Origin of the sequence: Vicingus serpentipes (assembly GCF_007993035.1) — a bacterium.
GTDB lineage: Bacteria > Bacteroidota > Bacteroidia > Flavobacteriales_E > Vicingaceae > Vicingus > Vicingus serpentipes.
Genome location: NZ_VOOS01000001.1, coordinates 461,370 through 519,040, shown reverse-complemented (window position 1 = coordinate 519,040; position 57,671 = coordinate 461,370). Strand labels below are relative to the sequence as shown.

The following is a 57,671-nucleotide window of genomic DNA, read 5'->3' as shown; positions in this document are numbered from 1 at the left end:
TCTCTTAAGAATGTACTATCTGTTGCTGAAGAAAGATTAAATACAATTAAAGCAGTTCCAAACCCATATTATGCATATTCTGAATATGAATCAGGTAAGCTTGATACTAGAATCAAAATCACTAATTTACCTGAAGAATGTGTTGTTTCTATTTACAATGTTAATGGTACTTTAATGAGAAGATTTGTTAAAGCTGACCCTAAGACTAGTTTAGATTGGGACTTAAAGAACGCAGTAGGAATTCCTGTTGCAGGAGGTATGTATTTAATACATATTGATGCAGAGGGTATTGGAGAAAAAATTATTAAATGGTACGGTGTTACAAGACCTACTGATTTAGGAGGATTTTAATATAATTTAATTGCTGATTACAAAATATAAAGTTTTACATATGAAAAATATGAAATTAATAGTAGCTCTTTTTGTTGCAGGTGTTTTATCTGTTGCGAATTCGTATGCAGGTAATGAAGACAGAGCAGGAGAAGCCGGTGCATCACAATTACTAATTAACCCATGGGTTAGAAGTGCTGGTTTTGGCGGTGCAAATACAGCTTCAGCTATAGGTCTAGAAGCAATGAATTTGAATGTTGCTGGTTTGGCTTACACTAATAAAACTGAATTAATGTTTACTCACAAAAACTGGTTATCTGGTAGTGAAACAAAAATTAATTCTTTTGGTTTAACACAAAAATTAGGTGAGGCTGGTGTTTTAGGTATCTCTATTATGTCAATGAATTTTGGAGACATAGATATTACTACTGTAGATTTACCAGAAGGTGGAGTAGGTACTTTTTCTCCTAGTTATTTGAATTTTGACATTGGATATGCTAAATCTTTTTCTGACAGAATTTCTGGAGGTATAGTCCTTAGAATTGTAAGTGAATCTATTTCAAATGTAACTAGTAGAGGTGTTGCTTTTAATGCAGGTGTTAAATATGTTACAGGTGAAAATGATAGAATTAAATTTGGTATTGCTTTAAACAATGTTGGACCAACAATGAAAGCATCTGGTGAAGGTTTAACTTTTACTAATACTGATATTAATACAAATGTTTCTTCTACTCAAGAAAGAAGAACATCTGCTTATCAATTACCATCTTTACTAAATATTGGTGCTTCATATGATTTTTATTTAGCTGCTACTAAAGACTCTTCATCTAATCAAATTAAAGCTGATCATAGATTAACTTTAGCTGGTAACTTTACTGCTAATTCATTTACAAATGATCAATACAGACTTGGTTTAGAATACGGTTTTAGAAATATGTTTATGTTAAGAGCAGGATATATTATTGAAAGTACTACTTGGTTTGATTCAGCTAAAAGAACAACAGCATACACAGGACCTTCATTTGGTGGTTCATTTGTAGCACCTTTAGGAAAAGGTGGAGCTACATTTGGTATACACTATGCATATGAAATGACTGAGAGATTTAATGGAACTCATAGTATTGGAGTTAGATTAGATTTATAATCTTATTATTAAAATATTAAATTGGTTTAAGAGAACTCTTTTTAGAGTTCTCTTTTTCGCTTTTAAAATACGTGTTTATGTCACTAATTAATTACTATACAGCTGAAGGTTTAGCTAAATTAAATGAAGAATTAGATCATTTAAAAAATGTTGAAAGAGCAAGTGTTTCTGCTCAAATTGCAGAAGCTAGAGATAAAGGAGATTTATCTGAGAATGCTGAATATGATGCTGCTAAAGAAGCACAAGGATTATTAGAATTAAAGATTTCTAAATTAGAAACGATTGTTGCAAATGCAAGAGTAATTGATGAATCTCAATTAGATACTTCGAAGGCATTAATCTTATCTAAGGTAAAGATAAAAAACATAGCTAATAATATGGTTATGGAATATACTTTAGTTTCTGAAAAAGAAGCAAATTTAAAAGAGAAAAGAATTTCTGTTGATTCTCCAATAGGCAAAGGCTTATTGGGTAAATCGTTGGGTGAAATAGCTGAAGTTGAAGTACCTACTGGAATTGTTAAGTTTGAAATTATTGAGATAAGTAGATAATGGAGCCATCTATATTTACCAAAATAATTAATAAAGAAATACCTGGTTACATCATTGATGAAACAGATGAATTTATTGCTATTTTGGATGTATTTCCGTTAGCAAAAGGGCACACACTAGTTATTCCAAAAAAGCAAGTAGATTATATTTTTGATTTAGATACCGATATTTATACTCGACTTTGGGTATTTGCTCAACAAGTTGCAAAAAGAGTTGAGAAATCAATACCTTGCAAGCGAATAGGTGTTGCTGTAATTGGATTAGAAGTTCCTCATGCTCATATTCATTTATTACCATTACAGAGTGTTGAGGACATTAATTTTTCGAAACCGAAAATACAATTGACCAAAGAAGAATTTGAAGAAATTTTAGCTTTGATTAAAAAAAATTAAGATTTACTTCGTTTAGGATTCTGTTTAATAAATGCTTCCCAACCAGAGTAGTTTTTTTCTGAAACGGGTTTTCCCATTTGAAAATAATGACATACTGCAGCTGCTAATCCGTCGGAAGCATCTAAGTATTTTGCATCAATTTTTATTTTCAATAAATTTTCTAGCATTCCAGCAACTTGCTCTTTAGATGCAGTTCCCTTACCAGTAATAGATTGTTTTATTTTTTTTGGTGCATATTCAGTTATGGGTATGTTTTTAGAAAGGGATGCTGCAATAGAAACTCCTTGCGCTCTTCCTAACTTTAACATTGATTGAGGGTTCTTACCTAAAAAAGGAGCTTCAATTGCTACTTCATCAGGTTTATATTCGTCAATTAAATAAGAAGTACGCTCAAATATTTTTTGTAATTTCAAAAAGTGGGTGCTTAATTTGTTTAATTCTATGGCACCCATTGCAATCAAAGTCATTTTATTGTCGATTATATGTATAATACCATAACCCATTACATTTGTACCGGGATCAATTCCTAATATTATTTTATCTTTAACCACAATTTAGCTTACTATTGAATACAAAAACAATATACAAATATTTTAATTTAATCTTAAAGATTATAATTGGTGTGTTTGCTTTTGTTTTCATTGTTTATAAAATTAAATCAGGCCTAGCAGAAAACTTAAACTATATTAAATCAACAAAAGTTGAATACCAATATCTGGTTGTTAGTTTGTTTTTAATGTTATTAAACTGGGGGGTAGAATCATATAAATGGAAATATATAATTCGAAAATATGTTCAAATAAATTTTTTTAAAGCTTTTAAATTCGTTCTAACTGGAGTTACCATAAGTTTAATTACACCAAATAGAGTTGGAGAAATACCAGCTAGAGTTATGTTATTAAATGGTTATGAAAAAAGTAAAGACTTAGTTTGGCTAACTACCTTAGGAGCATTTTCTCAGTTGCTTATTACAGTTATGCTAGGAGTTGTAGGTTTATTTTTTTCTAGTCATTATTTTAAAAATTATTATTTTAATTTTCTATTTTTAGTCTTATTCGGATGCGTTTTGTTGTTGAGTATGCTATTTGTTAGCTTTCAAAAAATGCCTTCATTCTTTCAAAAAATCCCCATTTTAAATAAATTAAGTTCTAAAGATTTTAAGGAACTTTCATTTGTTGAATTAGCTAATGTTTTAATTTTAAGTGCACTTAGATATGCTGTTTTTTGTTTGCAATATTGGTTAGTTTTAAAAGCATTCAGTATTCATTTAGATGAAATACAAGAAATAATGTTAATACCTGTTTGTTTTCTTATAGCTTCTATTATTCCAACAATATTATTATCAGAAATAGGAGTGAGAACCTCTGTTGCAGTTTTTGTTTTTGGCATGGTAAGCGATAATGTAATTGCAATAATTTTAGCTTCTTTATTATTATGGATTATTAACATTGCTTTACCAGCTTTTTTGGGTTTATTCAATTTAAATCAATTAACTATTTTAAAAGAATAAGTTGTTTATTTTACTCGTCATATCAATTTTAATTACAGCTATTTATGGGGTATTTGTAATCATATCTATTTTTGGATTTTATAAAATTATAGATACACAAGATTGCAATGACATAAATGATATAAAAGTTTCGATTGTAATTGCAGCTAGAAATGAAGAGGAATATATAGAAAGATGTATTAACTCTATTTTAAATCAAGATTTTAACTATAATAACTATGAAATTATTGTAGTGAACGATCACAGTGAAGATGATACATTAACAATATTACAAGATTTAAAAATTGGAAATTTAAAAATACTATCACTTCCAAATGGAGTAACTTCAAAAAAAGAAGCTTTAAAATTAGGTATTGAAAATGCTCAATTTAATGTTATATCATCAACAGATGCTGATTGTGTTTTGCCACCAAATTGGTTAAAGTTGCTAGTAAGTAACATTAATAAAGATGTTGATATGCTTTTAGGACCAATTGTTTTTAAAGAAAAGGTTGGCTTATTAAATGCTTTTCAACAACTTGATATGTTAGCGATACAGACGTTTCAATTTGGTTTATTAGCAATTAATAAACCTATTCTTAATAATGGAGCTAACTTATCATTTAAAAAAGAAGAATATCAATTGGTTGGAGGATATGATGAATATGAAACCCCTTCAGGAGATGATGTTTTTCTTTTAGAAAAGTTTATTAAACAAAAACTTACAATTAAAGGATTGTTGAATAAAAACTTTATTGTTGAAACGAATCCAATGATAAGTTATAGCCAATTTTTTCAGCAACGAATTAGATGGGCCTCAAAAAGTAAATTTTACGCAGGTAAGATGTTAAAAATGCTGTCTCTTATTATCTTATTTCAAAATATTTTACAAATATTCATCTATTCACAAGTAGTATTAAGCGAAAATTTTACAAACTACTACATATTCTTATTGATAAGTAAATGGCTTATTGATTTTATATTATTATTTTTGGTTGCGGCATTTTTTAATCGAAAGAAATCGATGTTGTATTTTATACCAGTTCAACTATTTTATCCTTTTTATATTTTAGTTGTTGGTTTTGCTTCAATGTTTTTGAAGTTTGAATGGAAAGGCAGGAAATATTAATGAGTAAAGAAAAAAAAGAAATATATTCGAAATCGTTATCTTACCATGCTTGGCAACGGTTAAAAAAGAATAAATTAGCTTTATTCGGAATTTCGATTATCTGTTTGGCTACCTTAGTGGCTGTAATAGGGCCTATTATCCGTCCTGATTCTACCCCAAAAGCGAATGATCAAATTCTTGAAATTACAACAAAAAAGCCTGGCTTTACTGTAGATATTTTACATGTTAGAAAAAATGGGGAATCTGAGAAAACGAGCTTATGGTCTAAGTTTTCAAATGGAGTAGAAACAGGTTATAAGTCTTTACCAATTTATGATTATAGTTTTGAAGGAAGTAATATTGTTGTAGAAAAATATACTGGAGGAGACGTTAATAATGGGCAAATACTCAAATTTAATTTAGCAGATGTAGTTTATCCGTTAGATCATAATGAGGTAGCTCAATCAAGTCAAAATTTAGAGTTTTATTCTGTGGAAGATGGTAAATTATCTATTTCCATTGATGACCTTAAAAAAGAAATCATATCAAATAATATAGAAGCTAAAAAGTTTTATTTAGGAACCGATAAGTATGGAAGAGACATGCTTAGTCGACTAATGGCAGGAACTTGGATTTCACTTTCTGTAGGCTTTATTTCTGTATTTATTTCGTTGTTTATTGGTATTAGCTTAGGAGCTTTAGCTGGTTATTTTAGAGGCTGGGTTGATGATGTTATTATGTGGGTAATTAATGTTGTTTGGTCTATCCCAACACTTTTATTAGTAATTGCGATAACACTTGCTTTGGGTAAAGATTTTTGGCAAGTATTTGTAGCTGTAGGTTTAACAATGTGGGTTGAAGTTGCAAGGGTTGTCAGAGGTCAAGTTTTAAGTATTAGAGAAAAAGAATTTGTTGAGGCAGGTAGAGCATTAGGTTTTACCAACGGAAGAATTATTTTTAGACATATAATACCCAATGTTTTAGGGCCAGTAATTGTTATTTCGGCAATTAACTTTGCAGCAGCAATTTTAATTGAAGCAGGCTTAAGTTACCTTGGAATTGGAGCACAACCTCCACAGGCTACTTGGGGTAAAATGATTTCAGAGCACAAAGGTTATATAATTACTGGAGACGCTTATTTAGCTGTTTTACCTGGTATTGCTATTATTATTATGGTATTGGCATTTGTGCTCGTAGGAAACGCCCTTAGAGATGCCTTAGATTCAAAATCAGTAGATGATTTACCTGCAGTTTAAAAAATTATTAAACAGCTTAAATAAATAAATCCTCCTATTATCATTAAAAAAAGTGTGTAAGGCAAAATTTCTTTTGCTTTAAGACCTGTTATTCCTAATAAAGGCAATGCCCAAAATGGTTGAAGCATATTTGTAAGTTGGTCTCCATAAGCTAAAGCCATTATACTTTTAGGAAGAGATAATCCCATTTCTGTAGCGGCTTGAATAATAATAGGACCTTGAACAGCCCATTGTCCACCCCCACTAGGGACAAAAATATTTACTAAGCCAGCACTTAAAAAGGTGTAAAGAGGATATGTTGTTGCAGAAGATATTTGTACAAAAAAATCAGATATTTCTCCAACCAACCCTGAATTTTTCATAATTCCCATAATACCAAAATACAACGGAAATTGAATTAATATTCCTGCAGCACCAGAAATAGCATCGTCAGTTGCTTCTAAAAACTTAGTAAAGTTTTTATGTAATAAAATAGCTAGCGCTAATAGTAATAAATTAATGTTATTTGGATTGAAAAATGCTAAAATATTATTATCGTATTCAAATCTTATTTTAAAAATAATATAGATAAATATTATCCCTCCAAAAAGAATAGAAAATAACGAAGAGTGATCTAGTTTCTCAGCTCCAGTAATTATTTTTTGAGGGTTTGAATCTTTATCAGTTATTTTTATATTGAAATTTTTAGAATGTACTTTTTTACCTAACCAATACATTGAAATAGGTAAAACAACAATTAATAATGCCATTACGGTTAAATTCATTGAAGAACCCACGGTTTCCCAATATGAAACTTGATTAGGTAAAAGATTAATTTGTTCAGTAGAAAAAATACCAGACATCATTTCTTTTATATGATTTGGTTCAGCAACTTTTGCTAAAGAAGAACCAGATAAGCCTCCGTGCCAAACCATTAAACCTGAATATCCAGCTGCACCAATTAGTGGGTAATTAATTTTAATGCTTTTATTTTTGGCATGTTCAGCAACTTTTCTTGCGAAAATAGCTCCGAAAATAAGTCCCAGGCCCCAGTTAAAAAGTGCTACAATTACAGTAAGTAAAGTAACTAAAGAGGCTGCTTTAGCTGTTGAATTACAATGGTTAACTGCCAAAGAAATAATTTTATTTACGGGTTTAGTTAATGCTAATACATGTCCTAAAACCAACATTAGCATCATTTGCAAGGCAAATACCATTAAGCCAGAATTCCAAACACCATCATCCCAAAATTGAAGTAATTTATAGCTATAAGCAGAGAAACTAGCTTTATTAGGTAAAGTAAATACCAAAGCAATACAATATGTAACTATTGTAAGAATTACGGCAATTGTAAAAGGAGCAGGAAGTAGGTATTTAAATACTTTAGAATATTTATCGCTAAAACTCATGAATTACTTACTTAGAAGTACTTTCCAGGCGTTTTCAATTTCACCATTTTCAATTAATTTTTTTGCTTCATGATGTTTTTCTCCAGTAATAGTTGGGTAAGCAGAAATTTCAGATTCAGAAGGAATTGATTCAACACTTCCTAATAATCCTAAGTCGTTACCTGTTAATATTTTACTGTTTTTTATTTCAGAAGGAATTGCATCAACTCCAATACCAATAGTTGTAATAGGTTTTTGAATTTCAAACATAGATTCGTCATTAGCTCTACAATACCAATTACCTCCCATGCGGCTAACTAGATCAATTTTATGTTGATCAATCATTCCATTCTCATCTAATACCTCTTCATTAATATGAATTTTTAAAACTTCACATATAACCAAGTTACCAGCTCCTCCATTTTGACCTAACTCAACAATTTCATTTACTTTGCATTCAAATTGAACTGGAGATTCTTTAACTCGAAATGGTTTTATAGTTTCTGAAGCTATTGGAGTTAACCCAGATTTTATAAATTCATCAACATCTTTTCCATAAGGAGAGCTAGATAAAGACATTTGTTGAACAATATCATAGTTCACTATATTAATAACAACTTCTTTTGTTTCTTTTACATTGTCAAAAGTATTTTTGGTTTCACCTGTTCTACCACTTCTCGCAGGAGAAAAAACCAATATAGGTGGATTAGCACTAAATACATTAAAGAAGCTAAAAGGACTTAAATTTCTATTTCCATTATTATCTACTGTACTTGCAAAAGCAATTGGTCTTGGACCTATAGCTCCCAATAAATAATGGTGAAGTTTTGGTACTGGAATTTCTTTTGGATCTATCGTTAACATAAAAAATTAAGGCATTTCAAGTTCATAATTTATTTCGTAAAGTGTTACTGTTATTTTATTGTCGCAACTACTTCCGAAATTCAAAGCCCTTGTATCTTTTGATTCTGGTTTAACTAATGCTTGACCAGAAGATACCCAATTACAATCACCATTAAGTGTTAATTTATTTACAATTTGAGCTGTAAAGGCATTGCCTTTAAAAGCTCTGCCAGAAGTAGATCCAGTAATTTCATATATATCATCATTAAACAATGGAGTAGATTCACCATCGATAATTTTTAATTGATAACTTCCTGAATAAAATATTTTTTGATTTTGATTGTTTCTAATTTTCACTTCGTTGAAAGTAATAGTATAAGTAGGATAATTATTTATTATCCCATTGAACTGAGATGTAATTGTTCCTGCAATAAAAGTGAAATCATTTAAAATATAGTCATTAAATGAGATGGAGGTTACTGTTCCTAAATCATCGTAAAAGCCATTGTAACTAGCAGTAATATAACCGCTTCTTAAATTAGTTGAAGTAGAGCAATTACCAAAATTTACTTGTAAAGTTTTTGGACTAGTTGAACCATCAAAAATAATTGTATCACAACCAAAAACTGACGTAGAATCAAGTGTAGTGGCACTAACAACTCCTTGTGATGTACTTGATGCTTGGTGAATAATTTTAAAAATATCGTAAACCAACCCAGTAGCTAAAGCATAGTCTTCAGAAGAGTTTGTACTTGTATCATCATCTCTATCAGATTTTTTACACCCAATAAACATAAATAAACTAGATAGTACTATTATGAGTAATTTTTTCATGAAATAAAGCGATTAATTGATAAACTAAAATTAGTTCATTTTTTCATAAACAACAAATGAATAGGAGTAAGGATGTTTTTCATCTATTTGATGAGATTCAGAATTTATTTCCTTCCATACTGTTTGATCTATTTCTGGGAAAAAAGTATCTGCTTCAAAAAGATGATGAACATGAGTTATGTACATTTTATCAATTAAATTTTTATCCAAAGCTTCTTTATAAATTTGTCCTCCACCTATAATAAAAAGTTCTGTTTCATTATTTGATTTTGCGAAATCAATGGCACTTTCTAAATCATTAAATATAAAGCTACCCTCATCACTAAAATCTACTTGACGAGTTAAAACCAAGTTAGTTCTATTCGGTAGTGGCCTGAATTTTTGTGGTATGGAGATGTAGTTTTTACGGCCAGTAATGATATGATGACCAGAAGTTATTTCTTTAAAGTACTTCATATCATTTGGTAATCGCCAGAGTAAATCGTTGTTTAATCCAATAGCATTGTTTTTTGCAATGGCAACTATTAGTGAAATTTTCATAATTGACGTAACCATTTTTTACAAACTGAATTCATTTCTTTATTCTCTTTTAAGATATAATAATAGGTATTACCTCTTTCTTTTAGAGGGAATTCAAAAGATTGAATAATTTCATCTCTACTGATTAATACATTAATAGTATCACCTACATTTTTATTTTGTATAAACTCATCTAGCTTGCCATTAACTCGATATCCATCTATAGCAATTATCTCATCATTTACATTTAAACCTCCATCATAAGCAGAGCTATTACGGGTTACTTTTGATATAGTATTGTAATTCAAACTTATACCTAGACTTGGTTTTTTGTTTAATACTGTTTCTATATTATAGCCAGCATAACCAAAAATGGTTGGGTAATCGAAAGATTCTGTACCATCAATATAGTTTTTAAAAAAATCGGTCAGATCTAATCCAGAAATATTTTCAATTGCTTTTTTAATTTCTGAGGAAGTAAATCCTCTTTGTTCTTTTTTATAATATTCGGAGTATAAAAACTTCATTAAATCATCAAGTGATTTTTCCCCATTAGTGGAATTAATTATTTTTAAATCTAGCATATTAGCAATAACAGAACCTTTAGTGTAATATGAAATAGTTGTGTTATAACTATTCTCTGTAGGTCTATAAGCTTTAATCCATGCGTCAAAACTTGCATCTGCAACTGGTTGAACTTTGTTGCCTGGTTGGTTTTCGATATTGTTTATAGACCCTCTGAATTTACTAATGATTTCATCTTCAGTATAGATTCCAGCTCTGTATAACAATAATTCATCATAGTAACTTGTAAAACCTTCCATTACCCATAGCAAGTCAGTATAGTTTTCATTATTATAATCAAAAGGACCAAGTTCTATTGGGCGAATTCTTTTAACATTCCATAAATGGAAATATTCATGAGCAACTAAACTTAAAAATCCTTTATAATTATCTTCGTCATAAGTCCATCTATTAACTTGTAATGTTGTAGAGCTTAAGTGCTCTAATCCACCACTACCTTTAGTTAAGTTATGTATAATAAATGTATATTCTTTATTAGGATTTTCACCAAAAACATCAGTTGCAGCTTGAGTGATTTTAGCCATATCAACTTTTAATTTTTCGATATCATAATTACCTTCACCATACATAGCAACATGATGAGTTACTCCAGCAGAGCTGAAATTAAAAGTGATATGATTACCAATTTCAACAGGCGAATCAACTAAGATGTCATAGTTTGGTGCTTTATATTTAAAGTCACCAACAGAAGTTAATGATGTACTAACTTTTTTCCAACCTTCAAATGGAATTATAGAAAGAGAAATGGGGTTGTTTTTTAATTCTTCAACAAACATAAAAATACTTGAACCATTAAAATAACCATGAGAAGCATCTAAAAAACTTGTTCTTACGCTCATTTCGAAAGCATAAACAGCATAAGTTATTGATATGTTTTTAGCATTATTGCTATGAATTCGCCATGTGTTTTTATTTAGTTTTTCAGTAGACACTAATTTATTATTTGCTTTAGCAGATAAATTTTCTACACTTTTTGCAAATTCTCTAACTAAATAAGAGCCAGGAGCCCAAACAGGCATTTTAATGTCAACATATTCTTTTTCATAATCAATAATTTCCATTTTCACTTCAAAGTAGTGTGTATGAGGTTCGGGCATAGAAACTTCATAATTAATTTCTGAAGCAGAAATGAAACTTAAAGTAAAAAAAGAGAGTATAAATAGCGCTATTTTCATTATGTTAATCTTAATAAATGTTAAATGCGAAGTTAATCAATAATAATTAGTGAATAATTATGTTATTGAATATGATAATCAAAAATTAATTTTTAAGTGGAAGATTTTTTTGTTAATTTAATAACTTTAAATAAAACGAATTATGGCTAAAAATATGTTAGAGTACTCTAAGGAATTATTAAGGAAGGTTAGCTTTGATGTGAAATTGTTTAAAAAAGAATTGGCTAAAGCTTATCAGTACTTACTAGAAGAAGAAGTAGAGGAGTTAAAAAGATGGGTGTCAGCTAATTTTGGTGATCAATATAGCTTAACACCTATTTATATAGCAAAATAATAAATACCTAAGCTAATTCGTAAGCTAGAGCATTAATGTTGTAACTTAAGTGGTTACAATTTTATTAATGTCATTAATAATCGAATAATCATCTGGATCGTAATGCCAAGTAATTTTTAATTGGCTTTTCTTTTCTTGATGCAAGTCAATTAGCATTTCTATTATTGTAAATAAATACTTTGCAGATTCTGCATTGTAAAACTCTAAATCAATTAATACATAAGTAACAGGTTGTGGGTTTTGAATGTACAATTGAAATAAGTCAATAAGTCTTGGGTAAAGTTCATCAGGATTATTTAAAGAAGATTTTCCTGTTATTCTGATTTTACCATTTTTATAATCAATTAATATTCTAGGTATTTTAATTGATTCTTTAAGTTCAAATTTTTCCATTGTTTTTTTTCAAAATTAGAAGGAAAGTATTAATATTTATACTAACTAATTTTATGATATTGTTATGGAATTATTAGATGTAGGTGCTTATTTGTTTAATTTCTTAGCTATATCTCCTTTTTCAAAAGGATAAGCGTTAAGAGTGCCGATGGCTTTAGCAACTATTTCGTTGTGTTGATTATAAATTTCACCAGTAGTAAAAATAATTCTATTGCCTTTTTTATCAACTTTTCCAATTCCTTTAAGTTTATCTCCCAAATAAGCTGGTTGATAATAACTTATTTTAAATTCTATGGTTGAGGCAAGTTTACCCTCTTTATGAATAGCAGATAGTGCTGCAACACCAATTACTGCATCCATAAAAGCAGCAATAACACCACCATGAGCAGCTGTTGGAGTTGCTAAATGTCTTTCTTCAATAGTCATTTCATAATGAATTAAGCCTTCTTCAATAATGTTTAATTCATAATGGTTATCTCTTCCAAAATTGTTTACCTGATTGTATATTCTGATTAAATCTTCCATTTGAGTGTTTGTTAAGTAATATTAGAAAAATAACACAAGCGTATTATAATGTTTACTAACTTAGTATGTAAAATTAAAACTTTAAAAATGAACTTAAACAAACTTAAACCAATTGCATTAATTTTTATTACAACTCTATTTTTTGCTTGTAATACAGACGAACTAGAAAATAAAATTGCTGATTTAGAGCAACAAAATCATGAATTACAAGGAGGCTCAACAGCAAAAGATGGACAGATTGAAGAATACATGAAATCGATGAATGAGATTTATGATAATCTTGCTGTAATTAAAGAGAAAGAAAACTTAATCAATACAAATATTGATATGAGTAATGGGGAGATTAATGAGAGTATGAAGGATAAGATTGTTGAAGACATCACATTAATCAATTCATTGTTAGAGGATAACAAAAAGAAGATGGCAAACTTAAATTCGAAACTTAAAAAATCGAATTTAAAAGTAGCTGAGTTAGAAAAAATGATTGAAAACTTAATGCAACAAATTGAAGATAAAGATGCTGAAATAGGAACTTTACAAACCCAATTGGCAAATGCAAATGCTCAACTTAGAGTTTTATTCGAGGAGTACAATAATAGAATAGAAGAACTTGGAGAGCAAACAGATAAATTAAATACAGCTTATTATTGTTATGGAACATCTAAAGAATTAAAAGAAAAAGGTGTTGTTACTAAGGAAGGTGGATTTATTGGCTTAGGCAAAACAACTAAACTTTCTGATGATTTTAATAAAGAATATTTTACTCAAATAGATATAACTTTAGTTCAACAAGTTGATTTAATGAGTAAAAAAGCAAAATTGATTACTAATCACCCTGCAGATTCATATAAATTAGAAGGGACTGACGATATGATAGAAAAATTAGTGATTATAGATGCAAATAAGTTTTGGTCAGCTTCAAAGTACTTAGTAATTGTTGTTGAATAAAGAAAGTTAACACATTACAAATAAAAAAACTCCAAAGACACCTTTGGAGTTTTTTTATGTTTAAGAATTTAAAACTATATCCGAATGCCTACAATGCAAACATCATCAATTTGCTCTAAGTTACCCTGCCAATCAATAAAGCTTTTATATATAATTTGTTTTTGCTCATTCATAGCTTTTTTATGGATATTTATGAGAAGCTGTTTAAATGCTTTGTATTTATATTTTTTACCCTTTGGGCCTCCAAACTGATCTGAATAACCATCAGTAAAAAGATATAGGCTATCGTTTTTTTCTAATTTAATTTGTTTGTTGGTGAAAGGTTTGCTGTTTACAAATTTTCCAACAGGTTGTTTATCGGCTTTGGTTTCAATTAATTCTCCATTTCTAATTAAATAAATTGAATTATTTGCACCAGCATATTCTAGTTCATTTGTTTCTTTATCGAAAGAGCATAAAGCGATATCCATTCCATCTTTTATGTTTGAATTACTTTTTTCAAAGGTTTCAATTACAATCTCAGTTGCTTTATCCAGGATTTTTGCAGGTGAGTTAAGATTAAACTCTTTTACAGCTCTATTTAAAGCACTATTACATACTACACTAACCATTGCGCCTGGGACACCATGACCAGTACAATCTGCTACGGCAAATAAAATTTGATTTGGTAATTCTAATGCCCAATAAAAATCACCAGCTACTATATCTTTTGGTTTGTAAAAAACAAAATTACTAGCAAACAATTTTTTTATAGTTTCATCAGATGGGAGTATAGCAGATTGTATTTGCTTAGCATATTGAATGCTATCAGTAATGTCTCTGTTTTTGGTTTCAATTAAAATCTTTTGTTGAGCGAGTGTTTCATTTATTTTCTTTTTAGTGAGATTACCACGAATTGAAATGAATACGATACCTAACAATAACACAAGGCTAAGTATTAGTGCGATTTTTTGATTTTTTTGATATTCGGCTAATTCCTCTTGATTTCTTAATTCTTCTTCTTTTTCTTCAATTTCATAAATTGCATTCATTTCAGCAATCTTATCTACAGTTTCTTTATTGTAAACACTATCGTTTAAAGAAGTGTATAAATTAAGATAATAAAACGCTTTATCAAATTGTTTTCTAGTTTCATAAACTTGATAGATTATTTGATAAATTTCTGATTGTTCTGCAACAGCACCAAGTTTTTGATTTATCTCAAGTGCTTTAAACAAATAATTCAAAGCATCTTCTTGTTGACCTTTTTTAAATAATAAATTACCGAGTCCAGACATTAAATTAGCTTGCTGCCATTGATCATTTATTTCTTCTGCTATAGCTAAAGCTTCTTCTAAGAATTTAAGAGCTTTATCGAATTCTTGTAGTTCAATATAAACTTCACCTATATTTCCTTTAATTAATGCTATACCATCTTTATTATTTGTTTCTTCATCTAAAGCTAATGCTTTAAAGTAATATTTAAGTGCTGTTTTGTAGTCTAATCTATCAGAATATACATTAGCTAAGTTATTATAGCAAATTGAAATACCTGTTAAATCATCTTTATTTTGATAATAGCTTAAAGCCCTAAATGTGTAGTCAATAGATTGGTCATAATTTTCTTGGTAATAATTTATAATTCCAATATTTATGTTGGTAGAATGTATTTCTTCCTCGTCATTTATTTTTTTGTAATGATCTAACATTTTGAAATTAATCTCTTGAGCTTCAGAATATCTACCTAAATAATCATTTGCATCAGAAAGCAACCTAAGACTTGTGATGTATCCACTTTGATAATTAATTTTTTGGGATAAGTTATTTGCTTTTTGGGCATATTTTAGTGCCATTACAAAGTTGGTGTCAATGTAATCTTGAGCAATTTCAATATACAGATTTACCTTGGAAGTGTCTTGATTTAAAGAACTTGATTCTAATTTTACAATCTTTTCATTTGAAAAAGATTGCTGAGGAAGGTTTATGAAAAGTAGTAATAGATAAAAATTAATAAAACAATATTTTATTAGTCTAGTTTTCATAGAACACTAAGGTAATAAATTATTTATGATAAATACTTTCTACCTCAAAACCAAGTGATTCTGTAGCTTTTTCAATAAACTCTAAAATCCATCTAGCCCATATCGGATCAGGCATATTTCCTTCAATTACTAAGCCCGAATAGGTAATGTGAGCTTTGATATAAATATTATCATCTTCTTTACCAAACCAATAATTACTTCCATCAGGTTCTATTCCTTTCCAGTTTGGTAAAATTTTAAATGTTTCAATTAAATCTCTCCAGTCTTCTTCATGCATATCATGAGGAATATTAAAAGTGAGTTCTTGTTCGTTAATTTCCATTTATGAATAATTATAATTTAACTCCCAAAATACAGATGTCATCTACTTGTTCGTGAGTTTCTTTCCATTTAAAGAAAGTTGATTTTATAGCTTCCTCTTGTTCTTTAACTGGTAATGAACTGTATCTAATTAACATTTGTTTAAATGCTTTGTACATAAATTTTTTCCCTTTTGGACCTCCAAATTGATCGGCATATCCATCAGAGAATAAATAAATAAAGTCATTTTTTTGAATTTCTATTATATGGTTAGTAAAAGGGTGCTTAATTAATGATTTTCCTATTGGTTGTTTGTCAGCTTTAGTCTCAATTAATTCTCCATTCCTTATTAGGTATAATGAATTATTAGCGCCTGCATATTCTATAGCATTTGTTTTTTTATTCCATGAGCATAGAGCGATGTCCATTCCATCTTTAACATCAGCCTCGCTTTTTGCAAAAGTTTCTATCACAATTTCCGATACAGCATCTAGTATTTTTGCTGGTTGTTTTATATTTAGTTCTCGTGTAGCTCTATTTAATGCATTATCACAAACAACACTTACCATTGCACCAGGAACGCCATGTCCAGTACAATCGGCAACGCCAAAAAGAATTGTGTCATCAACTTGTTGCATCCAATAAAAATCGCCAGCAACAATGTCTTTAGGTAGGTAAAAAATAAAACTCTCGGGTAAAAAATTATTAATTAAACTCAAGGGTGGTAAAATAGCGTTTTGTATTCTTTTTGCATATGAAATACTACTTGTTATTTCTTTATTTTTTACTTCAACAATTATTTTTTGAAGTTCAATTTCTTCTTTTTGAGCATTTATTTTATGATTTAATTTTTTAGCTCGGTAAAATATAAAACTGACAAAAACAATTAAGAGTATACAGATAATAACAACAAATAGCAGAGTCGCAATTTTTGATTTTGCTTCACTATGATGTAATTGTTCTTCTTTTAAAATTAATTGTTGTTGAGTAATTACTTTTTCTTTTTCAGCTAACTTTAGTTGATTTTCAAATTGATTAATTCTATTAATTTTTTCTACATTATAAATTTCATTATTAATAGAGTCATTAACTAGTTTAGTTAAGTAAGCATTTTTAAAGTCATTTTTTGATTCATATATTAATATCAATTCATCAAAAGCTTCATTTAATTCATAAATTAAGTTGTATTCTTTTGCTAAGTCTATACTTTTTGTAATGTATTGAAGAGCTTTGTCATATTCTTTTAATCTTCGATAAGGAGCTGATATTAAAGTTAAAGCAGTTACTTTACTATCTGTAAGGTTTTCTTTTTCAGCAAATAAAATTGCTTTTTCAAAATTGTTTATTGCATTGTTATTGTCGCCAATTTTTGTGTAATAATTTCCAAAGTTCTGAAAGAAGAAATATCGGTCTTTATTCGACATTTTTGTTTCATAAAAAAATAGTTTGTCTAATGTCACATAAGCAGAATCATATAGTTCGAAATTTATAAAAATAAAAGAACGATTAGTGAGTGTAGCAATTTGTCCTGCAAGATTATCGGCTTTTTTATAGAAATCGAATGCTTTTTGATTATATTCTATTGCATTTGTTGCCTCTTTTATTTTATTGGCAATAATACTTTTCATAGAATAGCATTTTGCAATGAGCGTGAGTTCATTTTGAGCTTCAAAAACTGGTATAATATTATTTAGAATTTGACTAGCTTCTTCAAATTTTGCTTTAAGTGTTAAATATCGAGTTTTACAAAGGCTTGTTTTTGCTAAAAGTAATTCGTTATTAGGAGCTTTTTTTAATGCTTCTTCAATTGACTTACAAAGTTGAAATGAAGAATCTGGGTTAGATAAGTAGATATCATTTGCTAGTTTTATTTGTTCTTCGAAATTTTGAGTAGCTAATAAATTGACTGTAAGTACAAAAAAGCTCAAAAACAGAAAAGTTGCTTTTAAAATAAAGTAAGATATGTTATCAATGTTTTTATTTTTCATCTTCAGGATCTTTTCTCCATGATTCGCACCTAACTTCTAAATCACATAAGTTATTATTATGTCTGCTCATTTCATAAGCTTTAATTTGAGCTTGTTCTTCTAAGTTTGTATTTTCACTTCCACAACCTTCATTTTCAAACAAAACTTCATTGGTTTGCATATTAATTAATTCACACTTTTTACATTGGTTAGGTAAAACTGTTCCATTAAAAATTTGTGCACAGGATGAAAAGCATAAAATTACAATAGAGACAAGTGTAAGTTTTTTCATAGTTTAAATTTTCTACTGCTTTAATAAAGTATAAAATTTTGTTAAAGATAATTTATTGAAGGCTAAAATCCTTTTTATGGTCGTGGTTTTTTGGGAAATATATTAGTGATATATTGAATTATTTGTATTTTTAGTTCAAAATATATTTAAATGAAACAAATAATAAGGACAAGTCTATTTTTTATTCCAATCATTTTATTTTCAGCATTTTCAAAAATGATTTCTGTAAATCCAAGTGTTTTAGATGCAAGTGGTTATGTTTTGGAAGATGATAAAAAAGTTGAAGGGGCAATGGTTCAATTATATCAAGACAATTTAATAGTTGATAAGTTGAGTACTAAAAAGAATGGAAGATTTAGGTTTATGTTGTTTAGTAATAGTGAGTATATGATTGAAATTAGTAAGCCAGATTGTGTGAAAGAACGTGTTTATATATCAACAAAAAATGAAGGTGATTTGGCTGATAAATATTATTTCGAATTTGCTGTAGATTTAATGAAATTAAAAGATTTTGAAGGTGTTGATGTTTCTAATTTAGATTTTCCTACTGCAGTAATAAATTACGATGCTGATGCAGATGAATATGTACATGATAAATTATACAGTAAAAGTGTAAGGGCTGATTTAAGAAGAATGAAAGAAGAAAAAGATGCTTTAAAGAAATAAAGCAATTCGTTATAAAATAAAAAAGCCTCCGAATTTTCAGAGGCTTTTTTTATGTATGATTTTAAAAAATTACTTCTTAGCAATTCTTTTTCTTTCCTTGATTCTAGCAGATTTACCAGTTCTTTCTCTAAGGTAATATATTCTAGCTCTTCTAACACTACCGTGTTTCACAACTTCAATTTTATCAATAAAAGGAGAAGCAAGAGGAATAATTCTTTCTACACCAATATTACCAGACATTTTTCTAATTGTGAAAGTTTCGTTAGCTCCAGAATTTCTTCTTTGAATAACTACACCTTGAAATTGCTGAATTCTTTCTTTGTTTCCTTCTTTAATTTTATAAGATACTATAATTGTATCACCGGCTCCAAACGTTGGAAATTCGTTTACTGGAGATAAGTCGTTTTCTACTAATTTAATCGCGTCCATGCTTCTTATTATTAATTTTTTTCCCTCGAAAAGGGCTGCAAATTTATACATTAAATATTAGTTAGCAAATAAATTGAAGAATATTTATTTTACTTTTTCTTCTTTTAATTCTAATAACTGCTGTTGGTACATTTTGTAATACACTTTTTCTAGCTCAATTAATGATTGATGTGTACCTTCTTCTATAATTTCGCCGTTATCAATTACAAGTATTTTATCTGCATTTTTTACTGAAGAAACTCGATGGCTTACAATTAATGACGTTTTGTTTTTCATTACTCTTTCTAAATTGTTTAGAATTATGTCTTCAGTTTCAGTATCAACTGCAGATAAGCAATCATCAAAAATTAAAATTTTGGGGGCTTTAATTATTGCCCTTGCAATAGATACCCGTTGTTTTTGACCACCCGAAAGGGTAATTCCTCTTTCACCAAGTTTAGTTTTAAACTTATTCGGGAACTCTATTATACTGTTGAAAATAGCAGCATTTTTAGCTGCATCATGAATAATATTTTCATCTGGCAATCCATTTTTATAGCCAAATGCGATATTATTTTCTATAGTATCAGAAAACAAAAAGACTTCTTGGGGAACAAAACCAATATTTTCCCTAAGTTGGTTAAGATTTATAGCATCAATATTGTTGTCATCTATCAAAACTTCACCATTGTTCACGTCATAATTTCTTAAAATTAAATTAATTATTGACGATTTTCCTGAACCAGTTTTACCAACAATAGCAAATGTTTCTCCTGATTTAATTTCGAAAGAAACATTTTTTATGGCTGTTATTCCAGATTCAGGATAGGTAAAACTTACATCCTTAAATTTTATATTTCCTTTTAAGTCAAATGTTTCGGTAGTAGGGTTTTTAATTTTAGTCGGGGTAGATAAAAATTCATTAATCCTTGTTTGTGATGCTGCTGCTCGTTGAACAATTGATGTTACCCAACCAATAGCGGTTACAGGCCAGGTAAGCATATTAATGTAAAATACAAATTCTAAAATATTACCAATAGTTATATTTCCAGCTATGTATTCCATTCCTCCAACATAAATAGTAAAAATTGTACTTAATCCAATTAATAACATCATTACGGGGAAAAATACTGCGTTAGTTCTAACTAAATTCATTGAATTTGAGCGGTATTGTTCATTTTCTTTAAACAACTTAGAAATGAAATAATTTTCTTTAACATAAGATTTTAGCATGCGAATTCCAGAATAGGTTTCTTGCGATAAAGTTGTAATGTCAGATAACTTAGACTGCACTCTTTCACTTTGTTTATTTATTCGATTGCTTACATAATAAATTATAATAGATAGGATTGGGAGAGGAGTAAGGGAATACAGCGTTAGCTTAACATTAATTGAAAACATAACAGGAATAACCATTGCAAACAAGCAAACTAAGTTAACAGTATACATAATTCCTGGACCAACATACATTCTTACTTTAGTTACATCATCACTAATTCTGTTCATGATGTCGCCCGTGTTATTTTCTTTGTAGAATGAAGTATCTAAATGCTGAAAATGATTGAAAATTTCATTTTTTAAGTCAAACTCAATTAATCGAGACATGATGATTATGGTTTGACGCATAAAAAAGGTGAAAATACCTTTTGCAATTGCTAATCCAAAAACAATAGTTCCAAAAGCAAGAACTGCTTTTCCGAAGCTTAAATTTTGAAAAAGATCACCTAAATAACTTGTGCTATCTATTTTTGTTCCTGATAGTTTTGATTCAACAAGGTTAAAAGTTTCACGAATAATTTGAGCAGGATATAAGGCGAAAATGTTAGAAATTATGACAAACAAAACCCCAAGTAAAAGACGAAACTTATACTTGAAAAGATACTTGTTTAAATGTTTTAATGCCTTCATTTACCCTAATGGATTGTGCAATTTACTTTTTGGTCGAATATCTAAATCTATTAACTAATAAACATTAACTTTGCAGCCTAAACTAAAGGATTGTTAAAGTATAAATACGCTCACAAAAGTAATTATCTTTAACGGTTTAAAACTTACTATATAAAAAAACTAGATATAATGGCAGATATTTTAGATCAACAAAAATCAGTTGCACCAGTTAATACTGTGCTAGATGATATGTCAAAGTACGATCATGAACAAGTTGTTTTTTGTCAAGATAACGCTACTGGCTTAAAAGCAATTATTGCAGTCCATAACACTGTTTGTGGACCAGCTTTAGGTGGAACAAGAATGTGGCAATATGCAACTGGTGCTGATGCATTAACAGATGTGTTAAGATTGTCGAGAGGGATGACTTATAAAAATGCAATTTCGGGCTTAAATTTAGGTGGTGGAAAAGCAGTTATTATTGGTAATTCTAGAACAGATAAAAATGAAGCTTTATTTAGAAGATTTGGAAAATTTGTAAACTCATTAAGTGGTAAATACATAACTGCTGAAGATGTCGGAATTTCTCCTCAAGATATGACATGGGTAAACATGGAAACAAATCATGTTGCTGGGTTACCAGGGAAAAGTGGAGACCCTTCTCCTGTTACTGCTTATGGTGTTTATGTAGGGATGAAAGCTGCTGCAAAACAACAATTTGGTTCTGATTCGTTAGCAGGAAAAAGAGTAGCTGTTCAAGGAGTTGGTCATGTTGGTGAATATTTAGTTAAACATTTAACTGATGAAGGAGCTAAAGTATTTATTACAGATATTCATGAAGACACATTAAAGAGAATATCAAATACATATAAAGCTGAGGTTGTTGGTTTAGATGCAATATATGATTTAGATATGGACATTTATGCTCCATGTGCATTGGGTGCTACAGTTAATGACGATACACTTAGTCGTTTAAAATGTTCAATTATTGCTGGAGCAGCAAACAACCAATTGCAACAAGAAGATGTTCACGGTAAAATTGTAATGGAAAAAGGAATGATTTATACTCCTGACTTTATGCTTAACGCTGGTGGAGTAATTAATTGTTATGCAGAAGTTGCTAATTTAACTCCTGAATGGGCGATGGCTAAAGCAGAAGAAATTTACAATACTACAACATCAATTTTAACACGTTCAATACAAGAAAATATTCCTACTTATGCTATTGCAAATAAAATGGCAGAAGAAAGAATTGAAGCATTAGGAAAAGTAAAATTGTCTTACTAGTTATATAACTAGTAAGCAATTTAAAAGATTATATTTACAGCGGTAAAAAAACACGTTCTTTAAAAATACATAGTAATAAAACGAAATGATTAGCAGACGTTATTTAAGAGTAAAAACATTTCAGGCATTGTATGCCTATTTTCAATCAAGTGATAAAAATGTAAATAAAGCTGAGAGCGAATTATTTTTGAGTTTAGAGCACATGTATGATTTATACTTGTTCTTCTTGGCTTTACCTGCCGAAATAGTTCATCGTGCTGAATTGAGAATGGAGGAGGCTAAAACAAAACGTTTGCCTTCTGAAGAAGATTTAGACCCTAATCAAAAATTAGTTGGAAACAGGGTTTTTCGATTAATTACAACAAACAAACACCTTAGTCAAAAATTAAACGAACGAAAATTATCTTGGTCGCCAGATCAAGATTTGATAACCAAGTTCATGAATTTTTTACGTAAGCACGAAGCTTATATTGAATACATGAGCACAAGAGAATTCTCTTTTGAGCAAGATCAAAAGTTTGTTGTAACGCTTTACAAAAAAATTATTCCTGATTTTGAATTAATGTTATCTGAAATACAAGATAAAAGTATTTTTTGGGGTTTTGATGAAATTGATTTTGTGTTAAGTATGGTATTGAAATCGGTAAAACGATTTAAAGAAAATTCTGATGAATTTACACCTCTTTTGGACTTGTATACAGACAAAGATGAAGATGTGAAAATGGTAAAGAAGCTTTTTAGAAAAACCATAGAAGACGATAAAGCGAATTCAAAAATTATAGCAGATAAAACTCAAAATTGGGATGTTGAACGTATTGCCATGATTGACATTTTGTTAATGAAAATGGCATTAACAGAATTGATTCACTTTAATTCAGTTCCGGTTAAAGTTACCCTAAACGAATACATCGAACTATCGAAATGGTTTAGTACTCCAAAAAGTAAAGTGTTTATTAATGGTGTATTAGATAAGTTGGTTGCCGATCTTAAAGAAAACGGTAAGATGAAAAAGATAGGTAGAGGGTTATTAGATGCTTAATTAGCCAATAATACAGAGGTATTTATTCTAAATTTTTTGTGATTTCGAATACCTACACCAATGTATTTTAACTCAGCGTCTAAAAGCATTTTACGGTGTCGTAAACTTTCTTGGTCGTCATCTATCAATAAATCTACAACAATAGACAAGGCATCAGGAAAACCATATTGGTTACTTTCTTTAATCTTGTTGTAATCTGATTTAAATTTTTCCATTCGTTCAGCAAAACTTTTTGAATCTGAGGAGCGATGTCCTTTTTTACCTGTTCTTCCCATTTCTTTTGAATGCTTAATTGCTTCTGCTATTAAATCATCTTTGGGTTCTAGTGGCTCCATTGTTTCTTGTTCTTTTAACATGGTAATTAACGAACGATAATATTTGTTTTTTGGAATACGAACATCATCCATATAATCTTTTAAGTAGGTTTTCGAAAATAATTCGCCATCCATACGAGCAAGATTGATGTAAAAAATTACTTTTTTTTCTTGAAAAGAAAGGTCCTTACTATCTTTAGCACTGTTTGCCTTTCTTAAATCATGAGCATCCCAACTACTAAAAGGCGTTATTTTTTGAGCAAAATATTGTTGCCCAAAACAAGCGAAAAACAGAATTAAAAATATTGATTTTAAGTAACTTACCATTCAATTGCTTAGTTAAGTTAGCAAAAGTAGAGTTTTATTTTATTGTAGAAAAAACTTTTTCTCCGCTTATGTAAGTAGTTAATACTTTAGTATTTAAAATGGTATTTTCTTTAGTCGTTATTATATCGTTATCAAGCAAAACAAAGTCTGCACTTTTTCCTACTTCAATGCTTCCTTTTTCATTTTCTTCAAAGTTGGCGATGGCTGCCCAAATGGTCATACCTTTTAAAGCTTCTTCTCTAGTTAATGCATTTTCTGTTTGGAATCCGTCTTTTGGAAACTCTTTAGCATCTTTTCTTACAACTCCAGCATAAAAAGTATTTATTGGGTTTATCCCTTCAATAGGAAAATCGGTACCTAACGCAATTAAACCATTTTGTTGCAAAAGTTGTTTGTAAGCATAAGCTGTTTTCAATCTTATTTCTCCCAATCTATCTTTTGCCCAATACATATCAGAAGTAGCATGAGTTGGTTGAACGGAAGGGATAATTGTATATTCTGCAAATGTTTTAAAATCTGCTGGATTAATAACTTGAGCGTGTTCAATTCGCCAACGTTTATCATTAGTTGTTTTTAATACATTTTTGTATATGTTCATTATCATTCTATTGGCAGAATCGCCAATACAATGTGTGTTCATTTGAAAACCTTTATCGTACAATTGTTGTGCATAGTTTTCATAAAAAGATTGTTGCTCAATTAATAACCCATAATGTTGTTGTTCAATAATATCACTGTATGGTTCTAGTAAACAAGCTCCTCTAGAACCAAGAGCACCATCGGCATAAAACTTAAATGAACTTACATTTAAACGTTCAGTTTTATAAGGTCCTTTTTTTAGGTAATAATCAAACAATTCGGCTTTGGCACTTACCATTGCATAAACCTTTATTTTTAGTAAGCTATCGTTTTGTAGGCTTTCAATTGTTTCTATTTGTGTTCTATTTAGACCAGCATCATCAACAGTTGTAAGCCCAACTTTAAATAAATCTTGTTCGGCTTTAATTAAAGCTTTACTCAATTCTTGATTATTAAAATCAGGTATAATATCCTTAATTAAACCAACAGCATTGTCAATTAAAATACCAGTAAGTTTTCCATTTGTTTTTTCAATAACTCCTCCATCAATTTGTGTTGAGGTGTTAATATTAGCAATATCTAATGCTTTTTGATTTACCAATGCAGCATGACCGTCTATGCGTCTTAAAAATATAGGTTGGTCAGGAAAAAGGCTATCTAATTGTTGTTTTGTAGGATATTCTTTTATTTCCCAATCGTTTTGATCCCAACCTCTACCAGTAATCCATTTTGTAGAATTTGAATTGCTGAATTCAACTACTTTTTCTAATACCTCATTAAAAGAAGTTGTTCCAACTAAATTTACTTGCTGTAAACTTTTTGCGTAACCAACAAAATGACAATGAGCATCAATAAAACCTGGATAAACTGGGCGTTTTTTAGCATCTAAATATTCTTTAGCTAAGTATTTGTTTTTAATTTCATTTTCTGGACCAACAGCTATTATTTTACCGTTATTTATTGCAAAAGCATCCGTTACATCAAAGTTGTCGTTAACAGTATATACTTTCGCATTGTGTACTATCAAGTCAATTTTTTCAGTTGGATTGCATCCAAATAAAAGAACTATAGCAATTAAAATAAATGATTTGTTAACGAATGATTTCATCATACAAAGGGAGAAATAAATTTGAATTTAGTCTTTAATTTTTCGATATCAATAATAGATAAAATAGCAATCAGTAAAAAGGGGAGGCCAGGCACTTTATAACGAGCAATGGCTCCAAAGTTAGGCACTGTTAATCCGGTAAGGATATAAAGAAACAGAACAAAAGATAAACAGAAGAATAATAAATTATAATTGATGTTCTTTTTTCTAAAAATTATAGCTAAAACAAAAAAGGTAATGATATCTATATTTTCAAAAGCACTCATTAGCATAAAAGGAGAAGTACATTCCCAAATAAAAGGACGAAATAGAGTATTAACTAAAGCATTTGGAATGGCTAAAATTACATCAATAGGAGATTGTAGAATAGTATATGCAAAAGAACTTGAATTTTCTACTTGAGCCATTAAAGTAATAAAATCGTGTTGTTTAGCAATAATTAGCTCAATAGGGTTAACTGATATTGGCGCAACTAATAATAAAAAAGAAGCCATAAGAACAAGGATGGCACTCATTAAATAACATAAAATAGGCTTTTGTTTTAAAACACTTTTATAGAAAAAATAGCCAAAAAAGGCAGGAGTTAAAGCGGCTAACACATAAAGTTTAGTATAGGTAATTAACACTATTGACAAACCAATTATTAAACTACTTTGCCAATTAAATTTTACAGATAGTTGTTTTAAGTGCAATAGTAACATACCAACTCCCAAAAAGATGATACTTTCTTTTAATAAACCCGAACCCCAAAACAAAACTGAAGGAGCTAAAAAGACAGCAAAAAAAAGTAACTTTTTGTTATTCTCGAAATATGGTTTAGCCACTTTAAAAATAGCTGTTAAACCAAGTAAAGAAATAAAGTTGATAAACACATTGTGTACATTAAAATAACCGAAAGAAAAGAAATGTATAAAGGCATTAAATCGAATAATAGTATGGCTATCGGTAAATAAATTGGTTGAACCTTGGCTATACCAAAATCGCATGTTATCGTAGTATGTTTCGTTAAAATAAGGTGTATCGTTTGCTATACCAAAAAGCATTTTAACAAAATCTATTGGATTAGTTTTTATGGCTTCAAACATAATTTTACTATCGTCAAAATACTTGAAAATATCTGCAGTAGAACGGTCGGTGTAGTAGTAGGTGTAAATTAACGTAAGCAATATGCTTACCAAAACCTTAATGGTGAAAATTCCAATAAACCATTTTTTGGTAATCACTTCATCATCAAAAAAGGATAACTTGTTGATAATGAAACAAAAAAGTATAAAGTAAAATATGGTTATTGTTATTTCCAACAGGGTAAATATTTGACTTTAAAAGTAGCTAATTATTTAACGAATCAAAAAATGTAATTTTGGTTTATGACAAAGAAAGAACGTTACCAATTATTTATAGATCATTTTAGTAAAAAAAGTCCAACTGCTGAGACTGAACTGGAATACACCAACCCTTACGAATTGTTGGTGGCTGTAATATTATCGGCACAGTGTACTGATAAACGTGTAAATATTGTAACTAAAGATTTGTTTAGAAGATTTCCTGAAGCACAATCGCTTTCAGAAGCTGATGTAGAAGAAGTTTTTGAATACATACGCAGTATTAGTTACCCTAACAATAAAGCAAAGCATTTGGTGGGTATGGCTAAAATATTGGTAAATGAGTTTAATAATGTAGTGCCATCAGATATTGATGATTTACAAAAAATGCCTGGAGTAGGACGTAAAACAGCTAATGTAATTGCAAGTGTGGTTTACAATAAACCAGCAATGGCTGTAGATACACATGTATTTAGAGTAGCGAATAGATTAGGATTAACCAATAATGCTAAAACACCTTTAGAATCGGAAAAGGAATTGATAAAAAACTTACCCGAAGAAGTAATACCTGTAGCACACCATTGGTTGATTTTACACGGACGTTACATTTGTGTTGCTCGTAAACCAAAATGTGGGGAATGCGACATTACCCACTTTTGCAAGTCGTTTGGGAAGGTTTGAAAGTTAGTATATCTAAATTAGGGCAGTAGAGGAATTAAATTCGAGTTTGTTCAAAGCCAGATCATTGATTTGTCAGTTTTTTAATAGTAAATAATTTTTCGGAAACCAGCGAATACACTATTTGTTAAATACTATGTTATGTGTTGTTTTTTTTTATTCATTTGGTTCAATGTGTATTAGAACGTGTCCTAAATTCGGTATTTCATTTCTCAAATGGTCTTTCAATTGATGTGAAATATCGTGTCCTTCTTTTACAGAAATTTGTGCATCAACTATTGCATGTAAATCAACATGGTATTTCATTCCTGCTTTTCGGATAAAACATTTTTCTGTTTCAATAATACCTTTGACTTTGATCGATTCTTCTCTAATTTCATCCAAAAGGTCGTCATATAAATGCTCATCCATTATCTCACCTAAAGCTGGTCTGAAAATCAAATAACTGTTGTAAAGAATAAAAGCAGTGGCAAACAAAGCAGCCCAATCATCAGCAGTTTCATAACCTTCACCTAAAATTAAAGCGATAGAAATTCCGAGAAATGCCATAATAGATGTTATTGCATCACTTCTATGGTGCCAGGCATCTGCTCTAAGCGAAGTACTATTTGTCTCTTTACTTTTTTTAAGCACGATTCGATATGAGATTTCTTTCCATAAAATGATGCATCCAAGTACAATTAAAGTCCAAGATTTAGGGGTTTCATGAGGTGTTCGAATATTTTGAATGCTCTCGTAGGCTATTATGGTTGCTGATGTAACAAGAAAAGCGACTACTAAAAAAGTTATTAGTGGTTCAATTTTTCCGTGTCCGTATGGATGATTTTCATCTGCTGGTCGTTTGGCGTATTTCAAACCAAATAGGACAAGTAGGGAAGAGAATATATCGGTTATTGATTCTATTGCATCTGCAATAAGTGCATATGAATTACCAAAGAATCCTGCAAGTCCTTTAATCAAAGCTAAAATGGTATTTCCAATTATGCTGAAATATGTCGTTCGTATTGCAGTTTGTTCGTTATCCATTCAGTTTTTAAGATTGAACATAGCATGTAAATAAAGTTCATAGTGCTCTTTATTGGCATATAAGTTCATATCAAATATAATCATTATAACTCTTTAATCATCCAAATGTTACAGCCAAAATGCCCAGAGTTACCTAGTGGTTTATCTAGGTTTTTAAAACCTAATTTTTGGTACATGCCCACGGCAATATCTAGTTCAGGCATCGATTCTAAATACAAGTATTGGTAGTTCAACTCTTTTGCTTTTTCAAAACATTTTAGCATTAAGGCTTTTCCAATTCCTTTACCTCGGGCAGTTTTATGTAAATATATTTTTACCAATTCGGCATAACCATTGGGTAAGTTTTCGGTTGGGTAAATGCCACATCCTCCAACTATTTCATCGTTTAGCAAAGCGATATAATAAGCTGAGTTTGGTGTTTGAAAAAGGGTGAACAAATCGTCGGTAGTCGGGTCGAAATAAACGGTACCTGGTTTGTTGGCATTAAAATCTTCTAATGCTCCTCTAATTACTTTTGCAATTGGTGCATTGTCTTTGGGTTGTATGGGTCTAATTGTTAAATTCATCAGTCGCAATCTTGTAAAAAGGGTTGTACAACATTTATTTTTGGGCTGAGGTAGGGTATGTTTAAATTTAATCCTCTAAGAATAAAAAGGCAACCCAAAATAATTACAAATACAGGTATTAGCTTTTTTATTTTATTTCTAAACCCAATTGTAATAAAGTTAGAGAGTAAAACTGCTGTGAACATCATGGGCAAAGTGCCCAAACCAAATGCAAACATGTATAAAGCACCGTCAATGGTTTTACCTGTTGCTATAGATCCGCCAATGGCAGCATAAACCAATCCACAAGGTAGTAAGCCATTTAGTAAACCAATTAACAACAAATTTGGAGTAGAAGAAGAGCTTAGTAATTTGCTAAGGCCTACTTTTACTTTAGAAATGTAAAACCCAATTGTACTGGTTGGGTTTATTTTATTAATTATCGATTTTGGCAAGATAACAGATAAGATAAATACTATTCCTAAAGCTATAGAAATGCCTTGTTGAGTTGAAGCCGTGCTTATTCCTTGTCCTAAAGTGCCAAATAAAACGCCAAACAAAATATAGGTTAAAATACGCCCACTATTGTATATTACACCGCTAAAAACTCGGTAAAAAGGAGTGTTTTTTTTTACAGGTAAAGCAAAAGCAATTGGGCCACACATGCCAATACAATGGAAGCTACCAACTAAGCCAATTGTAAATGCTGTAATGTATAACTCCATAAAACGAAATTAAGGAATTACAATTTCCTCTTCATTGTAATATTCGTTCTCTCCAGCATTCCAGTTTACTTTAAGCTTGTACATGCCTGTAGAAAATTCAGATAAATCAATCGTTTTTAGGTTGTTGTCAGTTGTAAAACTAATCTCTTTATCATCATTTATGTTTGATGGTTTAAATAAGAAAAGCTTACCCGAAACATTGTTCCCAACTTCTTTAGGGAAGTTAAGGATAAGTTCTTTATCCTTAACTTCAATTTGAAGTTGCTCCGTTAATTTTTCGGTAAGTTCTTGTTTTATTAAAACATCTTTAAACTCTAATTCTTTCTCGTAATAGTTTTCGGTAACTAGCTCATGACTTTGCTTAGAGGCATAAAATACCAATCCTAACATAAAGACTACAAAACCTCCAAAAAGTATAAATGCACCTGTTCCCCAATTAAATTTCATAGTTTCAAAATTACTTATTTGGACCTAAAAAGTTTGTCTTATCTTCTTCTAATAATTTATCACCTTCAAATACTCCAATTACAAGAGCTGTTTTCTTAGCTATTAAATCGTCTTTATGAATTTTAACAAAAAATGCTTGTTGATTACTTTCTCCTTTATTAATCGTTAAAGTATCCGTTCCCACCATTTCTATACTACCTTTTACGTTTAATAATTTAAAAGTCAAATCAAGTTCTTTATTTGATTTGTTGACCACTTTTACATTATAGAGGTTTGTAATATATCCACCTTCTTGTTCTTGAAACATCATCCCAGGAGTTCTTAAAATAGATGCTTCTAAAGAACCCCTTAATGTAAATAAAAAGATAATTACAGCTACTAGTAATACTAAAATTATACTATAAGCTTTAGATCGAGTTGTAAATCTATTTTTTGTTCCATTTGCAATAGCATTTTCAGAGTCTATTCGAATTAAACCTTGTTCTTGATTGGTTTTTTCCATCATAAAATCACAAGCGTCCATACAGGCAGTACAGTTAATGCACTCTAGTTGCGTACCGTTTCGAATATCAATACCTGTAGGACAAACATCTACACATTGGTTACAGTCAATACAATCTCCTTTGCCAACTTCGGCTCTTGCTTCATTTTTTTTAAACTTAGCTCGTCCTTTTTTCCCTTCACCTCTTATATAATCATATGCAACAACCAAAGAGTTACGGTCAAGCATAACACCTTGTAATCTTCCATAAGGGCATACAATTAAACAGACTTGTTCTCTAAACCATGCAAATACAAAAAAGAATACCCAGCTAAATGCGAGTATGGCAATAAAGCCACCCATATGTTCTTTTATTGGTGATGTTTGTATATTAATTAATTCATCGCTTCCAATAATGTATGCTAAAAAGGTGTGAGCAATAGCCACAGCAATAAAATAAAACAACGTGTATTTTAATGCTCTTCGCCATATTTTATCAAAATTCCATGCCTGATTTTTTAGTTTTATTTGTTGTTTATAATCGCCATCAATCCAATATTCTATTTTACGGTAAACCATTTCCATAAAAATGGTTTGGGGGCAAAACCATCCACAAAAAATACGACCAAAAACGGTGGTAAAGAGTACAATGAATATAACCATTGTAATCATGATTAAACCGAATAAATGAAAATCCTGAGGCCAAAAAACTTGTCCGAATAAAACAAATTTTCTAGTGATTACATTTATCATTAATAGTGGTTCTCCATCAATTTTAACCCAAGGAATACCAAACAAAAACAATAATAGAACATAGCTTAAGTAAGTTCTGTAGTTAAAGAATTTTCCTTTTGGTTTTTTTGGAAATAGCCACTTACGTTGACCTTCATCGTCAACAGTAGTTATTCTGTCTCTAAATGAATCTTCATCTTTTGTTTTATTGTTTTCCATTTGGCCTTTTTCTAATATTAATCATTATATATCTACATATCTAAATATATAGATATTACTTTTTGAATAAAACCCCCTCAAAAAAGAGGGGGGTAAATTATTACATTTTTTCTCCCTGAGGCTCTTTACCGCCTTCCACATTTTTACCTTTAAATTCAGTAAGAATATAACTTGCAACATTTTGTATTTGCTCTGGGTTTAATTGGCTTTCCCATGGTATCATTCCTTTTTCTGGAACACCATATTTAATAGTTTTAAATAAGTCGTTTATTGTATTTCCGTGTATCCAGGCATCATCTGTAAAGTTTGGACCTACACCACCACCGCCATTAGCAGCATGGCATGCAACACAATTTTTAGAATAAATTTCTTCACCATCTTTTAATTGAGCAGCATCGGTTAATAATACAGCTGAATTTTCATCTATACTAGGACCATTTTTTTCTTTGAACTTTGCAATTTGAGCTTCAGCAACAGCAATTTCATTATTTAATTCGTCTTGTTGTTTAAAGTCGCCCATACCAAAGAAATACATAGAATAAATTACAGCAAAAATGATTGTGCCATAAAACATGTATAACCACCATGGCGGTAAGTTATTATCTAACTCCATTATTCCATCATAGTCATGATCAAGTAGGTTTTCGCCTAATACTTCGTCAACTAATTTTTTATCGTCGCTCATTGTTTTTAGTTTTAATAATATTATTTTTCTTCTTGTAAAGGAAGATTTTCAACATAGTTTATATAGCTTTTGTCTGTGCGGAATACCCAAATAAGTAGTCCAACAAAGAAGCTAAAAAAGATTACAAAAGAAATGATAGGGAATATCTCAATTCCATCTATCGTTTCCATTGTGTGTTTTATAAATTTTAGCATCGCTATTTATTTTTCAGTAGTTTTTTCAACGTCAGTACCTAATCGTTGTAAGTAAGCTATTAATGCAATAATTTCTTTGTTTGCATCAGCTTCTTTTACTCCTTGCTCTTTTAATTCTGCAGCTATTTGCTCAGCTTGAGCCATCAAGTCATCTTTTCCAGATTTAATCTCTTCATCTGTATAAGGTACACCTAATGTTTGCATTGCAGCCATTTTAGAAGTAGTGCTTCTCACATCAATGTCTTTAAACATTAACCAAGGGTATCTTGGCATAATAGAACCTGGAGACATTGTTGTAGGGTCAAACATATGGTTATAATGCCATGAGTGAGACTTACGAAGTTTTTTAGAACCTTCACGAGCTAAATCTGGTCCAGTTCTTTTAGAACCCCATTGGAATGGGTGATCATAAACGAATTCACCTGATTTTGAATAATCACCAAATCTTTCTACCTCATGTCTAAACGGTCTAATCATTTGAGAGTGACAGTTATAACATCCTTCTTTGATGTAAATGTCTCTACCTTGTAATTCTAAAGGAGTGTAAGGTTTTACAGCTTCAATTGTTGGTACATTAGATTTCACTAAGAATGTTGGTACCATTTCAACTGCCCCACCAATTAAGATAACGATTAAAGCAAAAATTAATAATCTAATTGGTTTTCTTTCAATTGGTCTGTGCCAGTGTTCTCCGATACCTGCAGAATAAGTTTTTTCTAAAGCAGGAGCTTCAGCTTCTTCATTTGCAGTAAATGTACCCGCCTTAACTGTTTTCCAGATGTTAACTACAAATAGTAACACTCCAATAAAGTATAATGTACCACCAACACTTCTCATTGCGTACATTGGAATGATTTGAGTTACTGTTTCTAGAAAGTTAGGGTAAGCTAAAAATCCGTCTGGAGTAAATTCTTGCCACATTAAATATTGAGTAAATCCTGCCCAATATAATGGTAAAGCATAGAATAAAATACCTATTGTACCTATCCAAAAGTGACCGTTTGCTAATTTTTCAGAGTGTAATTTTGTATTAAACATTTTAGGGATTAACCAGTAAATCATACCAAAAGTTAAGAATCCATTCCAACCTAATGCTCCAATATGTACGTGAGCAATAGTCCAATCTGTAAAGTGACTAATTGCATTTACACTTTTAAGTGAAAGCATTGGACCTTCAAAAGTTGACATACCATAAGCAGTAATAGCTACCACAAAGAACTTAAGTACAGCGCTATCTCTAACTCTATCCCAAGCACCACGCATGGTTAATAATCCATTAATCATACCACCCCATGATGGAGCAATTAACATCACTGAAAATACTACACCTAAAGTTTGAGCCCATTCTGGTAACGAAGTATATAGTAAGTGGTGAGGACCAGCCCAAATGTATAAGAAAATTAATGCCCAAAAGTGGATGATAGATAATTTATATGAATATACAGGACGTTTAACTGCTTTAGGTACAAAGTAGTACATTAAACCTAAATAAGGAGTAGTTAAAAAGAATGCAACAGCGTTGTGGCCATACCACCATTGTACTAATGCATCTTGCACACCCGCATACCATGAATAACTTTTCATAAAGCTTACTGGCAACTCAAAAGAGTTAACAATATGAAGAACAGCAACAGTTACAAATGTTGCAATGTAAAACCAAATAGCAACATATAAGTGACGCTCTCTTCTTTTTAAGATAGTTGCAAACATGTTCCAACCAAAAACAACCCAGATACCTGCAATTGCAATATCAATAGGCCATTCAAGTTCAGCATATTCTTTACCTGTTGTAAAACCCATTAAAAGGGTAATAGCAGCAGAAACAATTATTAATTGCCATCCCCAAAAGTTAATCATACTTAGTTTATCACTCCACATTCTGGTTTTTAATAACCGTTGTAATGAATAATAAACACCAGTAAAAATTCCATTACCAACAAATGCAAAAATTACAGCATTGGTGTGTAATGGTCTTGTTCTACCAAAAGTGGTAAACTCTAAATTGAAGTTTAGAGCCGGAATGTAAATTTGAAATGCAACTAATAAACCGACAAGCATACCTACAACTCCCCATAAAATGGTAGCGTAAGCAAAGAGCTTTACGATTTTGTTGTCATAATAAAATTTTTCGATTTGTCCTGACATTTTTTTATTTTTAATTAAGTTTTATAAATTGATTTTAATAGGTTTCTCTTCTTTTTTAGCGTCTGTTTTTTTTAATTCATCATCAAACAACATTCTAACTGATGGTGTATATCCATCTTCATATTGTCCATTTTTAACAGACCAGATAAATGCCACAAGAAACCCTGCAGCAACAGTTAGACTTACAATAATTAATATGAATAAAACGCTCATAATTTTAAATTACTCTACAAAGTAATATCTAATACAACATAAAAAATATGACAACGGTCATAAGTTGTATTTTTTTTGAAAAAAAAGTTGAGTGAATTTTAAAAGAAACTATGCTTTGGTAACATAGTGTAAACCAACGTTTTCTTTACGGTTTTGAGCTGCTTTGGTAATTAAATAAGAAACGCTTCTAAGGTTTCTAAGCTCACAAATATTTACGGTTACTTTAGATTGGTTATAAAGTTGTTCCGATTCGTCAAAAATTAATTTTAATCGAGAGATTGCTCTTTCAAGCCTTTTTTCCGAACGAACAATTCCAACATAATTGCTTAATATATTTTGGAGTTCGGATTTAGTTTGTGAAACTAATATTTCTTCATTTTGAATAAGAGTTCCTTTATCATTCCAATCAGGAATATTCTCTTGGAAACTAATTTTATTAACTTCATTAACGCTAGTTTCAAAAGCATTATGAGAAAAAACAAGTGCTTCAACTAATGAGTTAGAAGCTAATCTGTTTGCTCCATGTAAACCAGTACAAGCACATTCTCCAGAAGCAAATAAATTTTTTATACTGCTTTCACCATCTTTATTAACTTCTATTCCTCCACAAAGATAGTGAGCTGCTGGAACAACAGGAATAAAATCTTTTGTAATGTCAATTCCAATAGATAAGCATTTGTTGAATATAGTTGGAAAATGATTTTGTAATTTTTCTTTGTCAATATGGGTTGTATCCAAATAAACATGTTCAACTCCAGATTTTTTCATTTCAGCATCGATGGAGCGAGCAACAATATCTCGAGGAGCAAGGTCTTTACGATGATCATAATCTTGCATAAAAGCATAGCCGTTATGGTTTTTTAATATACCACCGGCACCTCTAACGGCTTCAGATATTAAAAAAGAAGGATTGTCCTTAGGGTTATATAAAGCCGTCGGATGAAATTGTATAAACTCCATATTTTTAATCAAAGCTTTAGCTCGATAAGCCATAGCTATACCATCTCCAGTTGCAACAGTTGGATTAGTAGTATTAGAATATGCTTGTCCAACTCCACCTGTGGCTAAAAGTGTAATTTTTGAAAGTAGAGTAAAAATTTCATTCGTTTTTCGGTTTAAAACATAAGCTCCAAAACATTGTTTATTTTCGGTGTTACGTTTAACATGCTGTCCTAAATGATGTTGAGTTATTAAATCAATTGCAAAATGATGATTTAATATTGTAATGTATGGATGGTTTTCTACTTTTTGAATTAAAGCTCTCTCAATTTCGTTTCCAGTTAAATCTTTATAATGCAAAATACGATAATCAGAGTGACCACCTTCTTTTGCTAAATCATATTCTCCTAGATCGTTTTTGTCAAAGTTGGTGCCCCAATCTATCAATTCTTGAATACGAATAGGAGCATCTTTAACCACCATTTTGACTACCTCCTCATCACATAATCCATCACCAGCAATTAGAGTGTCCTTAACGTGATTTTCAAAAGAGTCAGTGGTTTTCGTTACACCAGCAATTCCTCCTTGAGCGTACTTTGTGTTACTTTCTTCAATTTTATCTTTAGTAACAATAGTTATTGAAACTGATTCATTTTTAGTTTTAAAATATTCAGCAACCTTATATGCATAACTTAAACCAGCAATACCAGAGCCAATTATAAGGAAATCAGTTTTTATATTCTGCATTTAGCTTAATTCTAACATTCTATTAACTGACTTTAATGCTTTTAATCGTGTTTCTTCTGGAACAAAAATTTCAGGTTGTAAATGAACTAGACTTGCATGAATTTTTTCTAGTGTATTCAATTTCATGTATGGACATTCGCTACAAGCACAAGTATTATCAGTATTAGCAGGAGCAGGTATTAACTTTTTGTGAGGAACAGCTTGTTTCATTTTATGAATGATACCAACTTCTGTAGCTACTATGAATTCTGTAGCTTCATTTTCTTGTACGTATTTTAAAAGAGCAGTTGTAGATCCTATAAAATCTGCTTCATCCAACACATTTTCTTGACATTCAGGGTGGGCTATTAATTTTGCATTAGGATATTTTCCTTGCAACATTTTAAGTTTATCGGCAGATATTTCAATATGAACCTCACAAGCCCCATCCCATAGCACCATATCTCTTCCTGTTTTTTTTGCTACGTATCTTCCTAAGTTAATATCAGGAGCAAAAATTATCTTTTCATCTTTTGGTAAGCTATCCACAATTTGAACTGCATTTGATGAAGTACAAACAATATCTGTTAACGCTTTAATTTCTGCAGAGCAGTTGATGTAGCTAATTACAGTATGGTTAGGATATTGTTTTAAAAATTCTTCAAATTTATCAGTAGGAGCAGAGTCAGCTAGTGAGCAGCCTGCATTTAAATCAGGAATAATTACTTTTTTGTTTGGGCTTAAAATCTTTGCAGTTTCTCCCATAAAATGAACTCCAGCAAATAAAATTACATCAGCATCAGTTTTAGCCGCTTCTTGACTTAACCCTAAACTATCTCCTATGTAATCAGCAATATCTTGTATTTCTTCCTGCTGGTAGTAATGAGCAAGAATAACTGCATTCTTTTCTTTTTTTAAGCGTTGAATTTCTTCAATTAAATTCTTCTCTTTACCTAATTCGGCAGAAACAAAACCTTGCTCTTTTACTTGAGTTATAATATCCATGCTAAAAATGTTTAGTCAAAATTAGGCAACTCATTAATGCTAATGAATGATATTGCTTATAAATTTTTATGTTTTGCTAAGATGTTTGTAGCTAAGGTAACAAATACAACTACTGTAATGGAACTTAGTGGCATTAAAATAGCAGCAAAAACTGGTGATAATAAACCTTTAACTGCAAAGGTTAATCCTACAATGTTGTATAAAAAAGAAATGATAAAACTGACAATAATTATTCGAATACTACCTCTACAATAACCAATAAAAGTTGGTAATTTTTCAAAAACGGAAGCTTCTAAAATTGCATCACATGCAGGAGAAAAAGTATTAATATCTTCAGAAATAGAAATGCCTACATTGCTCTGTTTCAGAGCTCCTGCATCGTTTAGACCATCTCCAATCATAGCAACATTTTCTCCATTATCTTGTAATGATTTAATATATTTTAATTTATTGTCAGGTGTTTGGTTAAATAAAAATTCACTTTCACTTCCAAAATAGTTTACTAAGTTTTCTTTTTCACTGTCGTTGTCTCCAGAAATTATTTTTAGTTTAAACCATTTTAAAAGCAGGCTTATGGTTTGTTTTAGATTTATTCGATATTTATTTTCTAACTGATAATATCCTAAGTAGTTATTATCAATTTTTAAATGAACTCTTGTTGCTTTTGAGCTATTTTCATTGACTTTTTTTACAAACTGTTCAGAACCGATTGTATATGTTTTGTTCTCAATTTTTGCAATAATTCCTTTACCTACTAATTCATTAAATTTTCCAATTTCTAGAATCTTAGCTTTAACAAAACCATTAAAAATCATTTTGCTTAAAGGGTGAGAAGACTGGCGAAATATTGAGTAAAGATGATTAGTTGTTTCTTCATTCAATTCTTCACCATAATACTTAATATCGCTATTAGATGATTGTGTAATAGTACCGGTTTTATCAAAAACAATGGTGTTTATTTTTGCTAAATTTTCGATTACTGTTGCATTTTTTAGGTAAAATTTATTTCTACCTAAAACTCGAAGAACATTTCCAAAAGTAAATGGAGCCGATAGTGCTAAAGCACATGGGCAGGCAATAATTAAAACTGCAGTAAAAGTGTTTATAGCGATTTTAAGGTCTGTTTGCAACCAAAATAAGCCACTGCCAAAAGCAATAACCAAAATAATTATCGTAAAATATTTACTGATAGAATTTGTAATTCCTTCAAATTGATCCTGCTCTTCTTTCGAAAATGCTTCGTTATTCCATAATTGTGTGAGATAGGAATGAGATAATTCTTTTAAAACTTTTAATTGAATTGCTTGGCCAACTTGTTTTCCACCAGCATAAATTTTATCTCCAATATTTTTTCGAGTAGGAGCAGATTCTCCTGTAACAAAGCTATTGTCAATGTTTGCATTCCCTTCAATCAATTCTGCATCAACTGGTATCAATTCGTTATTACGAATAAGAATAATATCGCCTATGTTTAATTCAGAAACAGGAATATTTTTTTCGTTACCATTTGTTTCAATTTTTGTTGTGGCAATTGGAAAATAAGATTTATAGTCACGTTCAAACGATAAAATATTGTATGTTTTTTGTTGGAAAATTCTACCTAAAAGTAAAAAGAACACTAATCCAGCTAAAGAGTCAGAGTAACCTGCACCTGTTTTAGAAACTATTTCGAAGGCACTTCTTAAAAATAAAACTAATATTCCTAGAGAAATTGGAATATCAATATTGACTACTTTCCGTTTTATTCCATTCCATGCAGAAATAAAGTAACTATTGGAGCTATAAACTAAAATAGGTAGTGATAATATAAGATTAACATATCCGAAAAAATTTGCAAAATGAGTTTCTTTAATCATATCAAGCCCAAAATATTCAGGCAAACTAATAAGCATGATGTTTCCGAAGCAAAAACCTGCTACACCTAGTTTAAAGATTAAACTTCTATCAATTTTTTGTTTTTTACGTTCGCTTAAATTTTCTAGATTAATTTCGGGTTCATAACCTATAGAGGCTAATAATTCTACTAATTTTCTTAGCGAAAGAATATTATGATTGAATGAGAGTCGAATTTCTTTTTTTAAAAAATTAACTCTTGAAGATTTAATGTCTGGATTTAATTTGTAAAGATTTTCCAAAAGCCAAATACAAGAACTACAATGTATTTGTGGAAGATAAAAAACGCTTATACTAATTTCATCATCTTTAAAGTCAACCAGTTTTTCAATTACTTGACTATTCTCTAAGTATTCAAACTTTTTTGACAAATCTTTAGGAGGTGTAATTCCAGGAGTTTTTTCAATGTCGTAATAGTTACAAAGTTCGTTTTGGTTAAGGATTTCATAAACAGTTTTACAACCTTCACAACAAAAAGTTTTGTTATCAAAATCAACTGTTTCATCTAAACAGTCTTCTCCACAGTGAAAACAAGTCATAAGGTTGTAAAATTTTCAACAAAATTCATTAAAATACTCCGTGTATTGTCTTTGTAAAACATGAATTTTATCATATTTTTGCACAAACCTAACTAAAAACAGAAATGAAAAATAGACATGAGGAAATTCATTGCGATACTTGTGGTTCTCGTCATAAGTCTGTTTTTTGTAGTTTGTCTGCGAGTGAAACAGTAGATGTCGATTCTTCAAAAACTTGCAACACATACTCTAGAGGTGAAGTAATTTTTCATGAAGGAAACAGAATAAATGGTATTTATTGTGTTAGTAAAGGTAAGATCAAACTTTTTCAAATAGGTAACGAAGGAAAAGAACAAATAATCCGATTTGCTAAAGATGGAGATATAATTGGCTATCGTTCATTATTGAGTGAAGAACCATTATCTGCTTCCGCAGCTGCAATAGAAGATTCTTCGGTGTGTTTTATTCCTAAATCTCAATTGTTAAAGCTGATTGCTAATAATCCAAATTTTAATTTTAAGATGCTTAAACTGTTAAGCCATGAACTTGGAGAAGCAGCAAGAATTATTACCGAATTAGCTCAAAAACCTGTTAGAGAAAGATTAGCTGAAACATTGTTAATTCTGAAGGACACTTTTGATATTGATGATAATCAAGTAATACAAGTTAAATTATCAAGAGAAGAAATCGCAAATATTGTTGGAACGGCAACAGAATCAGTTATTCGATTATTATCAGATTTTAAAAAGGAAAATCTTATTGAAGTAGAAGGTAGAAATATCAGAATTGTTAATATATCTGCACTTACTAGAGTTGCGAATGTCTTTGAATAGGCCTTTTTACTCCCTTTTTTAATAAGTAGAATTCATTAAAATATTTTTTTGGCATAGCTTTTGAAATTCAGCTATCAAATCTTTAAAATTAAAAGATATGAAAAAGTTGAAAATTACATTAGCAATACTTATCCCTTTGTTTTTTACAAGTTGTATAGTTGTAGATAATACTCCTGGACCTAATGGAAGAGATGGAAGAGCTTATTTTGGTGTAGATTACGAACATCATGCACCATATAGTTATTGGGATAACAACTCCTCATTACCCTACAATCCAATTTTAGGAAATTATTATAGAACAAGACCTGGTATTTATGAATTTGAATACTTTATAAATGAATACGATTATTGGTATGGAACATATGAAATTTGGATTAATAGAGGTGGAATAGGAGGCCCTCATGGCGAACCTGGTTATGATGGAGCAGATACTTATTTAATGTTGATTTGTGATCCAAATGGTTTTCATGAACATAGAGATAACTGGAAAGTAAATATGAATGAGCCTCTGGTAATTGAGAAAAAAGAGGGGAAATATAATTACCGAATTACCATTCAAAAAGGAAGTGTTTTAAGCAGACCAGCTCAAGAACCGAAATTTGTAAAATAAATAGTTTTTTAATAGGGAGAGAAATGCGGATTAGTCATAGTACTTATTCGCATTTTTCATTTAAAGTTGTATTATTCCTTCCACTTTTTCAGCTTGCTTATAAATTGCTATAATTTCATCTGATGACATCATCATTTCTTTTGCAGTAATACTAATAAACTTATTAGAACTAGATTGACGAGTGGTGACCTGTGCTTCTTTTCCAAACAAAGCTTCAACTTGAGCAAGTTTATGGTTATCAGAAGGAATAATAAATTTAAACATATATACGCTAGGCCAAGTATGTTGGATGTCTAATTTTTCTTTAAGATTGGTGTAAAAGTCTTTTTCCATAAATCGCTAATTATTAACTCAAAGTTACTTTATTTTTAACTTGATAATTGTCATAATTAAAAAGAATAAAAGTTCTTAACTTAGTAGAATATAAAAAAAATATACACTATGGTTAAAAATATTCTTGTCCCTACAGATTTTTCAAAATGTTCAATGTATGCAGTAAAATTAGCTGCTAAAATAGCTAGGGAGGTAAATGCTACCTTACACTTTTTACATGTGATAGAAGTTCCAGTTGTAGCTTACGATGTGGGCATGGTAAATTTTGAAAGTTTGCCTCAAGCAATGTTTATGAGAGAACTTGCCGATAAGAATATGATTCAGCTTTTTGAAGAAGGATTTTTAGAAGGATTGAATGTTAAAACCACGATTGAATATGATGCCATTTATAAACGAATTAATCAATATGTATCAAAAAATGATATAGGATTAATTGTAATGGGATCTCATGGTGCATCAGGAATAAGTGAATTAGTAATTGGCTCAAATGCAGAGCGAGTAACACGATATGCCGAATGTCCGGTTCTTACAATTAAAAAAGAGCACAATAATTTTGATGTAAAAAACATTGTCTTAGCTTCAAATTTTTATGGAGAAACAGATATAATGTTTAAGGAATATGAGAAATTAAAAGGGTTATTTAATGCTAAGTTACATTTGCTTAAAGTTATTACTCCTGCTAATTTTGAAGCAACTTCAAGAAGTAAAAATATTATTAATGATTTTGTTCAAAAACATAAAATAGAAAATTGTTCGGTAAACATTTACAATCATGAAAATGCAGAAGAAGGGATTTTAGAATTTAGTGAAGAAGTAAAAGCTGATATGATATTAATTGGAACACATGGCAGAACAGGATTGTCACATTTAATAAATGGAAGTATCGCTGAAGATTTATTAAATCATGCCTCGCGCCCGGTGTTGAGTATTAAAATAGATATACCTGAAAATGAACACGATGTTTTGTTTCCAGAAGCATAAAAAAAACTAATCATAAAAAATCCCACTCATTTAGTGGGATTTTTTATTTCATGTAGTTAACAATATTAAGAAGTACACCAAGTGGGAGTGGAGTCGAACTATTTGTTTGAAAACGACCTTAAATCTTTAATTAAAATTATTCCTGTTTAATTAGTTTTTTTATATTAAATGAGAATCTGATTGTGTAGCTCTTTGGTTCTAATTATCGAACTTTTTGATAGAGGATATTAAGGTTTTAATGTCAACAGCTTATCATTTAACAGACCTGAAGGTGTCAGAAATAGGATGTGTAAATTAAAAAATACTGATAATCAGAATCTTAAAGATTCTAGCCCCACCCGGAGCATACCATAGTAATCCCTAACAACACTTAGCCGCATCTAAACACGAATTTCTTATTGTAATAGGGAATGAGTTAGACCGAAATACCTATAGAAAACACATAAAACCCTGTAACGAAATCGTGACTGTAAATTTGATAAAGCGACAGAATCTTAATTATAATATGAATATCCTATAAAATTGACTTTACTTTTGACAAGCCAACAATAAGGCATGTCTATAAATAGAGAACTTATAAAGAGTCCAAACAATTTTTGTATTTACGTGAAACTGGAATTTCTACACCATTGATTACAATGCTATTATTGTTTATTCTTTCAATAAATTTTTTATTTACCAGATAGGAGCGATGAACCCTAATAAAAGAATCTTTAGGCAGTATATTATCTATGTCAATTAATTTTAATCGTTCTACAAACATTTTTGTTTCAGTGTGAATTTCTAAGTAGTTGTTATCAGATTTGACAAACATTATTTTATTAAAAAAGAGTTTTATCTTTTTATCTTTTTCTTTAACAAATAAATAAGAAATAGCCAATTCTTTCATCACTTTGTCTATGATTTTTTTTATTTCATCAGGTGTAAAAGGTTTTAAAAGGTATCCTTTTGGCTGATGAAAAATTGCCTCTTCTAAGGTTTTTTTATCAGAAAATGATGTAATAAAAATAAAAGGAATATTTAATTTTTTAATATACTCGGCAATTTTTATTCCTTGGTCTTCATTATGCATTCTAATATCTAAAAGAGCTAAGTCAGGCAAATCATTAATATCAATAGATTTCTTAGCCATTTCATAACTTGAAACTATATCATAAACAACATGCCCCAAATCGGTGAGAATTTGCTTGAGATGTTCAGAAATAAGCACATCATCTTCTGCTATTAATATTTTATTTAAGGATTTCTTCATTAAACGTAATTACTGTTACAGCTCCTGCTTCATTAAATATTTTCAACTCACCCATTAATTGACGGCTAACAAATGAACCTATTAAAATTGAGCCCAATGATTGTTTTTTGATTTTGGCAACTTTCTGATCAAATCCTTTGCCATTATCAGCATATTTGAATGTAAAAATACCACCTTCTTTTAGCATGCTAATATTAATGTTTTTGTGTGTATCGTTTTTATCCCAAGCATATTTTATTGAATTGGTAATTAATTCGTTAATAATAAAACCTAACGCTTGAGCTTTTTCGATATTAACAATGTAATCATAGTCTAAATAAAACTCAACATTTTTATCTGTTGCAGAAGTTAAATCGGCAATGATGGAATCTACATATTCTTTTAAATTAATACCGGTATAATTTTCACTGTTGTATAGTTTATGATGGGCCAATGCCAAACTTTTAATTCTCGAAATAGCAACTTGTAAATTCTCCTTTGCCTCTTGACCAACTGCACGTGAAACTTGCAATTCGAGTAAACTAGAAACCATTTGGAAATTATTTTTTACTCTATGATTCACTTCCTTAAGTAACAGTTCCTTTTCCTTCAATTGTTTAACGACTTCATTTTTTTCAATAACAATTTGTTTGGTGTTTTCTTCAATTGTTTTTTCTAGAGCTATTTTTGTTTTTTGAGCTTTTAGTATTCGATATTTAAAATACCCGAAAACAATAATAAATGAGCATAAAATTAGCAGCAAAATAAACCAGGTAGTTTGGTAAAAATAGGGTTCAACAACAAAATTTATTGAAAGAATATCACTACTAGATATGCTGTTGGTTAATTGTAAGTTTAAACGATAATTACCATAAGCAAGCTTCTTTAAAGAAAGCGCACTAGAGTTATGTGTACTCCATTTGCCAGAATTTCCATTTTTATCAAGTTTAATTTTTAATTCTGATTCATTCCCCCAATTTATCAAAACAAAAAGAAATTCAATACTTTGGTCTTGTTGTAAAACAATATTATTAAAAGCAACCTCTTCGGTATTAACAAGTATTTTTTCGAGTTTCAACGAAGGTGGAGTGTGATTTTTAGCCGATAAAAGTGAATTATAATAATATTTATTTGGACCTGCAACTACAACAATATTGCTATCAATAGACTTAATAAAATTGATGTTTGTTAAATTTAGTCCGTTGGTTTGATTGTATTTTTTGTAACTTATTTTGTCTTTTTGTATCTGCAACTCCATTAATCCTGAAGTAGTTGCTAATAAAAATTTGTTTTCTGATATACATTCAACTGATTTAATAATAGTGTTTTTAAATATGTTGATTGATATTGATTGTACCAACTTAAGCTCGCGATACACTTTAACACCATCTTCCATAAAAACCCATAATTCACCGTTGGTATTTTCGTATGCAGCTAGCACCTTTTTCTGATAGCTTAAAATTTTATATTTTTCTTGATTGATAACAATTATATGGTTATCTGAAACTGCATAAACATTATTGGTATGCTTACCATAAAGCAAGTCTTGAAAAGTATACTTTTCAAAATTAGTAGCATCAAAAGAATAAATAGAATCGCTTTTAAAGTACCTCAATTTATTTGACCTAGTTAGGTACCATAGCCTATTCAAATTATCGAACTCTAAATTTAGAGCTGAATTTTCATAGTCACTTTCGTTAGTTCTATAATAAGCTACTTCTTCATCTTTTAAATGAACAACCCCAGAATTATAATTGGCTAGCCATGCTTCGTTTTTACCAACCACACAACCATCAATATGGTGTCTATTTTGCGGGATTTCTTTCGAACCTTTATTGGTATATAAATATCTCTTTCCATTAATAACTCGTTTTAAATGATCTCCATTGTAGAAGTACCAAACTTCATTTTCATATTCTTCAATCTCATTTATCGGTCTAATTATAATGTTTTCTTTACTGTGCAATAGAATGTTATCATCAATCCTTGAAAATCCACGTTGGCCATCGGAGACCCAAATATTAGAGAATCTGTCGATATAAAAATAAATAGGACCATTATGTGTCAACCCATCCTTTTCATCAATGGTAATAACTTCATTTTGGTTTGTTATTAACCTCATTCCATTACCATAAGAGGAAAACCATATCCCTCGATTATCACCTATAATTTCATATACTGACATAGATGTGGTTTCAGCATCTACATAAAATAGGGAGTCGTTTCTGATTTTCTGCAATCCACCATAAAAAGTACCTATCCAAATTTCATTGCCTTTCTCATAATAACATCTTGGAGAACTAATGGATGTTGGTAATTTATACTGAAACAATGAATCATTTCTAAGAAATGCTATTCCAAAAGGAAGAGCTAACCATAATTGGTCATTCTTGTCAAAATGAGTATCGAAAGATTCTTCGAAAAGATTTTTATCAAAATAATGTTCAACATTATTGTTACCTATCTTGTAAACACCATCTGATTGCGTAGAGATCCAAATATTTGATTTTGCATCCTCTCGAACTCTCCAAACATGATCATTTATTTGATTTTGTGGAATATATAGCTGATTGTCTTTTATATAAGCTATACCATGATAAGTTGCTATCCAAATTAACCCTTTGGAATCAGTAAATAAATTCTCTATTTCATTTAATTCAAACTCGTTGGTACCTTTTAATACTTTAAATGTGTTGCCATTATATATAGCCAAACCACTGCTTGAACTCAAAAAAATCAATCCATCTTTATCTTCAGTAATGTCCGTTATTTCTTCAGCAAACAGACCATGCCCTTTATCAAGGTATTTAATATTTAGTTTCGAAACATCTTTAAATGGAAAAGAATTCTCGGCTGGAATCTCTTCAACTACTAATAAAGGATGTTTTTTAAAAAGAAATGGTTCAATATTACTTGGTTTTACAACGCCTTGAAAAGTAGATTTTAGGTTAATATAAGTCTCGGTAACTTTTTTATTGTATTTTGGAGGCGTATCTTCTATCCATCTTGCTTTTTGGATAGTTTTAGTGCTAGGTATAAAATTACCTTTAGGCAAAGGCTCCCAATTTTGAGCAATACCCAATGTTACCATTAAATGGAGCAAAAACGTAACTATTATGGGTTGTAACTTAAACATTATAAGCAAAGTAACACATCAAAATTCTAATTGAACCGTTTTGAATTAATAATGTTGTAAATGGCACTAAATATGGTGAGTTTGAATTCTTTTTTTAGCTTGATAATTAATAAAAAAACCCCACATTGCTGTGGGGTTTTTTTGAATTGTTTTAACCAGATTATTGTACTCTAAACCCTGAGAAAAAACTACTTCTTCCAGAAAATAATGTAGTATTTGCAGATTGACTAGCTGCAATATAAATAGTTTCATTTGCATTTAAATTAATTAAAAAACTTCCATTTCTTACATTGTTATTTCCTGTTTCACAAAACCAATATTCTAATGAGTAAATGAAAACATTATTTTTAAAAACTTGTATAGCATGTCTAGTGCCTGGTCCTTCACCTTTATAGGTTCCTACATTAAACTGATAAATACCATTAGCTGGTGCAGTAAATACACCTGTAGATGAATTGAAGTTGTTACCTAAATCAAAATCTTCAGTACTAAATGGAATTGGTACATTAACCCCACCTGTTACAGGCAAATTAACTCCTTGATAAGCCATAAAAGCACAATTTTTGTTCAAACTAACTGAGTTACCTGAGCTAATCGCTAAATTGTTGGTTGTAGCGTCATACGATAATGTTTGAGCAATACCAACACCATCTGCACCAGCAGGACCTTGAGGGCCAGTTGCACCAGTAGCACCAGTAGCACCAGCAGGACCAGTTAAACCTATTGGACCTTGTGGGCCAGTTGCACCATCTGCACCAGCAGGACCAGTTAAACCTATTGGACCTTGTGGGCCAGTAGCACCAGTAGCACCAGCAGGACCAGTTAAACCTATTGGACCTTGTGGGCCAGTTGCACCATCTGCACCAGCAGGACCAGTTAAACCTATTGGACCTTGAGCACCTGTAGCACCATCAGCACCAGCAGGTCCTTGTGGTCCCATTGGACCTGTTGCACCGTCATTTCCAGCAATACCTTGTGGACCAGTTGCTCCGTCAGCACCAGCAGGACCTTGTGGACCAGTAGCACCGTCAGCACCAGCAGGACCTTGAGGACCTACCGCTCCATCATTACCAGCAGGACCTTGTGGACCTATTGGACCAGGTATTGAGCTGCCAGAAGTTTTTGCATACAAAGCGTAAGGAACGCTTAATAATTGTGATGTTCCCATTACAGCGTAAGATGTTCCTCCTGTTGCATCCATTGCTGTTTCAATAAAATATGGTCCATTAGCCCAGTCAATAGTAGAAAATGTTCCACTTACTACTGATCCAGTTCCTATTTCTAAGTTTACTAAACCATATGCATTAGTTGTTGGAGCAAAAGTTTCTTGATAAACAACAGTTCCCGATGCACCTCCTTGTAGTATAGTTAGTTGCATACCTACTGCTTGGTTAGGTATTGCATTTTGCGAAGCATCTCTTACAACCGATTGGTATTTAAATGCCTCTGGGCTTTGTGCCCATACATTAAATGTTAATGCGGCAAATGCAATTGCCGATAGTATAATTCTTTTCATAGTTCTCTTATTTTTTTATGATTTGATACGTTTTTATTTTTTTGTCTTTTTGATTTGTTAATGTTAACAAATACATCCCTTTTGGATATTCTGAAACGTTAACACTCGTTTTTGGAGACTTTAATGTAGATTGATTTAAAATCTTTCCCGTTACATCAAAAAGATGTAAAGTAAACCCATTGTAGTTTTCTAATGAAAGATTAATGAAATCTGTAGCTGGGTTTGGATAAACTTCTACCGAAAAGTCTAAATCTAAATCCTCTACTAAAGTAATGGTCAAATTTGTTTGATGAAACCCTTGGGTTAAATCGTTTGTTCCATCTGAAACAGTTTCAGTAACTGGCTCGCCAATCGTAAAATCGATTGAATTTCCACCGTTACTATAACTATCTCCCTGAGTTGAAATTACCTCTTGTGCATTGACCGATGCAGTTAGTAAAAACAACCCAATAGGAATTATTTTTTTCTTCATAGTTAAAGGTTTTGGTTCGTATTTTATGCTTTACAAGACAATTGTAAATATTAACTATTGTATTTTAAAAAAAATGGTGAGTTTGGAGGGTTTTTTGTTGAGTTTGGTAAAAAAACAAAAAAAGCCCTAAATGGTGAAGGGGCTTGGTTAACTAAAATGTAGGTTCTTTCGTATTAATTCGGTCAAGATTTTAATTGACTAACAATTTGTTTCATGATGAGGCAGTATAATTCTGAAACTTTTTTAAAGTTTTAAAGGTAACCTATAGCAGAATTGTAAAAACTGTACCCGGGATGGGATTCGAACCCACACGTCTACTGACACACGCCCCTCAAGCGTGCACGTCTACCAATTCCGCCACCCGGGTAGGATAGTTGATTGCGAAAATATTGAAGATTTTTGATACTAGAAAACAAGTTCAAGTATATATTCAATAAATTGATTATTTTTAATAAATGAGAATGTCTCAATTAATATTGGTTATAATTTTAATTTCTTCAACTGCTTTTGGCAGTGATTTTTTAATCAATTCTAAAATTGACTCTCTATCCCATTTAATTAAAGAAAATGAGCATGATACATTAAAAGTAAAGGCTCTAATTGCGTTGTCAGAAATATTATATATTTCTGATTTAGATACGGTAATAAATTTGAGTGAAGAAGTTACTCTTATTTGTAATGCTAATTTAGAAAATGATTTAATTGCTTCAGAACGAAGAAGCTTCTTAATGGCAAAATCTGCAGCTTATAATAACATTGGGTTTATTTACGATGATAAAGGAGATGTTATAAAAGCACTAGAATATTATCATAAATCACTTAGTATAAGAGAGGAATTAGATGATAAAAAAGGTATAGCAGTTTCATTAAATAATATTGGAATTATTTACATTAAACAGGGTGAACCAGAACAAGCACTAGAATATTATTTAAAATCTTTAAAAGTAAAACAACAATTAGAAGATTATAAAAGTATGGCTACCTCTTTAAATAATATAGCAGCAGTTTATAAAGAATTGGGTAACCCGGAAAAAGCAATTGAATATTACACAAAATCATTATTAATACGTGAAGAAATTAAGGATGAAAAAGGTATTGCTGTCACTCTAAATAATATAGGAACATTATATAAAGATCGTGGTAGTTTAGATACTGCGTTAAATTACTATGCGAAAGCTTTAGATATTCGAGAAAAAATTGGTGATGATAGAGGTTTAACAAATACATTATCAAACATCGGAAGGGTTGCATTTTTAAAAGAAAATTACCTGCAAGCAGAAAAGTATGGTATTAAGGCATTAGATGTCGCAAATAATTTGGGCTATTTAGAAAGGATAAAGGATGCTTCTTATTTACTGAGTGAAGTATACGAACAACAAAAAAAATGGGAGAAAGCTTTTGAAATGAAAAGTCTCTATATTTTAATTAAAGATAGTGTTAAGAATAAGAAAACAGAGTTAGAATTAATTAAGCAAAAATCTAAATACGATTTAGAAAAAGTAATTAAAGAAAAAGAGATATTAACTAAAGAAAATGACATCAAAACATTGCTTAATGCTAAAAATAGAACTTTAGCTATAGCCTTTATTTTAGCTTTTATTTTAGCCTTGGCAATTATATTTTTTATTTATAGAGAAAATAAAAAGAAAGATTTAATAAATAATTTACTTAGTAAACAGAAAGAAGATGCTCTCAAGCAAAATGATGATAAAATTGTTTTACTAAAAGAAATACATCATAGAGTTAAAAATAGCTTACAAGTTGTTAGTAGTTTAATTCGATTACAATCAAGTGAAGTTGATGATGTAAAAGTTGTTAAAATGTTTGAAGAAACTCAGAATAGAGTATTGTCTATTGCGAAATTACATGAACAGTTATATAGTTCAGAAAATTTGAAAGAAATAGATATTAAACAACATTTTTTACCATTGATAAACGATTTGGTTGAAGAGTATAAGGTTGCGACTAAAATCGATTTAGATTTAAATATTGTTGAAGTGAAAATGGGAGCAGAAACTTTAGTCCCATTAGGTTTAATTATAAATGAAATGATTTCAAACTCTTTAAAGTATGCATTTAAAGATAGAGATACTGGAGTAATAAAAATACATATTAATTATATAGAAAAAAAGACCTATGAAATGATCATAGGCGATAATGGTATTGGGATGTCTAAAGATTTTAATTTTGAAAATTCTAACTCTTTAGGGACTCAGTTAATACAGATATTTACCGAACAATTAAATGGCTCAATTGAGAGGTTGAAAGAAGAAGGAACTGTTTTTAGAATCATCTTTGAAAAACAAGAAAAGTAATTCAAAAAAAAATCCCGTAATTAACGGGATTTTTGTGACCTGGCTGGGGCTCGAACCCAGGACCCTATCATTAAAAGTGATATGCTCTACCAGCTGAGCTACCAAGTCTGGTATTTTTTAAAGGAGTGCAAATATAAAAGCCTTATTTTAAATACCCAAACTTAAAAGGGCTTTTTTTTATGTTTTTATTTAAACTATTGATTAACAGTTCTATTCAAGTATAGGGTGTCGTTCGAAAGGTATGTTTCTATCAAATAAATAGCGATAAGTATGATATTTCCGATAAACTTTAGCTCCCAAATAATCGCTTATTTTTAACATTTTTGGATTAAAATCACCAATCCATGTTAAAACAGTTTCATTATATCGGTTTAATGATACTATATTTTCTTGACTCCATTTTATCATTGCACCTTCAACTCCTCTGCCTTGAAATTTTCTACTCACTCCAAAAACAATTCCAACCATAGTTGTTGGTGTTTGTTTCCATTTATGGTATAAAAACTTTAGTTTTCCCAACCAATTCAAGTTACCATTCACATATTTAAATATTTCGTTCAGCTCTGGAATGTTAATGTAAAATGCAATAGGAGTATCTTTATAATACACAAACACCATAATGTCTTTATCGTAAATTGGTTTTAAAGTCTGCATTATTTCATTTGCAGTTTTTATGTCCATGCTTTTAAAGTTGTCATGACCAGCCCATGCATCATTATATACTGTTCTAAAGTTTTCTGCAGTTTGTTTTAGGCTTAAATTTCTAACATTAGAAATACTGTATTCTTTTCGTTTCATTAAGCGTTCACTTTTTTCTACAAAAACATCCTGAACAGGAACATTCATATCTCTTTTACTCATCAGTTGTTTATAGTAAACCTCAAAGCCATAATCCTCAAATAAGTTTTGATAGTATGGTGGATTATAGTTCATACCATAACTATTAGGGTCTGTAAAATTTTCGGTTAAAAGTCCCCAAAACATATTTTTCTCACCAAAATTAATTGGTCCATCCATCGCTTCCATTTCATTTTTTATAAGCCATTTTTTAGCTGTATCAAACAATAAAAACGCAGCATCTTTATCATTTATACATTCAAAAAATCCAACTCCTCCAGTAGGCTGTTTAAAACTATTAGCTAAATCGTAATTTATAAAAGCTGCAATTCTTCCAATGGTTTTGTTGGCATCATTTTTTAAAATCCACCTGATTATTTTCCCTTTGCTATGTGCTTTATTTTTAGTTGGGTCAAAAACTTTTTCAATGTCTTGTTTTAAATGAGGTATCCAGTTTTTATCTTCTTTATAGATAAACCAAGGTAGATTTAAAAAGTCTTGAGTTGTTTTTTTATTAGTTACTTCTATAATCTTCATTTGTATATCTTTGTTTACAAAAGTGAGCATTAATTAAAAGGCTTAAAAATTTGTTGATGAAAAATAAAGTTATAATAATAACAGGGGCTTCTTCAGGAATAGGAAAAGCTTGTGCCGAAAAATTTGGTGCAATGGGAGCAAAGGTTGTTTTGGCAGCACGGAATATTAATAATCTAAATGAGGCCGCAACTCAGTTGCAAAAATTAAATATAGACTTGTTGGCTGTTCAATGTGATGTGTCGAAAAAAGAGGATTGCGAAAAGTTAATTAATGAAACAGTTTCTAAATATGGAAAGGTAGATGTGTTGATTAATAATGCAGGTATTTCTATGCGAGCTTTATTTAACGATACAGATTTAAGTGTGATAGAGCGAGTAATGAATATAAACTTCTGGGGAACAGTATATTGCACTAAATATGCGTTACCTTATTTATTACAAAGTAAGGGTTCGGTTGTTGGTGTATCATCTATTGCAGGATATTTAGGCTTACCAGCTCGAACGGGCTATTCTGCATCTAAATATGCAATGCAAGGTTTTTTGGATGCATTAAGAACAGAGAATTTAAAAACAGGCTTGCATGTAATGGTTGCTTGCCCAGGTTTTACAGCTTCAAATATTAGAAATACAGCATTATCTTCTGATGGAAGTGCTCAAGGAGAGTCTCCTCGTAAAGAAGAAAAAATGATGACTGCAGAAGAAGTAGCAAATTACATTTACAAAGGAGTTTCTAGTCGTAAACGAACATTGGTGTTAACCACTGAAGGGAAGTTGGCTGTTTTTTTAGGAAAACTGTTCCCTAAATTTATAGAAAAACAGGTGTTTAATAAAATGGCAAAAGAACCTGATTCGCCAATAAAATGAAACTAATTCAACATAAAATATTTTTACTCGGTTTTATGGGCTGTGGTAAATCTACCCTTGGTAAGAAGTTGGCAAATAAATTAGGATTTCAATTTTTCGATTTGGATAAATGTATTGAAGAAAAAGTTCAAATGTCAATAACCGATATATTTAAAACTAAAGGTGAAGAGCAGTTTAGAAAATTAGAATCTGATGAGCTAATTAACATCCTTAACTCTAACGATAATTATGTAGTTGCATTGGGAGGAGGAGCACCTTGTTTTAATGAAAATATGGATTTAATAAACAACTCTGGTACATCTATATATTTAAAATATAATGAAGGTATTTTAGCATCAAGGCTTATTAATGCTAAAGCTGAACGTCCATTAATTGTAAATAAAACGAAAGAAGAATTAATTGACTTTATTGCTAAACTATTAAAAGAAAGAGAGCAATATTATTTAAAAAGTAAACTAGTTATAGAAGGTACTAATATTACAGTAAATGAAGTAACAGATTTACTTTTCAAGGATAGCTAACAACTCAGCTAATTCTTCTTTTTTATCAGGATAACCTAAGTTATCGTAAGTATAAACTAAATGCTGTAACAATCGCTTTATTGTTGTAATGTTATCACAAGGGATGTAATATTCCTTTTTAGGTTCTTTTTTTAATTGCTCTAAAAATTTATCGATGTCGTTTTTTGAAAAAACAGAGCCTTTATTAAACACATTTAGGTAAAATAAAACGTTATTAGTTTCTTCGGCAAAGCCTAAAATAAAGTGAGCTGGAACATTAACTCCATAAATAGGAATATTGAGCTTTTGGCAAACACTCAAATAAATAACCGCGAGTGTAATTGGGTTTCCTTTTTTCGATTCAATTACATTATTGATGTACGAATTTTGTGGAGAGTTTATATTTTTAACATTACCATTAAATCCATGCACTTCAAAAATGATATGATTTAAAACTTTAACTTTTTCAAGAGCAGTTAAATTATCGTTTAAATCGAGCCAAACATCTTGTGTTAACTTACTAATATAGTCTGTAATTGTATTTGGGGCTAAATCAGGGTATTGGTATTTTGCGGCAATAATTGCTCCCTCAAGCAAGTTGTTGGAGTTATTAATCTTCCAATTAATTAGTGCATCTTTAATGACACTAAATTGAAGATGATGTATGATTTCTTCAACTCTTTGTTGTAAAAGATGGTCTAAAGAAGTTTCCCAGGCATACTCCAAATGAGGTATAATATTATCCCCGTAAGAAATAATCTTAGTCTTAATTTCTTGATAAATATCCGTGTCAGGATCATCAAGTAAACTGATTAAAGCTTGTATTTCTGGTTCAGCCATCAACCAAATATACGAGGTTAAGGTACTTTGAGTTTTAGCTTAAATAGTATTTATTAACGCTATTCTGTTAACTTAAGTAGCACTAAGTCTATTAAATTGTTGAGTGGTGTGTGGTAATCTTTACTAAACTTTTTAGTAAAACGATTAGCAATAGCAACACATACAGTGCAGGCGTTGTGTCCTAAAATGGCAGACAAACCATAGATAGCTGAGGTCTCCATTTCAAAATTATTTACACGTAAATTATTTACATTAAATGCCTGTAATTTTTCATTAATTAAAGGTTCCTTTAAGTTAATTCTTAATTTTCTTCCTTGTGGTCCATAGAAACCTGAAGCTGTAGCTGTTATTCCAGTGTGGCAATAATCCTTAAATAAGTTGTGTAACTTTTCTGAAGATTTAATAAAATAGGGTTGAGCTAATTTTTGAGAATAATTGGTTTGGTTGTAAAATTCCTCTAGTAAATTATTCTCTTCTTTTGAAAAGTTATGGTCGTAAAAATTTAATAAACCATCCATACCAAGTGCATATTCAGAAACAATAAAATCATTTACTGCTATATTTTCTTGAAGAGCACCACAAGTTCCTATTCTTACAATATTTAAGGAGGTTTTATTTTCTTTAATTGTTCTACTCTCTAAATCGATATTAACTAAAGCATCCAATTCATTTAATACAATATCAATATTATCTGTTCCAATGCCAGTTCCTAAAACAGTAATTTTTTTACCATTGTATTCACCTGTATGTGTTACAAATTCTCTATTTTCAACTTTAAATTCAATAAAATCAAACTTGTCTGAAATTAATTTTACTCTTTGAGGGTCACCAACAACGATTATATCGTTGGCTATTTGGTGAGGATGTAATTTTAAATGATAAATACTATTGTCTGGGTTTAATACAAGTTCCGACTCCGCTATTTTTTCCATCAGTTGAATTGTTTATCTTTACTATCCAAAGTTAGAAAAATGTTAGCTAAAACAAATAAAATATTAGTACCCATTGATTTTTCGGATCAATCTTTAATTGCACTTTCACAATCTTATAATTTGGCTCAAAAAATTGACGCTGAAATTATTTTGCTTTATGTTATCGAGGAAGTAAATCCGATGATTAAAAGATTGTATAAAGAGTTAAATGGTATTCATGATGCAGTTTTAAACAACTTAAAAAATCTAGCAGAGGAAAAATCGAAAGCAACAGGCCTTAAGATAGATGTTGAAATTGAAGAAGGAAAAATCTATTCAAAAATTATTGAAGTAGCTAAGAAACTTGATGTTACTTTTATAATAATGGGAACTAGAGGTGGTGAAGGATCAAAATTTATAGGTAGTAATGCTAATAAAGTAGTTAAAACAGCCCCTTGTCCAGTAATTACAATTAAAGGTAAAGAACATAATCAAGGTTGTGAAAGAATAGTTTTACCCCTTGATTTAAGTAAGGAAACTAGAGATAAAGTAAATCAAGCTATATTATTTGCGAAATTGTTTAAGGCTGAAATTTTTATTGTTTCTATTCTTTTAACAGGAAAAGAAGACGTAGTAAATACACTAAAAGATCAATTAGTTATTGTTAAACATCATATAGAAAGAGAAGGTATTCAGTGTATAGCAGAGGTAGTTAAAATTTTAAAAAGCGAAGAATCGTTGTCGAACGCAGTAATTAAATATGCCGAAAAAAATAGTGCAGATTTAATTATGATTATGACGCAACAAGAAAATGAAATTAAGCAGTTATTTATTGGTTCTAAAGCAAAAGAAGTGATTAAAAACTCTGAGATACCAGTGTTGAGTATAAAGCCTTCAGCAAATGATAGGATAGAAATTAGTTAATAATAAATACATTTTTTGCAGAATAAAAAACTAAATTTAGGCTCAAATTTAAATTATAAATAGTAAAAATTAATAATGAACAAATTTCGTATTCTTTTCTTCATTCTTATTTCGGCTTTATTCTCATCTTGTTTAAAAACAGAGTTTGATGAATTTGAACTGAATTCAGGGAGTGTAAATTTTTCTAATTATGTAGCAGTTGGTAATTCACTTACACAAGGCTACCAAGATGGTGGTTTGCACAACGAAAATGGACAACATGATAATTCTTATCCAGCAATTCTAGCAGGACAATTTAAGCTTGTTGAGCCAAGTTTAAATTTTTTACAACCACCTGTTATTGGTTCTGGT

General features: G+C 30.3%; 58 protein-coding genes and 2 tRNA genes (2 of these 60 cut by a window edge). 21 read left to right on the top strand and 39 right to left on the bottom strand.

The window, feature by feature from the left end; translation table 11 throughout:
• The 4 genes from FRY74_RS02335 to FRY74_RS02320 form a co-directional block, all read left to right on the top strand.
• On the top strand, positions 1-351 hold the 3' portion of the coding sequence (locus tag FRY74_RS02335) for a hypothetical protein (RefSeq protein ID WP_147098224.1). It extends 1,785 nt beyond the left edge of the window; 351 of the gene's 2,136 nt are visible here — the last part of the coding sequence; the start codon falls outside the window, past its left edge; its stop codon occupies positions 349-351.
• A gap of 40 nt (positions 352-391) precedes the next feature.
• A complete protein-coding gene (locus FRY74_RS02330) occupies positions 392-1,474 on the top strand; it encodes a PorV/PorQ family protein (protein WP_147098222.1) in 1,083 nt (360 codons plus the stop codon).
• A 77-nt stretch (positions 1,475-1,551) separates the two neighbouring features.
• On the top strand, positions 1,552-2,025 hold the full coding sequence (gene greA / locus FRY74_RS02325) for a transcription elongation factor GreA (RefSeq protein ID WP_147098220.1): 474 nt from the start codon (positions 1,552-1,554) through the stop codon (positions 2,023-2,025).
• Positions 2,025-2,417 carry an HIT family protein gene (locus FRY74_RS02320; protein ID WP_147098218.1) on the top strand — a complete coding sequence of 131 codons (393 nt, stop codon included), beginning with the start codon at positions 2,025-2,027 and terminating at the stop codon, positions 2,415-2,417. Before greA ends, FRY74_RS02320 begins: the two co-directional genes overlap by 1 nt.
• Here FRY74_RS02320 and ruvC read toward each other — a convergent pair.
• A complete protein-coding gene (gene ruvC, locus FRY74_RS02315) occupies positions 2,414-2,968 on the bottom strand; it encodes a crossover junction endodeoxyribonuclease RuvC (RefSeq protein ID WP_147098216.1) in 555 nt (184 codons plus the stop codon). The genes FRY74_RS02320 and ruvC overlap by 4 nt on opposite strands.
• Before the next feature lie 14 nt (positions 2,969-2,982).
• Here ruvC and FRY74_RS02310 point away from each other — a divergent pair, with 14 nt between their 5' ends.
• Genes FRY74_RS02310 through FRY74_RS02300 form a run of 3 tightly spaced genes read left to right on the top strand, consistent with a single transcriptional unit; the run spans position 2,983 to position 6,270 of the window.
• Positions 2,983-3,927, top strand: coding sequence for a lysylphosphatidylglycerol synthase transmembrane domain-containing protein (locus FRY74_RS02310; RefSeq protein ID WP_147098214.1), 945 nt, complete (start codon positions 2,983-2,985; stop codon positions 3,925-3,927).
• A 1-nt stretch (position 3,928) separates the two neighbouring features.
• Entirely contained in the window at positions 3,929-5,035 is a 1,107-nt protein-coding gene (locus tag FRY74_RS02305) for a glycosyltransferase (RefSeq protein WP_147098212.1), read from the top strand.
• Positions 5,035-6,270 carry an ABC transporter permease gene (locus FRY74_RS02300; RefSeq protein ID WP_147098210.1) on the top strand — a complete coding sequence of 412 codons (1,236 nt, stop codon included), beginning with the start codon at positions 5,035-5,037 and terminating at the stop codon, positions 6,268-6,270. Before FRY74_RS02305 ends, FRY74_RS02300 begins: the two co-directional genes overlap by 1 nt.
• On the opposite strand, the gene FRY74_RS02295 is transcribed toward FRY74_RS02300, so the two are convergent.
• From FRY74_RS02295 to FRY74_RS02275, 5 genes are read right to left on the bottom strand one after another with little or no spacing between them, the layout of a single operon-like run.
• On the bottom strand, positions 6,267-7,658 hold the full coding sequence (locus tag FRY74_RS02295) for a short-chain fatty acid transporter (RefSeq protein WP_147098208.1): 1,392 nt from the start codon (positions 7,656-7,658) through the stop codon (positions 6,267-6,269). The two genes, FRY74_RS02300 and FRY74_RS02295, sit on opposite strands and share 4 nt — an antisense overlap.
• A 3-nt stretch (positions 7,659-7,661) precedes the next feature.
• A complete protein-coding gene (locus FRY74_RS02290; RefSeq protein WP_147098207.1) occupies positions 7,662-8,501 on the bottom strand; it encodes a flavin reductase family protein in 840 nt (279 codons plus the stop codon).
• Positions 8,502-8,507: 6 nt separating this feature from the next.
• Entirely contained in the window at positions 8,508-9,314 is an 807-nt protein-coding gene (locus tag FRY74_RS02285) for a hypothetical protein (RefSeq protein WP_147098205.1), read from the bottom strand.
• Positions 9,315-9,344: 30 nt separating this feature from the next.
• Positions 9,345-9,854 (bottom strand): dihydrofolate reductase, encoded by a 510-nt coding sequence (locus FRY74_RS02280; RefSeq protein ID WP_147098202.1) that lies wholly within the window; start codon positions 9,852-9,854, stop codon positions 9,345-9,347.
• Positions 9,851-11,593, bottom strand: coding sequence for a M61 family metallopeptidase (locus tag FRY74_RS02275; RefSeq protein WP_147098200.1), 1,743 nt, complete (start codon positions 11,591-11,593; stop codon positions 9,851-9,853). Before FRY74_RS02275 ends, FRY74_RS02280 begins: the two co-directional genes overlap by 4 nt.
• A gap of 142 nt (positions 11,594-11,735) precedes the next feature.
• Between FRY74_RS02275 and FRY74_RS02270 the strand changes: the two genes are divergently transcribed.
• A complete protein-coding gene (locus FRY74_RS02270) occupies positions 11,736-11,927 on the top strand; it encodes a hypothetical protein (RefSeq protein ID WP_147098198.1) in 192 nt (63 codons plus the stop codon).
• Positions 11,928-11,972: 45 nt separating this feature from the next.
• On the opposite strand, the gene FRY74_RS02265 is transcribed toward FRY74_RS02270, so the two are convergent.
• Both FRY74_RS02265 and FRY74_RS02260 read right to left on the bottom strand, forming a co-directional pair.
• On the bottom strand, positions 11,973-12,320 hold the full coding sequence (locus FRY74_RS02265) for a SiaC family regulatory phosphoprotein (RefSeq protein WP_147098196.1): 348 nt from the start codon (positions 12,318-12,320) through the stop codon (positions 11,973-11,975).
• A gap of 87 nt (positions 12,321-12,407) precedes the next feature.
• A complete protein-coding gene (locus FRY74_RS02260; RefSeq protein WP_147098195.1) occupies positions 12,408-12,845 on the bottom strand; it encodes a PaaI family thioesterase in 438 nt (145 codons plus the stop codon).
• A gap of 87 nt (positions 12,846-12,932) precedes the next feature.
• Here FRY74_RS02260 and FRY74_RS02255 point away from each other — a divergent pair, with 87 nt between their 5' ends.
• Positions 12,933-13,793: a Cbp1 family collagen-binding glycoprotein adhesin gene (locus FRY74_RS02255; protein ID WP_147098193.1), complete on the top strand. Its 861-nt coding sequence runs from the start codon at positions 12,933-12,935 to the stop codon at positions 13,791-13,793.
• A gap of 74 nt (positions 13,794-13,867) precedes the next feature.
• Here the strand turns inward: FRY74_RS02255 and FRY74_RS02250 are convergent, their stop codons facing one another.
• The 4 genes from FRY74_RS02250 to FRY74_RS02235 are packed head-to-tail and all read right to left on the bottom strand — an operon-like array spanning position 13,868 to position 18,373.
• Positions 13,868-15,814 carry a tetratricopeptide repeat protein gene (locus tag FRY74_RS02250; protein WP_147098191.1) on the bottom strand — a complete coding sequence of 649 codons (1,947 nt, stop codon included), beginning with the start codon at positions 15,812-15,814 and terminating at the stop codon, positions 13,868-13,870.
• Positions 15,815-15,833: 19 nt separating this feature from the next.
• Positions 15,834-16,136: a hypothetical protein gene (locus FRY74_RS02245; RefSeq protein WP_147098189.1), complete on the bottom strand. Its 303-nt coding sequence runs from the start codon at positions 16,134-16,136 to the stop codon at positions 15,834-15,836.
• 10 nt (positions 16,137-16,146) lie between these two features.
• A complete protein-coding gene (locus FRY74_RS02240; protein WP_147098186.1) occupies positions 16,147-18,102 on the bottom strand; it encodes a SpoIIE family protein phosphatase in 1,956 nt (651 codons plus the stop codon).
• Positions 18,092-18,373, bottom strand: coding sequence for a hypothetical protein (locus FRY74_RS02235; protein ID WP_147098185.1), 282 nt, complete (start codon positions 18,371-18,373; stop codon positions 18,092-18,094). Before FRY74_RS02235 ends, FRY74_RS02240 begins: the two co-directional genes overlap by 11 nt.
• A 150-nt stretch (positions 18,374-18,523) precedes the next feature.
• Here FRY74_RS02235 and FRY74_RS02230 point away from each other — a divergent pair, with 150 nt between their 5' ends.
• Positions 18,524-19,039 (top strand): hypothetical protein, encoded by a 516-nt coding sequence (locus FRY74_RS02230; protein WP_147098184.1) that lies wholly within the window; start codon positions 18,524-18,526, stop codon positions 19,037-19,039.
• A gap of 69 nt (positions 19,040-19,108) precedes the next feature.
• Here the strand turns inward: FRY74_RS02230 and rplS are convergent, their stop codons facing one another.
• Together rplS and FRY74_RS02220 are read right to left on the bottom strand one after the other, a co-directional pair.
• Positions 19,109-19,468 carry a 50S ribosomal protein L19 gene (gene rplS, locus FRY74_RS02225; RefSeq protein WP_147098182.1) on the bottom strand — a complete coding sequence of 120 codons (360 nt, stop codon included), beginning with the start codon at positions 19,466-19,468 and terminating at the stop codon, positions 19,109-19,111.
• A gap of 84 nt (positions 19,469-19,552) precedes the next feature.
• Positions 19,553-21,289: an ABC transporter ATP-binding protein gene (locus FRY74_RS02220; protein WP_317132185.1), complete on the bottom strand. Its 1,737-nt coding sequence runs from the start codon at positions 21,287-21,289 to the stop codon at positions 19,553-19,555.
• Positions 21,290-21,523: 234 nt separating this feature from the next.
• Here FRY74_RS02220 and FRY74_RS02215 point away from each other — a divergent pair, with 234 nt between their 5' ends.
• Together FRY74_RS02215 and FRY74_RS02210 are read left to right on the top strand one after the other, a co-directional pair.
• The gene (locus FRY74_RS02215; RefSeq protein WP_147098177.1) at positions 21,524-22,621 is read left to right on the top strand and encodes a Glu/Leu/Phe/Val family dehydrogenase; all 1,098 of its coding nucleotides are present in this window, start codon (positions 21,524-21,526) and stop codon (positions 22,619-22,621) included.
• An 85-nt stretch (positions 22,622-22,706) separates the two neighbouring features.
• Complete coding sequence (locus FRY74_RS02210; RefSeq protein WP_147098175.1) at positions 22,707-23,660, top strand: transcription antitermination protein NusB; 954 nt, start codon at positions 22,707-22,709, stop codon at positions 23,658-23,660.
• Here FRY74_RS02210 and FRY74_RS02205 read toward each other — a convergent pair.
• Genes FRY74_RS02205 through FRY74_RS02195 form a run of 3 tightly spaced genes read right to left on the bottom strand, consistent with a single transcriptional unit; the run spans position 23,657 to position 27,289 of the window.
• Entirely contained in the window at positions 23,657-24,301 is a 645-nt protein-coding gene (locus FRY74_RS02205) for a CAP domain-containing protein (protein WP_147098173.1), read from the bottom strand. The genes FRY74_RS02210 and FRY74_RS02205 overlap by 4 nt on opposite strands.
• Positions 24,302-24,335: 34 nt before the next feature.
• Positions 24,336-25,988: an amidohydrolase gene (locus FRY74_RS02200; protein ID WP_147098171.1), complete on the bottom strand. Its 1,653-nt coding sequence runs from the start codon at positions 25,986-25,988 to the stop codon at positions 24,336-24,338.
• Positions 25,988-27,289, bottom strand: a complete 1,302-nt coding sequence (locus FRY74_RS02195; protein WP_147098169.1) for a hypothetical protein — start codon at positions 27,287-27,289, stop codon at positions 25,988-25,990. The genes FRY74_RS02200 and FRY74_RS02195 overlap by 1 nt, the downstream gene beginning before the upstream one ends.
• A gap of 66 nt (positions 27,290-27,355) precedes the next feature.
• Here FRY74_RS02195 and nth point away from each other — a divergent pair, with 66 nt between their 5' ends.
• On the top strand, positions 27,356-27,991 hold the full coding sequence (gene nth / locus FRY74_RS02190; RefSeq protein ID WP_147098167.1) for an endonuclease III: 636 nt from the start codon (positions 27,356-27,358) through the stop codon (positions 27,989-27,991).
• A gap of 153 nt (positions 27,992-28,144) precedes the next feature.
• Here nth and FRY74_RS02185 read toward each other — a convergent pair whose 3' ends face one another.
• From FRY74_RS02185 to FRY74_RS02130, 12 genes are all read right to left on the bottom strand, one after another.
• A complete protein-coding gene (locus FRY74_RS02185) occupies positions 28,145-29,014 on the bottom strand; it encodes a cation diffusion facilitator family transporter (RefSeq protein WP_147098165.1) in 870 nt (289 codons plus the stop codon).
• 83 nt (positions 29,015-29,097) lie between these two features.
• Positions 29,098-29,580, bottom strand: a complete 483-nt coding sequence (locus tag FRY74_RS02180) for a GNAT family N-acetyltransferase (protein WP_147098163.1) — start codon at positions 29,578-29,580, stop codon at positions 29,098-29,100.
• Positions 29,580-30,284, bottom strand: a complete 705-nt coding sequence (locus FRY74_RS02175; protein WP_147098161.1) for a sulfite exporter TauE/SafE family protein — start codon at positions 30,282-30,284, stop codon at positions 29,580-29,582. The genes FRY74_RS02180 and FRY74_RS02175 overlap by 1 nt, the downstream gene beginning before the upstream one ends.
• A gap of 9 nt (positions 30,285-30,293) precedes the next feature.
• The gene (locus FRY74_RS02170) at positions 30,294-30,731 is read right to left on the bottom strand and encodes a FixH family protein (RefSeq protein ID WP_147098159.1); all 438 of its coding nucleotides are present in this window, start codon (positions 30,729-30,731) and stop codon (positions 30,294-30,296) included.
• 10 nt (positions 30,732-30,741) lie between these two features.
• Positions 30,742-32,163 (bottom strand): cytochrome c oxidase accessory protein CcoG, encoded by a 1,422-nt coding sequence (gene ccoG, locus FRY74_RS02165; protein WP_147098157.1) that lies wholly within the window; start codon positions 32,161-32,163, stop codon positions 30,742-30,744.
• Between the two features lie 100 nt (positions 32,164-32,263).
• The gene (locus FRY74_RS02160; RefSeq protein WP_147098155.1) at positions 32,264-32,848 is read right to left on the bottom strand and encodes a cbb3-type cytochrome c oxidase N-terminal domain-containing protein; all 585 of its coding nucleotides are present in this window, start codon (positions 32,846-32,848) and stop codon (positions 32,264-32,266) included.
• A gap of 20 nt (positions 32,849-32,868) precedes the next feature.
• Positions 32,869-33,042: a CcoQ/FixQ family Cbb3-type cytochrome c oxidase assembly chaperone gene (locus FRY74_RS02155; RefSeq protein ID WP_147098153.1), complete on the bottom strand. Its 174-nt coding sequence runs from the start codon at positions 33,040-33,042 to the stop codon at positions 32,869-32,871.
• A gap of 6 nt (positions 33,043-33,048) precedes the next feature.
• Positions 33,049-35,187: a cytochrome-c oxidase, cbb3-type subunit I gene (ccoN, locus tag FRY74_RS02150; protein ID WP_147098151.1), complete on the bottom strand. Its 2,139-nt coding sequence runs from the start codon at positions 35,185-35,187 to the stop codon at positions 33,049-33,051.
• 21 nt (positions 35,188-35,208) lie between these two features.
• Positions 35,209-35,400 carry a cbb3-type cytochrome oxidase assembly protein CcoS gene (gene ccoS / locus FRY74_RS02145; protein ID WP_147098149.1) on the bottom strand — a complete coding sequence of 64 codons (192 nt, stop codon included), beginning with the start codon at positions 35,398-35,400 and terminating at the stop codon, positions 35,209-35,211.
• A gap of 108 nt (positions 35,401-35,508) precedes the next feature.
• Complete coding sequence (nadB, locus tag FRY74_RS02140) at positions 35,509-37,086, bottom strand: L-aspartate oxidase (RefSeq protein WP_147098147.1); 1,578 nt, start codon at positions 37,084-37,086, stop codon at positions 35,509-35,511.
• Entirely contained in the window at positions 37,087-38,070 is a 984-nt protein-coding gene (gene nadA / locus FRY74_RS02135) for a quinolinate synthase NadA (RefSeq protein ID WP_147098145.1), read from the bottom strand.
• Positions 38,071-38,126: 56 nt separating this feature from the next.
• The gene (locus FRY74_RS02130) at positions 38,127-40,502 is read right to left on the bottom strand and encodes a heavy metal translocating P-type ATPase (RefSeq protein WP_147098143.1); all 2,376 of its coding nucleotides are present in this window, start codon (positions 40,500-40,502) and stop codon (positions 38,127-38,129) included.
• Between the two features lie 104 nt (positions 40,503-40,606).
• Between FRY74_RS02130 and FRY74_RS02125 the strand changes: the two genes are divergently transcribed.
• The gene (locus FRY74_RS02125; RefSeq protein WP_147098141.1) at positions 40,607-41,314 is read left to right on the top strand and encodes a Crp/Fnr family transcriptional regulator; all 708 of its coding nucleotides are present in this window, start codon (positions 40,607-40,609) and stop codon (positions 41,312-41,314) included.
• 97 nt (positions 41,315-41,411) lie between these two features.
• Positions 41,412-41,924, top strand: coding sequence for a hypothetical protein (locus FRY74_RS02120; protein WP_147098139.1), 513 nt, complete (start codon positions 41,412-41,414; stop codon positions 41,922-41,924).
• 60 nt (positions 41,925-41,984) lie between these two features.
• Here FRY74_RS02120 and FRY74_RS02115 read toward each other — a convergent pair whose 3' ends face one another.
• Entirely contained in the window at positions 41,985-42,257 is a 273-nt protein-coding gene (locus FRY74_RS02115; protein WP_147098137.1) for a DUF493 family protein, read from the bottom strand.
• Between the two features lie 108 nt (positions 42,258-42,365).
• Between FRY74_RS02115 and FRY74_RS02110 the strand changes: the two genes are divergently transcribed.
• The gene (locus FRY74_RS02110) at positions 42,366-43,238 is read left to right on the top strand and encodes a universal stress protein (RefSeq protein ID WP_147098135.1); all 873 of its coding nucleotides are present in this window, start codon (positions 42,366-42,368) and stop codon (positions 43,236-43,238) included.
• A 574-nt stretch (positions 43,239-43,812) separates the two neighbouring features.
• Here the strand turns inward: FRY74_RS02110 and FRY74_RS02105 are convergent.
• The 5 genes from FRY74_RS02105 to FRY74_RS02085 all read right to left on the bottom strand — a co-directional run bounded on the left by FRY74_RS02105 (position 43,813) and on the right by FRY74_RS02085 (position 49,960).
• On the bottom strand, positions 43,813-44,490 hold the full coding sequence (locus FRY74_RS02105) for a LytR/AlgR family response regulator transcription factor (protein WP_147098133.1): 678 nt from the start codon (positions 44,488-44,490) through the stop codon (positions 43,813-43,815).
• Positions 44,471-47,605, bottom strand: a complete 3,135-nt coding sequence (locus tag FRY74_RS02100; RefSeq protein WP_147098131.1) for a histidine kinase dimerization/phosphoacceptor domain -containing protein — start codon at positions 47,603-47,605, stop codon at positions 44,471-44,473. Before FRY74_RS02100 ends, FRY74_RS02105 begins: the two co-directional genes overlap by 20 nt.
• 160 nt (positions 47,606-47,765) lie before the next feature.
• Positions 47,766-49,121, bottom strand: a complete 1,356-nt coding sequence (locus FRY74_RS13045) for a C1q-like domain-containing protein (RefSeq protein ID WP_147098129.1) — start codon at positions 49,119-49,121, stop codon at positions 47,766-47,768.
• Between the two features lie 7 nt (positions 49,122-49,128).
• Complete coding sequence (locus FRY74_RS02090; RefSeq protein ID WP_147098128.1) at positions 49,129-49,593, bottom strand: T9SS type A sorting domain-containing protein; 465 nt, start codon at positions 49,591-49,593, stop codon at positions 49,129-49,131.
• Positions 49,594-49,878: 285 nt separating this feature from the next.
• Positions 49,879-49,960 (bottom strand) — tRNA-Leu (locus FRY74_RS02085).
• Positions 49,961-50,054: 94 nt separating this feature from the next.
• Here FRY74_RS02085 and FRY74_RS02080 point away from each other — a divergent pair.
• Positions 50,055-51,908: a tetratricopeptide repeat-containing sensor histidine kinase gene (locus FRY74_RS02080; protein ID WP_170227921.1), complete on the top strand. Its 1,854-nt coding sequence runs from the start codon at positions 50,055-50,057 to the stop codon at positions 51,906-51,908.
• A gap of 35 nt (positions 51,909-51,943) precedes the next feature.
• Here the strand turns inward: FRY74_RS02080 and FRY74_RS02075 are convergent.
• Together FRY74_RS02075 and FRY74_RS02070 are read right to left on the bottom strand one after the other, a co-directional pair.
• Positions 51,944-52,016, bottom strand: a tRNA-Lys gene (locus tag FRY74_RS02075).
• Between the two features lie 102 nt (positions 52,017-52,118).
• Positions 52,119-53,282 carry a hypothetical protein gene (locus tag FRY74_RS02070; RefSeq protein WP_147098125.1) on the bottom strand — a complete coding sequence of 388 codons (1,164 nt, stop codon included), beginning with the start codon at positions 53,280-53,282 and terminating at the stop codon, positions 52,119-52,121.
• 56 nt (positions 53,283-53,338) lie between these two features.
• Here FRY74_RS02070 and FRY74_RS02065 point away from each other — a divergent pair, with 56 nt between their 5' ends.
• Together FRY74_RS02065 and FRY74_RS02060 are read left to right on the top strand one after the other, a co-directional pair.
• On the top strand, positions 53,339-54,145 hold the full coding sequence (locus FRY74_RS02065) for an SDR family oxidoreductase (RefSeq protein WP_147098123.1): 807 nt from the start codon (positions 53,339-53,341) through the stop codon (positions 54,143-54,145).
• Positions 54,142-54,666 carry a shikimate kinase gene (locus FRY74_RS02060; protein ID WP_147098122.1) on the top strand — a complete coding sequence of 175 codons (525 nt, stop codon included), beginning with the start codon at positions 54,142-54,144 and terminating at the stop codon, positions 54,664-54,666. Before FRY74_RS02065 ends, FRY74_RS02060 begins: the two co-directional genes overlap by 4 nt.
• Here FRY74_RS02060 and FRY74_RS02055 read toward each other — a convergent pair.
• Both FRY74_RS02055 and FRY74_RS02050 read right to left on the bottom strand, forming a co-directional pair.
• Complete coding sequence (locus FRY74_RS02055) at positions 54,646-55,485, bottom strand: transglutaminase-like domain-containing protein (RefSeq protein WP_147098120.1); 840 nt, start codon at positions 55,483-55,485, stop codon at positions 54,646-54,648. The two genes, FRY74_RS02060 and FRY74_RS02055, sit on opposite strands and share 21 nt — an antisense overlap.
• Positions 55,486-55,544: 59 nt before the next feature.
• Positions 55,545-56,417: a nucleoside phosphorylase gene (locus FRY74_RS02050; protein WP_147098118.1), complete on the bottom strand. Its 873-nt coding sequence runs from the start codon at positions 56,415-56,417 to the stop codon at positions 55,545-55,547.
• Between the two features lie 39 nt (positions 56,418-56,456).
• Here FRY74_RS02050 and FRY74_RS02045 point away from each other — a divergent pair, with 39 nt between their 5' ends.
• Both FRY74_RS02045 and FRY74_RS02040 read left to right on the top strand, forming a co-directional pair.
• Positions 56,457-57,320 carry a universal stress protein gene (locus FRY74_RS02045; RefSeq protein ID WP_147098117.1) on the top strand — a complete coding sequence of 288 codons (864 nt, stop codon included), beginning with the start codon at positions 56,457-56,459 and terminating at the stop codon, positions 57,318-57,320.
• Between the two features lie 75 nt (positions 57,321-57,395).
• A protein-coding gene (locus FRY74_RS02040) for an SGNH/GDSL hydrolase family protein (RefSeq protein WP_147098115.1) crosses the window boundary here: on the top strand, positions 57,396-57,671 show its start. The gene runs 1,035 nt beyond the window's last position; only the first 276 of its 1,311 coding nucleotides appear in the window; its start codon is at positions 57,396-57,398; the stop codon falls past the right edge of the window.

What these genes read in the sequence shown, in the direction of transcription:
- FRY74_RS02330 (WP_147098222.1), top strand. Translation starts at nt 392, where the DNA reads ATGAAAAATATGAAATTAATAGTAGCTCTTTTTGTTGCAGGTGTTTTA.
- greA (WP_147098220.1), top strand. Translation starts at nt 1,552, where the DNA reads ATGTCACTAATTAATTACTATACAGCTGAAGGTTTAGCTAAATTAAAT.
- FRY74_RS02320 (WP_147098218.1), top strand. Translation starts at nt 2,025, where the DNA reads ATGGAGCCATCTATATTTACCAAAATAATTAATAAAGAAATACCTGGT.
- FRY74_RS02300 (WP_147098210.1), top strand. Translation starts at nt 5,035, where the DNA reads ATGAGTAAAGAAAAAAAAGAAATATATTCGAAATCGTTATCTTACCAT.
- FRY74_RS02295 (WP_147098208.1), bottom strand. Translation starts at nt 7,658, where the DNA reads ATGAGTTTTAGCGATAAATATTCTAAAGTATTTAAATACCTACTTCCT.
- FRY74_RS02290 (WP_147098207.1), bottom strand. Translation starts at nt 8,501, where the DNA reads ATGTTAACGATAGATCCAAAAGAAATTCCAGTACCAAAACTTCACCAT.
- FRY74_RS02285 (WP_147098205.1), bottom strand. Translation starts at nt 9,314, where the DNA reads ATGAAAAAATTACTCATAATAGTACTATCTAGTTTATTTATGTTTATT.
- FRY74_RS02280 (WP_147098202.1), bottom strand. Translation starts at nt 9,854, where the DNA reads ATGAAAATTTCACTAATAGTTGCCATTGCAAAAAACAATGCTATTGGA.
- FRY74_RS02275 (WP_147098200.1), bottom strand. Translation starts at nt 11,593, where the DNA reads ATGAAAATAGCGCTATTTATACTCTCTTTTTTTACTTTAAGTTTCATT.
- FRY74_RS02270 (WP_147098198.1), top strand. Translation starts at nt 11,736, where the DNA reads ATGGCTAAAAATATGTTAGAGTACTCTAAGGAATTATTAAGGAAGGTT.
- FRY74_RS02265 (WP_147098196.1), bottom strand. Translation starts at nt 12,320, where the DNA reads ATGGAAAAATTTGAACTTAAAGAATCAATTAAAATACCTAGAATATTA.
- FRY74_RS02260 (WP_147098195.1), bottom strand. Translation starts at nt 12,845, where the DNA reads ATGGAAGATTTAATCAGAATATACAATCAGGTAAACAATTTTGGAAGA.
- FRY74_RS02255 (WP_147098193.1), top strand. Translation starts at nt 12,933, where the DNA reads ATGAACTTAAACAAACTTAAACCAATTGCATTAATTTTTATTACAACT.
- FRY74_RS02250 (WP_147098191.1), bottom strand. Translation starts at nt 15,814, where the DNA reads ATGAAAACTAGACTAATAAAATATTGTTTTATTAATTTTTATCTATTA.
- FRY74_RS02245 (WP_147098189.1), bottom strand. Translation starts at nt 16,136, where the DNA reads ATGGAAATTAACGAACAAGAACTCACTTTTAATATTCCTCATGATATG.
- FRY74_RS02240 (WP_147098186.1), bottom strand. Translation starts at nt 18,102, where the DNA reads ATGAAAAATAAAAACATTGATAACATATCTTACTTTATTTTAAAAGCA.
- FRY74_RS02235 (WP_147098185.1), bottom strand. Translation starts at nt 18,373, where the DNA reads ATGAAAAAACTTACACTTGTCTCTATTGTAATTTTATGCTTTTCATCC.
- FRY74_RS02230 (WP_147098184.1), top strand. Translation starts at nt 18,524, where the DNA reads ATGAAACAAATAATAAGGACAAGTCTATTTTTTATTCCAATCATTTTA.
- rplS (WP_147098182.1), bottom strand. Translation starts at nt 19,468, where the DNA reads ATGGACGCGATTAAATTAGTAGAAAACGACTTATCTCCAGTAAACGAA.
- FRY74_RS02215 (WP_147098177.1), top strand. Translation starts at nt 21,524, where the DNA reads ATGGCAGATATTTTAGATCAACAAAAATCAGTTGCACCAGTTAATACT.
- FRY74_RS02210 (WP_147098175.1), top strand. Translation starts at nt 22,707, where the DNA reads ATGATTAGCAGACGTTATTTAAGAGTAAAAACATTTCAGGCATTGTAT.
- FRY74_RS02205 (WP_147098173.1), bottom strand. Translation starts at nt 24,301, where the DNA reads ATGGTAAGTTACTTAAAATCAATATTTTTAATTCTGTTTTTCGCTTGT.
- FRY74_RS02200 (WP_147098171.1), bottom strand. Translation starts at nt 25,988, where the DNA reads ATGAAATCATTCGTTAACAAATCATTTATTTTAATTGCTATAGTTCTT.
- nth (WP_147098167.1), top strand. Translation starts at nt 27,356, where the DNA reads ATGACAAAGAAAGAACGTTACCAATTATTTATAGATCATTTTAGTAAA.
- FRY74_RS02185 (WP_147098165.1), bottom strand. Translation starts at nt 29,014, where the DNA reads ATGGATAACGAACAAACTGCAATACGAACGACATATTTCAGCATAATT.
- FRY74_RS02180 (WP_147098163.1), bottom strand. Translation starts at nt 29,580, where the DNA reads ATGAATTTAACAATTAGACCCATACAACCCAAAGACAATGCACCAATT.
- FRY74_RS02175 (WP_147098161.1), bottom strand. Translation starts at nt 30,284, where the DNA reads ATGGAGTTATACATTACAGCATTTACAATTGGCTTAGTTGGTAGCTTC.
- FRY74_RS02170 (WP_147098159.1), bottom strand. Translation starts at nt 30,731, where the DNA reads ATGAAATTTAATTGGGGAACAGGTGCATTTATACTTTTTGGAGGTTTT.
- ccoG (WP_147098157.1), bottom strand. Translation starts at nt 32,163, where the DNA reads ATGGAAAACAATAAAACAAAAGATGAAGATTCATTTAGAGACAGAATA.
- FRY74_RS02160 (WP_147098155.1), bottom strand. Translation starts at nt 32,848, where the DNA reads ATGAGCGACGATAAAAAATTAGTTGACGAAGTATTAGGCGAAAACCTA.
- FRY74_RS02155 (WP_147098153.1), bottom strand. Translation starts at nt 33,042, where the DNA reads ATGCTAAAATTTATAAAACACACAATGGAAACGATAGATGGAATTGAG.
- ccoN (WP_147098151.1), bottom strand. Translation starts at nt 35,187, where the DNA reads ATGTCAGGACAAATCGAAAAATTTTATTATGACAACAAAATCGTAAAG.
- ccoS (WP_147098149.1), bottom strand. Translation starts at nt 35,400, where the DNA reads ATGAGCGTTTTATTCATATTAATTATTGTAAGTCTAACTGTTGCTGCA.
- nadB (WP_147098147.1), bottom strand. Translation starts at nt 37,086, where the DNA reads ATGCAGAATATAAAAACTGATTTCCTTATAATTGGCTCTGGTATTGCT.
- nadA (WP_147098145.1), bottom strand. Translation starts at nt 38,070, where the DNA reads ATGGATATTATAACTCAAGTAAAAGAGCAAGGTTTTGTTTCTGCCGAA.
- FRY74_RS02130 (WP_147098143.1), bottom strand. Translation starts at nt 40,502, where the DNA reads ATGACTTGTTTTCACTGTGGAGAAGACTGTTTAGATGAAACAGTTGAT.
- FRY74_RS02125 (WP_147098141.1), top strand. Translation starts at nt 40,607, where the DNA reads ATGAAAAATAGACATGAGGAAATTCATTGCGATACTTGTGGTTCTCGT.
- FRY74_RS02120 (WP_147098139.1), top strand. Translation starts at nt 41,412, where the DNA reads ATGAAAAAGTTGAAAATTACATTAGCAATACTTATCCCTTTGTTTTTT.
- FRY74_RS02115 (WP_147098137.1), bottom strand. Translation starts at nt 42,257, where the DNA reads ATGGAAAAAGACTTTTACACCAATCTTAAAGAAAAATTAGACATCCAA.
- FRY74_RS02110 (WP_147098135.1), top strand. Translation starts at nt 42,366, where the DNA reads ATGGTTAAAAATATTCTTGTCCCTACAGATTTTTCAAAATGTTCAATG.
- FRY74_RS02105 (WP_147098133.1), bottom strand. Translation starts at nt 44,490, where the DNA reads ATGAAGAAATCCTTAAATAAAATATTAATAGCAGAAGATGATGTGCTT.
- FRY74_RS02100 (WP_147098131.1), bottom strand. Translation starts at nt 47,605, where the DNA reads ATGTTTAAGTTACAACCCATAATAGTTACGTTTTTGCTCCATTTAATG.
- FRY74_RS13045 (WP_147098129.1), bottom strand. Translation starts at nt 49,121, where the DNA reads ATGAAAAGAATTATACTATCGGCAATTGCATTTGCCGCATTAACATTT.
- FRY74_RS02090 (WP_147098128.1), bottom strand. Translation starts at nt 49,593, where the DNA reads ATGAAGAAAAAAATAATTCCTATTGGGTTGTTTTTACTAACTGCATCG.
- FRY74_RS02080 (WP_170227921.1), top strand. Translation starts at nt 50,055, where the DNA reads ATGTCTCAATTAATATTGGTTATAATTTTAATTTCTTCAACTGCTTTT.
- FRY74_RS02070 (WP_147098125.1), bottom strand. Translation starts at nt 53,282, where the DNA reads ATGAAGATTATAGAAGTAACTAATAAAAAAACAACTCAAGACTTTTTA.
- FRY74_RS02065 (WP_147098123.1), top strand. Translation starts at nt 53,339, where the DNA reads ATGAAAAATAAAGTTATAATAATAACAGGGGCTTCTTCAGGAATAGGA.
- FRY74_RS02060 (WP_147098122.1), top strand. Translation starts at nt 54,142, where the DNA reads ATGAAACTAATTCAACATAAAATATTTTTACTCGGTTTTATGGGCTGT.
- FRY74_RS02055 (WP_147098120.1), bottom strand. Translation starts at nt 55,485, where the DNA reads ATGGCTGAACCAGAAATACAAGCTTTAATCAGTTTACTTGATGATCCT.
- FRY74_RS02050 (WP_147098118.1), bottom strand. Translation starts at nt 56,417, where the DNA reads ATGGAAAAAATAGCGGAGTCGGAACTTGTATTAAACCCAGACAATAGT.
- FRY74_RS02045 (WP_147098117.1), top strand. Translation starts at nt 56,457, where the DNA reads ATGTTAGCTAAAACAAATAAAATATTAGTACCCATTGATTTTTCGGAT.